The sequence below is a fragment of the Ensifer sp. ENS08 genome (genome assembly GCF_014852195.1).
Lineage (GTDB): Bacteria > Pseudomonadota > Alphaproteobacteria > Rhizobiales > Rhizobiaceae > Ensifer > Ensifer adhaerens.
The window spans coordinates 56,127-98,411 of the sequence record NZ_JACVBF010000023.1; the positions used below are offsets into that span (position 1 = coordinate 56,127).

Annotated in this window: 39 protein-coding genes (1 of these 39 cut by a window edge); 22 read left to right on the plus strand and 17 right to left on the minus strand. The window is 63.2% G+C overall.

The window, feature by feature from the left end; genetic code table 11:
- The 3 genes in view from IB272_RS31675 to IB272_RS31685 are tightly spaced (each overlapping or abutting the next) and all read left to right on the plus strand, a layout consistent with a single transcriptional unit that may run on beyond the window.
- Positions 1-320 carry the final stretch of a branched-chain amino acid ABC transporter permease gene (locus IB272_RS31675; protein ID WP_034800115.1) on the plus strand. It extends 679 nt beyond the left edge of the window, so 320 of the gene's 999 nt are visible here — the last part of the coding sequence; its start codon lies off the left edge, out of view; the stop codon is at positions 318-320.
- Complete coding sequence (locus IB272_RS31680; RefSeq protein ID WP_060529554.1) at positions 320-1,084, plus strand: ABC transporter ATP-binding protein; 765 nt, start codon at positions 320-322, stop codon at positions 1,082-1,084. The genes IB272_RS31675 and IB272_RS31680 overlap by 1 nt, the downstream gene beginning before the upstream one ends.
- Positions 1,065-1,781, plus strand: coding sequence for an ABC transporter ATP-binding protein (locus tag IB272_RS31685; RefSeq protein ID WP_060520536.1), 717 nt, complete (start codon positions 1,065-1,067; stop codon positions 1,779-1,781). The genes IB272_RS31680 and IB272_RS31685 overlap by 20 nt, the downstream gene beginning before the upstream one ends.
- A 22-nt stretch (positions 1,782-1,803) precedes the next feature.
- Here IB272_RS31685 and IB272_RS31690 read toward each other — a convergent pair whose 3' ends face one another.
- From IB272_RS31690 to IB272_RS31700, 3 genes are all read right to left on the minus strand, one after another.
- A complete protein-coding gene (locus IB272_RS31690; RefSeq protein ID WP_192445743.1) occupies positions 1,804-3,810 on the minus strand; it encodes a CHASE2 domain-containing protein in 2,007 nt (668 codons plus the stop codon).
- Positions 3,810-7,466 (minus strand): FecR domain-containing protein, encoded by a 3,657-nt coding sequence (locus IB272_RS31695; RefSeq protein WP_192445744.1) that lies wholly within the window; start codon positions 7,464-7,466, stop codon positions 3,810-3,812. Before IB272_RS31695 ends, IB272_RS31690 begins: the two co-directional genes overlap by 1 nt.
- A 461-nt stretch (positions 7,467-7,927) precedes the next feature.
- A complete protein-coding gene (locus tag IB272_RS31700; RefSeq protein ID WP_034800075.1) occupies positions 7,928-8,614 on the minus strand; it encodes a GntR family transcriptional regulator in 687 nt (228 codons plus the stop codon).
- Positions 8,615-8,818: 204 nt separating this feature from the next.
- On the opposite strand from IB272_RS31700, the gene IB272_RS31705 reads away from it, so the two are divergent.
- The 8 genes from IB272_RS31705 to IB272_RS31740 all read left to right on the plus strand — a co-directional run bounded on the left by IB272_RS31705 (position 8,819) and on the right by IB272_RS31740 (position 17,572).
- Complete coding sequence (locus IB272_RS31705) at positions 8,819-9,862, plus strand: 4-hydroxythreonine-4-phosphate dehydrogenase PdxA (RefSeq protein ID WP_060529556.1); 1,044 nt, start codon at positions 8,819-8,821, stop codon at positions 9,860-9,862.
- A 75-nt stretch (positions 9,863-9,937) separates the two neighbouring features.
- Positions 9,938-10,924: a tripartite tricarboxylate transporter substrate binding protein gene (locus tag IB272_RS31710; RefSeq protein ID WP_192445745.1), complete on the plus strand. Its 987-nt coding sequence runs from the start codon at positions 9,938-9,940 to the stop codon at positions 10,922-10,924.
- A 61-nt stretch (positions 10,925-10,985) separates the two neighbouring features.
- A complete protein-coding gene (locus IB272_RS31715; protein WP_060644769.1) occupies positions 10,986-11,486 on the plus strand; it encodes a tripartite tricarboxylate transporter TctB family protein in 501 nt (166 codons plus the stop codon).
- A 137-nt stretch (positions 11,487-11,623) separates the two neighbouring features.
- On the plus strand, positions 11,624-13,162 hold the full coding sequence (locus tag IB272_RS31720) for a tripartite tricarboxylate transporter permease (RefSeq protein WP_060644770.1): 1,539 nt from the start codon (positions 11,624-11,626) through the stop codon (positions 13,160-13,162).
- Positions 13,163-13,250: 88 nt separating this feature from the next.
- Positions 13,251-14,189 carry a sugar phosphate isomerase/epimerase family protein gene (locus IB272_RS31725; RefSeq protein ID WP_192445746.1) on the plus strand — a complete coding sequence of 313 codons (939 nt, stop codon included), beginning with the start codon at positions 13,251-13,253 and terminating at the stop codon, positions 14,187-14,189.
- Positions 14,190-14,202: 13 nt separating this feature from the next.
- Complete coding sequence (locus IB272_RS31730; RefSeq protein WP_060520519.1) at positions 14,203-15,921, plus strand: dihydroxyacetone kinase family protein; 1,719 nt, start codon at positions 14,203-14,205, stop codon at positions 15,919-15,921.
- 341 nt (positions 15,922-16,262) lie between these two features.
- Positions 16,263-16,787 carry a DUF992 domain-containing protein gene (locus IB272_RS31735; protein WP_034800084.1) on the plus strand — a complete coding sequence of 175 codons (525 nt, stop codon included), beginning with the start codon at positions 16,263-16,265 and terminating at the stop codon, positions 16,785-16,787.
- Between the two features lie 188 nt (positions 16,788-16,975).
- Entirely contained in the window at positions 16,976-17,572 is a 597-nt protein-coding gene (locus IB272_RS31740) for a DUF922 domain-containing Zn-dependent protease (RefSeq protein ID WP_244496919.1), read from the plus strand.
- A gap of 54 nt (positions 17,573-17,626) precedes the next feature.
- Here the strand turns inward: IB272_RS31740 and IB272_RS31745 are convergent, their stop codons facing one another.
- The 4 genes from IB272_RS31745 to IB272_RS31760 are packed head-to-tail and all read right to left on the minus strand — an operon-like array spanning position 17,627 to position 20,600.
- On the minus strand, positions 17,627-18,241 hold the full coding sequence (locus tag IB272_RS31745; RefSeq protein WP_090301699.1) for a DapH/DapD/GlmU-related protein: 615 nt from the start codon (positions 18,239-18,241) through the stop codon (positions 17,627-17,629).
- On the minus strand, positions 18,238-18,945 hold the full coding sequence (gene phnL / locus IB272_RS31750) for a phosphonate C-P lyase system protein PhnL (RefSeq protein ID WP_034800087.1): 708 nt from the start codon (positions 18,943-18,945) through the stop codon (positions 18,238-18,240). The genes IB272_RS31745 and phnL overlap by 4 nt, the downstream gene beginning before the upstream one ends.
- 3 nt (positions 18,946-18,948) lie before the next feature.
- Positions 18,949-19,725 (minus strand): phosphonate C-P lyase system protein PhnK, encoded by a 777-nt coding sequence (gene phnK / locus IB272_RS31755; protein WP_043623284.1) that lies wholly within the window; start codon positions 19,723-19,725, stop codon positions 18,949-18,951.
- Positions 19,722-20,600, minus strand: coding sequence for an alpha-D-ribose 1-methylphosphonate 5-phosphate C-P-lyase PhnJ (locus IB272_RS31760; RefSeq protein ID WP_034800089.1), 879 nt, complete (start codon positions 20,598-20,600; stop codon positions 19,722-19,724). The genes phnK and IB272_RS31760 overlap by 4 nt, the downstream gene beginning before the upstream one ends.
- A gap of 44 nt (positions 20,601-20,644) precedes the next feature.
- Between IB272_RS31760 and IB272_RS31765 the strand changes: the two genes are divergently transcribed.
- Entirely contained in the window at positions 20,645-20,839 is a 195-nt protein-coding gene (locus IB272_RS31765) for a hypothetical protein (protein WP_029742725.1), read from the plus strand.
- Between the two features lie 26 nt (positions 20,840-20,865).
- On the opposite strand, the gene IB272_RS31770 is transcribed toward IB272_RS31765, so the two are convergent.
- From IB272_RS31770 to phnG, 3 genes are read right to left on the minus strand one after another with little or no spacing between them, the layout of a single operon-like run.
- Positions 20,866-21,975 (minus strand): carbon-phosphorus lyase complex subunit PhnI, encoded by a 1,110-nt coding sequence (locus IB272_RS31770; protein ID WP_060529560.1) that lies wholly within the window; start codon positions 21,973-21,975, stop codon positions 20,866-20,868.
- A 3-nt stretch (positions 21,976-21,978) separates the two neighbouring features.
- A complete protein-coding gene (gene phnH / locus IB272_RS31775) occupies positions 21,979-22,587 on the minus strand; it encodes a phosphonate C-P lyase system protein PhnH (RefSeq protein ID WP_060644774.1) in 609 nt (202 codons plus the stop codon).
- The gene (gene phnG, locus IB272_RS31780) at positions 22,587-23,054 is read right to left on the minus strand and encodes a phosphonate C-P lyase system protein PhnG (protein ID WP_090301696.1); all 468 of its coding nucleotides are present in this window, start codon (positions 23,052-23,054) and stop codon (positions 22,587-22,589) included. Before phnG ends, phnH begins: the two co-directional genes overlap by 1 nt.
- A 90-nt stretch (positions 23,055-23,144) precedes the next feature.
- On the opposite strand from phnG, the gene phnF reads away from it, so the two are divergent.
- The 3 genes from phnF to IB272_RS31795 all read left to right on the plus strand — a co-directional run bounded on the left by phnF (position 23,145) and on the right by IB272_RS31795 (position 26,118).
- Positions 23,145-23,894, plus strand: a complete 750-nt coding sequence (gene phnF, locus IB272_RS31785) for a phosphonate metabolism transcriptional regulator PhnF (protein WP_029742729.1) — start codon at positions 23,145-23,147, stop codon at positions 23,892-23,894.
- 169 nt (positions 23,895-24,063) lie between these two features.
- On the plus strand, positions 24,064-25,458 hold the full coding sequence (locus IB272_RS31790; RefSeq protein ID WP_192445747.1) for a selenium-binding family protein: 1,395 nt from the start codon (positions 24,064-24,066) through the stop codon (positions 25,456-25,458).
- Between the two features lie 33 nt (positions 25,459-25,491).
- A complete protein-coding gene (locus tag IB272_RS31795; protein WP_127890816.1) occupies positions 25,492-26,118 on the plus strand; it encodes a hypothetical protein in 627 nt (208 codons plus the stop codon).
- 20 nt (positions 26,119-26,138) lie between these two features.
- Here IB272_RS31795 and IB272_RS31800 read toward each other — a convergent pair whose 3' ends face one another.
- Together IB272_RS31800 and IB272_RS31805 are read right to left on the minus strand one after the other, a co-directional pair.
- Positions 26,139-26,831, minus strand: coding sequence for a glutathione S-transferase family protein (locus tag IB272_RS31800; RefSeq protein ID WP_029742732.1), 693 nt, complete (start codon positions 26,829-26,831; stop codon positions 26,139-26,141).
- A 91-nt stretch (positions 26,832-26,922) separates the two neighbouring features.
- Positions 26,923-27,513 (minus strand): VOC family protein, encoded by a 591-nt coding sequence (locus IB272_RS31805; protein WP_034800095.1) that lies wholly within the window; start codon positions 27,511-27,513, stop codon positions 26,923-26,925.
- Positions 27,514-27,800: 287 nt separating this feature from the next.
- Here IB272_RS31805 and IB272_RS31810 point away from each other — a divergent pair, with 287 nt between their 5' ends.
- The 3 genes from IB272_RS31810 to IB272_RS31820 are packed head-to-tail and all read left to right on the plus strand — an operon-like array spanning position 27,801 to position 29,541.
- Positions 27,801-28,400, plus strand: coding sequence for a hypothetical protein (locus tag IB272_RS31810; RefSeq protein WP_112976473.1), 600 nt, complete (start codon positions 27,801-27,803; stop codon positions 28,398-28,400).
- The gene (locus IB272_RS31815) at positions 28,400-28,990 is read left to right on the plus strand and encodes a hypothetical protein (RefSeq protein WP_034800117.1); all 591 of its coding nucleotides are present in this window, start codon (positions 28,400-28,402) and stop codon (positions 28,988-28,990) included. Before IB272_RS31810 ends, IB272_RS31815 begins: the two co-directional genes overlap by 1 nt.
- Before the next feature lie 11 nt (positions 28,991-29,001).
- Positions 29,002-29,541 carry a hypothetical protein gene (locus IB272_RS31820; protein ID WP_060583590.1) on the plus strand — a complete coding sequence of 180 codons (540 nt, stop codon included), beginning with the start codon at positions 29,002-29,004 and terminating at the stop codon, positions 29,539-29,541.
- On the opposite strand, the gene IB272_RS31825 is transcribed toward IB272_RS31820, so the two are convergent.
- From IB272_RS31825 to IB272_RS31845, 5 genes are all read right to left on the minus strand, one after another.
- Positions 29,522-30,784, minus strand: coding sequence for a hypothetical protein (locus tag IB272_RS31825; RefSeq protein ID WP_192445748.1), 1,263 nt, complete (start codon positions 30,782-30,784; stop codon positions 29,522-29,524). The genes IB272_RS31820 and IB272_RS31825 overlap by 20 nt on opposite strands.
- Before the next feature lie 80 nt (positions 30,785-30,864).
- Complete coding sequence (gene scpA / locus IB272_RS31830; RefSeq protein ID WP_060644779.1) at positions 30,865-33,003, minus strand: methylmalonyl-CoA mutase; 2,139 nt, start codon at positions 33,001-33,003, stop codon at positions 30,865-30,867.
- Positions 33,004-33,043: 40 nt separating this feature from the next.
- Entirely contained in the window at positions 33,044-35,047 is a 2,004-nt protein-coding gene (locus tag IB272_RS31835; RefSeq protein WP_034800103.1) for an acetyl/propionyl/methylcrotonyl-CoA carboxylase subunit alpha, read from the minus strand.
- 30 nt (positions 35,048-35,077) lie between these two features.
- Positions 35,078-35,368, minus strand: coding sequence for a hypothetical protein (locus IB272_RS31840; protein WP_029742742.1), 291 nt, complete (start codon positions 35,366-35,368; stop codon positions 35,078-35,080).
- A gap of 11 nt (positions 35,369-35,379) precedes the next feature.
- A complete protein-coding gene (locus IB272_RS31845; RefSeq protein WP_034800104.1) occupies positions 35,380-36,912 on the minus strand; it encodes an acyl-CoA carboxylase subunit beta in 1,533 nt (510 codons plus the stop codon).
- Between the two features lie 157 nt (positions 36,913-37,069).
- Here IB272_RS31845 and IB272_RS31850 point away from each other — a divergent pair, with 157 nt between their 5' ends.
- The 4 genes from IB272_RS31850 to mmsB all read left to right on the plus strand — a co-directional run bounded on the left by IB272_RS31850 (position 37,070) and on the right by mmsB (position 41,785).
- Positions 37,070-38,488, plus strand: coding sequence for an XRE family transcriptional regulator (locus IB272_RS31850; protein ID WP_034800105.1), 1,419 nt, complete (start codon positions 37,070-37,072; stop codon positions 38,486-38,488).
- Between the two features lie 117 nt (positions 38,489-38,605).
- Positions 38,606-39,748 carry an isobutyryl-CoA dehydrogenase gene (locus IB272_RS31855; protein ID WP_162731945.1) on the plus strand — a complete coding sequence of 381 codons (1,143 nt, stop codon included), beginning with the start codon at positions 38,606-38,608 and terminating at the stop codon, positions 39,746-39,748.
- Positions 39,749-39,771: 23 nt separating this feature from the next.
- The gene (locus tag IB272_RS31860; protein WP_113080676.1) at positions 39,772-40,830 is read left to right on the plus strand and encodes an enoyl-CoA hydratase/isomerase family protein; all 1,059 of its coding nucleotides are present in this window, start codon (positions 39,772-39,774) and stop codon (positions 40,828-40,830) included.
- A gap of 58 nt (positions 40,831-40,888) precedes the next feature.
- On the plus strand, positions 40,889-41,785 hold the full coding sequence (gene mmsB / locus IB272_RS31865) for a 3-hydroxyisobutyrate dehydrogenase (protein ID WP_034800108.1): 897 nt from the start codon (positions 40,889-40,891) through the stop codon (positions 41,783-41,785).
- Positions 41,786-42,285: the final 500 nt, after the last annotated feature.

The following is a 42,285-nucleotide window of genomic DNA, read 5'->3' on the forward strand; positions in this document are numbered from 1 at the left end:
ATGTCATCTCCGGTGCCGTTGCCGGCGTCGGCGGCGCGCTGAATGCGATCTCCACCCAGGTCGTCGGGCTCGACAGCCTCTCCTTTACGATGTCTGCCGAAAGCCTCGTCATGCTGGTGCTCGGGGGTACGGGCTCGTTGTTCGGTGCGCTCACGGGCACTGTCGTCTTCATGTTTTTCGAGGACGTGGTCTCGGCGGCCAATCCCTTCCACTGGCTGACGATGGTGGGCGCGCTGTTGATCGCCGTCGTGCTTTTCGCGCCGAAGGGCATCTATGGCACCGCGGCTGCGTTCTTTGCCCGCCGCAAGGAGGCACAGTGATGCAGCCGATCTTCGAAGTCCGCAACTTGAAGCGCGCCTTCGGCGGGCTCGCGGTCACCAATGACGTCAGCCTCAGCATGGCGCCGGGCGACCGGGTCGCGCTGATTGGGCCGAACGGCGCCGGCAAGACGACGTTCGTCAATCTCGTGACCGGCAATCTCAAGCCGGATTCCGGCGAGGTGCGTATCGGTGGCGAGGTGGTGACCGGTATCGACGCCATCGGTCGGGTGCGAAGGGGACTCGTTCGCTCGTTTCAGGTGACGCGGCTCTTTGCCGATATGACACCTTCCGAACATGTTGCGCTCGCTGTCCTGCAACGCACTGGCCGCGCCGGTCGTCTGTTCGGCAATTTTCTGGGCATGCCGGACGTCATGGCCGAGGTGGCAGACCTTCTCGGCAAGCTCGGGCTTCGGGAACTGATGCACCGCAAGGTGAGCGAGATCGCCTACGGTCAGCAACGCTTGCTGGAAATCGCCGTTGCGCTGGCGCTGAAGCCGCGGGTGCTGCTGCTCGACGAGCCCGCCGCCGGCGTGCCGCAGAGCGACACCGGCCGGATCGAGCAGGCACTGGCCGACCTGCCAGCCGATCTCGCCGTCTTGATGATTGAGCATGACATGGATCTCGTCTTCCGCTTTGCCAAGCGCGTCGTCGTGCTGGCCGCCGGCGCGATCATCTTCGACGGTTCGCCGTCTGACGTGACGAAGGATCCGCGCGTGCGGGAAGCCTATCTGGGGAGCTATGCCAATGCCAGCCACGCCGCTTGAGGTGGAAAACCTGTCCGCCGGCTATGGGCCGACGCGGGTGCTCGAAGGCGTGTCCTTTGCCGTTCCGGCAGGTGCCCGGCTTGCCGTGCTCGGTCGCAACGGCATGGGCAAGACGACCCTGCTTGCAACGCTTGCCGGCCAGACGCGACGTTATGACGGGCGCATCCGCATGGGCGGGACGGACGTGACCGTGTTGCCAAGTGCTGCGCGCGCCATGCAGGGGCTCGGCTTCGTGCCGCAGGCGCGCTGCGTCTTCCCGACGCTGACCGTGGAGGAGAACCTGTTCGTCGGCCTCAAGAACCGCCCGAAAAGTGCGATCCAGGAAGCCTACGACATGTTCCCGCGTCTCTTCGAGCGCCGGCGCAATCTCGGCAGCCAGCTCTCAGGGGGCGAACAGCAGATGCTGTCGACGGCACGCTCCATCCTCGGCCGTCCGTCGATCCTGTTGCTCGACGAACCGCTGGAGGGCCTGGCGCCCGTTATCTGCGAAGAGCTGATGAAGGCGTTTGCCGAACTGGCAAAGACCGGCGACATGACGATCGTCTTGGTCGAACAGCGCATTCAGAGCGCGCTCGACTTTGCCGACCGGGTGATCGTGCTCGAACGCGGCCGGATCGCCTGGACCGGAACGCCGGAAGCGCTGGCGGGAGATCACGATACCGTCGAGCGGCTGCTCGGCGTCGGCGGGCTCCACTGACCACGCGGTCGGTTGTGGCTGCTCACTTCGGTTCCCGTCGCGACGTATCGAGACGGGAACGCTCCCTTTCGTAGTAGCGCGCGAGTGGCGGCAGGGCGCTCCTCAACTGGTCGAACACCGCGTCATGAGCTCGAAGCGTGCCGTCATATTTGGCCTGTACGAAGGCCTGGTGGCGTTCGATCGCGTCCTTCCTGGCGCCGACGGCGACGGTGAAGACCGGCGACACGGCGGTGCGGCCCTTGACGGTGATGCGATCGAGTTCGGCGATCGGGAAGGTCTTTTCGACGAGACGCGCGGTCTCCTCGCCGAGGAGCAGAGAGATGCCGTAGTCCTTCGATGCGCCTTCGAGGCGCGAGGCCAGATTGACGGCGTCGCCAAGGGCCGAATAGTCGAACCGCTGGTGCGAGCCCATGTTGCCGACGACGCATTCGCCGGTGTTGATGCCGATGCCGATCCTCAAGGTTTGGGCCGGTCGGCGTTCCCGTTTCGCCTCGCTTTCGAGTTCCCGGTTCACCCGTTCAAGCCGCGCAAGCATGTCGAGCGCCGCCCCGACTGCATGCACGGCATGGTCGGGGTCGTCGAGCGGCGCGTTCCAGAAGGCCATCAGGCAGTCGCCGATATATTTGTCGATGGTACCGCCCTGTTCGAGAACGGCTTCTGAAAGCGGCGTCAGCAGCCGGTTGACCAGTGCCGTCAAACGCTCCGGATCCTCCTTCATTTCCTCCGCGATGGTGGTAAAGCCCCGGATGTCGCAAAAGAGGATCGACAGCGTGCGCCGTTCGCCGCCGAGCCTCAGGTGTGACGGGTCTTTCGCCAGGCGCTCGACAAGGGCAGGGGAGAGGTACTGCTGGAAGGCGCGGGTGATTTCGCGGCGCTTCTTGCGTTCCTCCGCATAGTCGAGCCCGGCCTGGCCGGCAGTCACGGCAAGGAACGCAAGCCCAGGCCCAAGCGGCGACAGAAAGACGTGGCCAAGACGCATCGCGGCATAGCTGGCGGCGATGATCAGGCCGATGGCGACGGCGCCATAGGCAAGCGTGCGCCAGCCGGTCGTCCGCAGCACCGAAAAGGCCGCAAGCATCGCGGCCAGCGCAATGGCGGCAACCACATACGGTCTTGCAGCGCGCTGAATGAAAAGCTCATGGGCCAGATTGTCGTAGATGGTAGCCTGCATCTCAACGCCGGAAACGAGCTTGTTCGAATGTACGGTATCCGATGTCGTGAAGGCATCGGCCCCGCCATCGGCGATCGATGGCGCATTTTGCAGGCTGAGACCGACGAGCACGACACGGTCCTCGAACATGCCTTCTGGCAGGAAATTGTCGGGATCGAGCGCCTGGTAATAGGAGACGGTGGGATAGGTCCGCGCCGGTCCGAAGACCTGGATCAGCGCGTCCTTTGGCGGTGCGTGCGATTTTGCGCCGGCGATTGCCGCGAGCACGGCGGCAAATCCGTCCGGATAGTCGGGAACGGCGCGCAACGTTCCGTCGCCGCTGAGGCTGACGGAGGCGATCCCGGTCCAGGCGCCCTTTGCGATGAAGCGGGCGAGCGGCTCGGTGCGCACGAACTGGTCGGCCTGCGGCGCCTCCACCAGCGTCTGGTCTCCGGCAAGAACCACGTCCGCGCCGAGCGCCTTTTCCAGCGCCTCGTCGTTGGCGGCATCGGCCGAAGGTTCAGCGAAAATCACGTCGATGCCGATGGCGCGTGCGCCGGCCTTGCGCAGCGCCTCGATGAGGCGCGCATGCAGGGCGCGCGGCCAGGGCCATTGGCGCCCGATTTCGGCCATCGACGGTTCGTCGATCGCGACGATGATCGGGCTGTCCTCGGGCAGCGGCGGGCCGTCGATGGTCGACAGGTAGTCGAAGCTGCGCAACTCGTTCAGCCGCCAGGCATTGGTCAAGGTCGCCAGCGACAGCGCGATGGCGACGAAAACCGCAAGCGCAAGAAGTTTCGCCCGCCGTTGCAGGAAGCGGGGGCTGTCCCATTGTCCGGACCGACCGCTCGATGCCTGCACGGCGACGCGCTCCTCCATCAGAACCGCACTTTGATCGTGCCTTTGAACGTTCGTCCCCAACCCGGCAGGCCATTGCCCAGCTCGAAATCTTCATCGAGCAGATTGAAGGCTGCCAGATCGACCTCGATCTGCTTGTCGAACGGTTCCCATTGCAAGGCGGCGTCGAGCGTCCAGAAGTCGTCGAGCGTCTTTATCCCGCCGGGTCGTGAGCCGACATAGTTGGCGGCAACGGTCGTCTTGACGTTCGCAGTGCTGACCCAAGTCAGCGCCGCTTGGCCGGTGTTTTCGGGCACGAACAGCAGTTCGCCGGGCTGGTTGCCGGTATGTTCCTTAACGTCGGCTTCCGTGTGGGCCGCGGTCAGGGAGAGGCCGAAGCCGTGGCCGATGGCAAAGTTCGCCGTTGCCGCAACCCGGTCGAGCCCGACCTTGGCATACGCAAGGCTGGTGGTCGAAAGCGGAATGTCGAGCGCGAGTTGCCGCACCTCCTGGTGCTGGTAGTCGAGCGCGGTGAAGAACCAGCTGTTCCACTCCGCGTCCCAACGCAGTGCCAGCGTATCGGCATAGCCTTCGGCGCCGAAGCGCAGCTGGTTCGGCTGCAGCCCGACGATGCCGATCGGCGCAAGGGTGGCGACGTCGAAGTTGAGGCCATCGCGCATGGCTGCCGCCCGCAGCCAATGCCCTTCGGCCGGCGCCCAGGCGATGCCGATTTTCGGTTCGAGCCTGACACCGCCGTCGTTGACGCCTTCGATATAGCGGGCAAAGAGGGCGCCTTCCGTCTTCAGGTCCGGCGTGATTTCGTAGATCGTGTCGATGTAAGCCTTGGCGACCGTCTGTGTGGCGGACGTCGAACCGGACGCGATGACGGGCGCATTGCTGCTGCCGGTGCTGACGCCCAGCGGGTCAAAAATGTCGAACGCGCTCGATGACTTTACCACGCCGCCTTCGACGCCGTAGCGCCAGGTGAAATCGCCGTCACCGTAAAGGTGATTGATGGCGGCGATATAGGTTCTTTGCTTGTCCTCGCTCCGGCTGGTGGCAAGGTCCGGAAAGCGCGGGTCCGTGAGCCGGATCCGCTCGTTTTCCGTGGTATTCTGATCGGAGAAGAAGAACGCGGCATTGGCGATGTTGCGGTATCCGAAGGTATGGCTCCACGCCACGCCCGAGAGTAGCCGCGAGGAATCGTCGTCGCTCAGCCCGTCGAGCTTCAGAGGGGCCGCGCGGGGATCCGGGATATCGAAAATACTGCGTTTATCATCAAGATCGCCGTAGTTGGCATAGGCCACGACCCTGTCATCCGGCGTCGGGGAGGCTGTCACATAGCCATTGCCGCCAAGCAGGCGTGCTTCACGCTCGATCGCCAGGCCATTGCCGATATCGATCGTATCGCGCGGCTTCTCCCAATGCAGATTGCCGTAGACGCTGATCGGGAAGGGCGAGAACGTCAGCCCGCGCAGTTCCGCCTCGCCGATCCCGCCCTCATGGTCGCTGTCGGCGATGATGCCGCCTGCGACCGCGGCCTCGAAGAACGGCCGTTGGACGAGATTGGCCGTGCGCTCGCGGCTTGCCAGCATGTGCGGCTCGATCAGCAGCCCCTGGAAGAAGGCGGAGAAGCTCTGCGCATTGGCGGTGTTGACGACGGGGCTGCCATCGAAATCATAGGTGTTGAACAGCGGATTGACGCTGCCGCGGATCGCCTGGTCGACATAGCTCGATCCCGTGAACGGATCGAAGACCACATCGCCGTAATATTGCCCCCAGGCGTTCAGGCCTTGCAGGCGGAAGGCGTCGTTGAGCGTCGATCCGGCATCCTGGTTGGCGCCGAGCGGAGCACTTTCGCCGCCGCGCGCCCGCGTCCGCCGCATCAGTTCCTGCGCGTAGCGGATCGCCGCATCGGAATCGTATTCGTCGATCGCAATCGCGGTCCGCACGGTCGCGACGACGGGGTCGTTCGGGTCGAGCCGGTCGGCATTGTCGAGGGCCTGTGCCGCCGGAAGGCGGTCTCCCTTTTCATAATGCGCCGCCGAGAGCAGCAATTGCGCGTTGGAATAGGCGGGGTTGGTCGTCGAACCGGCCAAGAGGTCGTCGATCGCCTTGTCCAGGTTGCCGTTCTGCAAATGGTACCGACCGCGGGCGACGAGCACGAGGTCGAAGGAAGGATCGATCGCGAGTGCCGTATCGATCTCGCGCTTTGCTTCCGCAAGCCGCATTTCATCGAGGTACTGATAGGCCAGGTTGGCGTGGTAAAGCGGATCGGCCGGATCGAGTTCCACGGCCTTCTGGAATGCTCTCTCGGCGCCGCGATTGTCGCCCCGCTCGCTTTTTGCCAGGCCCACCCAGTTCCAGAGAGACGGGTCGCCCGGCGTGATTTCCAAGGCACGCTCGAGATCCGCCAGCGCGCCTATTCGATCGTTTTCAATGAGCAAGCGGTACTTGGCGCGCGATTCCAGTGCGGTCGGGTCGTCGGGATCGTTCGCAAGCGCCTTTTCGATACCGGCGCGCGTTTCGTCTCGATCGTCGAGCAGCATTGCAAATTGCGCGCGGGCCGCTGGGAGGAACGGATCGTCCGGATATCGCCTTTCCGCCTTCTTGATCGTTTCGATCGCTGCGCGGATATCGGTGCGAAAGCCCGCGGTCCAGGCCGCAGCGAAGGCGCCATAGGCACCTGTTGCCTGAGACGGCGGCTGCTCGATCCGGTCCGGGTCGGCGAGAGCGCGTGCGAAATAGCCGCCGAAGGCCGCGACGGAGCGGCGGTCGGCATCGAGCCCGGGGGTTGCCTTTTCGAACAGCTGTGCCGCATCGCCGTAGCGGTTTTCAGAACCGGCAATCAGCGCTTCGACGAGATAGGCGCGCGCGGCTTGAGATCGATTGAGGCCGAGGCGTCGAGCCTGTTGAAGGGCGGCTGTGGCCTGGGCTCGCCCGTCGAACCGCAGTTGGATTTCGGCGAGTGTCAGCCAATCTTCGGCCGAGCGCGACGCTTCCGGCCGGGCTTCGATCCGTTCGCGCTCATCGCGCATGTCGCGCACCTTAAGCGGGGTTGACGGCATGAGCGCGAAGGCGTCGCGTAAAGACAGATGGAAGAGCATCTGTTCGCGGTCCTTCGGCGTCACGATCACGATCTTGGTCGGCGCTTTCCCGATCGCGGCAACGGCGCCTTCACCCTGCTTCACGGTGACGCTTCCAAGTTCGTTGGCGAGTTCGACCACGCCTTCAAGCACGGTCAGCGAGGTCGTGTCGCCGGCGACCGTCAGGGTCCAATCGGTGCCACGAATGGCAGCGGTTGCCGCCGGCGTGTCGATCGTCAGGCCCTGGCCGCCACGCTCCGCCCGTGCCCAGATCGTGCCTGACTGCAGTTCGAGATTGGTATCGCTGCCTGTGCCCATCCGTTTGACGCGCAACGCCGTGTTGCGGCCGAGCCGGATCTGGGTGTGGTCGGAGAAAAGCACCGCCAGCGCCCCGGTCGCATTGGTGCGCAGGATATCGCCGGACAAAAGGTCCTGTGCGAGATCGACGAAGCGCCAGCTCGAAACGTCGACGAAGCGCACTTCCTCACCGGATTTTCGGGCAATCACCGATCCGGCCACGGGCGGTGTTCTTTGAACCGGTTCTGCCAAGCCTGCGCTTGGACAGAGGATTGCCACTGTCGCAAGCAGTCCCCGAAGCTGATGCCGCCCCATCTTCGTTCCCGTCTCCGTCCCACCGTGGATTCAGTGAATTTCGATCAGGATAAAGTCAATAGAATTCGAATATTCTTAATTGCGTTCCAAGTGATATGGCTAGTTCGCGAGGCAAATCTGTAACGCCAGGGCGAGAGCAAGGGGTCTCGTCTGCCGCTCCTTGTTGTCGGACAGTCGGTGAGGAAGGCTTATCCGAATTAGAGCATTCGCGTGGGTGGTTTTGGCCCACGATTTGGCGTCCCTGCACCGGCTGCCTGCCGGCTCCATCAGGTGGTCCGGCGACTCCGCTGGGGCTGCAACGCTTATTTTCCAAGCGCTCAAATCTTGACGCAAATATCGCGTGGCCAAAGCGGGCGGCGCGGGACATGCCGCGGCCGTTATCAACGCTAATGCGAAGTTCTGACGGAAGCCACGACCGGGTGAGCCAGCCTCGCTCACTTACGCCGAAGCTGGAGCGTCGCCTACACCGCGGCGCGCACCCGTTCCCAGGCATTCATGAGGTGCCGACCGAGAACTTCGGAAAGCCTTGCCTTGTCGCGGGCTTCGAGCGCGACGATCATCTCCTCATGCTCGGCAACGGCCGCTGCCCATTTTTCGGGCCCCTCGTGGCCGATGAAGCGAATGCGCTTCAGCCGCGTCTGCAAGATCGCATGCATATCCGCCAAGGCGGCGTTTGCCGCCAGTTGGGCGATGGCCGAATGGATCTGCTGATTGAGCTTGTAATACTGCAGCCGGTCACCGGCCTTGTAGCGCGAGACCATTTCGTCGTGGAGCGCGCGCACTTCGGCGATGCCGGCGTCGCTGGCGGCTTCACAGGCGAGCTTGCCGGCAAGCTCTTCCAGCGTCTGCAAGACCGTCAGCATGTCACGCACGTCCTTGGCGCTGAAACGCTTGACGACGGCGCCGCGGCTCGGAACGAGCTCCACCAGTCCTTCGCTCGCCAGATACTTGATGGCTTCGCGCAGCGGCGTGCGTGAGACGCCGAGCTGCTCGCCGAGTTGACCTTCATGCAGACGCGTGCCGGGCGAGAGATCACCCTCGATGATCATGTCGCGCAGATGCGTGACCAGCGTGTCGTGCAGCGCAGTGCGCCGGATCGGGCCGGGGCCGCCCTCGGGGCGTTTCTCCAGAGAGGTAATTTCGTTCATCGTTTCGCTTCTGCATCTGGCGACTGAAGTGTCGGCCGTCTGTTCCCGTTCGCGCCAATTGAATCAGCGCTGTCTCATTAAAGCATGGAGACGGCCCCCGATATCGTCAACAGAAAATGCTGCATACAGAATACAAAAGACTTGATGCAGAATTTTGAATAACGTATGACGGCTCTCGAAAGAATGAAGTGGAGGACATCTCTCATGACGACCAACGGTGTAGCCGCTAACGGCGCGCGTCCTGTCATCGCGCTCGCTATGGGCGATCCGGCCGGCATCAGCCCGGAGCTCACGGCAAAGCTGCTGGCGCTTTCCGATATTCGTGAGGCTGCCCACATCATCACGATCGGCGATCGTCGTATCCTCGATGAAGGCGCCCGCATTGCCGGCGTCACGCTCGACCTTGCATCCTCGACCCTGGAGGACCTCGACGCTGTCGGGACCGAGCGCCACGTGTTCGTCGACCTTGGCCATCTCGATCCGGCCGACGTCGTTCGCGGCGAGGCGACGCTTGCGGGCGGCACCTTTGCGACCCGCAACTTTCGCGTAGCGCTCGAGCTGGCGCATGCCGGCAAGGCGGAAGCAGTCTGCTTCACGCCCTTCAACAAGAAGGCGATGCGCTTTGCCTATCCGGGCTACGACGACGAGATCCGTTTCGTCTCCGACGTTCTCAACTTCACGGGCAAGGTCCGGGAATTCAACGTTCTCGAGAAGGTCTGGAACGCCCGCGTCACCTCGCACATTCCGATCAAGGAAGTGGCCGACAACCTGTCGGTCGAGGCGATCCTTGCCGAGCTCGAGCTGACCCAGAGCTGCCTCAAGGAAGCCGGTTACAGCGAGGCGAAGATTGCTGTTGCCGGGCTCAACCCGCACGCCGGAGACGGCGGCAGCTTCGGCATGGAAGAGATCGACATCATCGAGCCGGCCGTCGAAAAGGCCAAGGCGCGCGGCTTCAACGTCGACGGCCCGTTCCCGGCGGACACAGTCTTCGGCCGCGCCCTGAAGGAAGGCTACAACGCCGTAATGACCATGTACCACGACCAGGGCCAGATCGCGATGAAGCTGATCGGCTTCGACAAGGGCGTGACGATGATGGGCGGCCTGCCGTTCCCGCTCTGCACGCCGGCCCACGGCACGGCCTACGACATCGCCGGCAAGGGGATTGCCGACGTCGGCGCCAGCCGCGAAGCGCTGCTTCTGGCAGTGCGCATGGCGAAGAAAAAGGCGGCTCTCAAGGCTGCTGCCTGATTTCGCACGCTTTCAAGCAATAACGGCGCAGGAGGAGGTCTTGCGCCGCAGAACCACAAAAACGGGAGGACCCGCATGAAGAATACCGTCTCCATCGCATGCATCATGGCAGCCGTTTTCGGCGTTGCTGCTCCGGCCGCCGCTTTCGAGCCCGATCGTCCGGTTGAATTCGTCGTCACCGCCGGCCCCGGCGGCGGCACCGATATCTTCGCCCGCACGATCCAGGCGATCATCGGAAAGTACGAGCTGATGAAGGCTCCGGTCGTGGTCACCAACAAGGGCAGCGCCGGCGGCGCCGAAGGCTTCGTCTACACGGCGACCAACAAGGGCGACGCCTACAAGCTGGCATTCGGCACCAACAACGCCTACCTGCTGCCGGTCCGCGCCAAGGTTCCCTACAAGGCTGAAGACCTGACGCCGGTTGCGGCGCTTGCTTCCGACGAGTTCGTTCTCTGGGTCAACGGCAAGGCCTCCTACAACACCGCTGCCGACTTTGCCGCCAAGGCGAAGGAAGGCGGCCTCAAGATCGGCGGCAGCCAGTCGAAGGACGTCGACCAGATCCTGACCTCGATGATCAACGAGACGACCGGCTCGACGATCAACTACATCCCGTTCAAGAGCGGCGGCGAAGCGGCCGTTCAGCTCGCCGGCGAGCACCTCGATGCCAACGTCAACAACCCGAGCGAAAACCTTGGCCAGTGGCAGGCCGGAATGGTCAAGCCGCTTTGCGTCTTCAAGAGCGTCCAGCTTTCGAACGAAACCAAGGTTGCCGGCGACAAGGCCTGGAGCGACATCCCCACTTGCAAGGAATCGGGCATCGCCATCGACAACTACTCCATGCCGCGCACCGTCTGGCTGCCGGCCGGCGTTGACCAGGATGTGGTCAAGTTCTATGCGGACCTGATGCGTAAGGTTTCGGAAACGCCGGAATGGGCGAAGTACCTGGCCGACACGTCGCAGTCGCCCGCCTACATCGCCGGCGACGACTTCAAGGCCGCCATCGAAATGGATGGCGCTGCTGTCGGCGAAGTGCTGAAGCGCGAAGGTTGGCTCGCCAACTAACAGGCGACGATCGGGACGGGTGCCATCCGGCGCCCGTCATTCGCTTTGAAAGGTCACGATCATGAGCCAGAACGGTGCGAATGGGGTCTCCCGCTTCGCGGTTGAGCTTGGTGTTGCCGCACTGACCGGCGCCTTCGGTGCTGCGGTCTGCTACGGATCTCTCGATATCGGCGCGGGCTGGACGGAATTCGGTCCCGAAGCCGGCTATTTTCCCTTCTATGTCGGGCTTCTGATCCTTCTCGGAAGCGTCGCCAATGCGATCCACGCCTTCGTGAAACATCGCGGGTCCGGTGAAATCTTCATCGACGGTCACCGCGCCAAGGTGGTGGCATCGTTCCTGCTGCCGCTGGTTGTCTTTGCCGGCGTATCCGCCTGGCTCGGCCTTTATGTCGGGACGGCGCTCTATATCGCCGGAACCATGCTCTTCCAGGGGCGCTACAAATGGTGGATCGCGCTGCCGTCGGGCATCGCTGTTTCGCTGTTTTTCTTCATCGTATTCGAGTTCGGTTTCAAGGTTCCCCTGCTCAAGGGACCGATCGAGGCCTGGTTCGGGATCTATTGATCCCGACCGCTCAAGGGCATGTCGCGTAAGCGCGCACAGCGGTCTCGCGCTAACGACAAGCAAAAAAATCAAAGACTTAAAGCCCGGGGAGCGAGCCTCAAGGATCGTGACGTGCTTTAAGCCCCGGGAGGAATGACATGGAAAATATCGGTCTTCTGATCGATGGCTTCGGCCACATCCTCAGCTGGAACCATATCCTGCTGATGATGATCGGCGTCACGCTCGGCATTCTGGTCGGCGTGTTGCCCGGCCTTGGCGCGCCGAACGGCGTTTCGCTGCTCTTGCCACTGACTTTCTCGATGGACCCGATCTCCGCCATCATCCTGCTCTCCTGCATGTACTGGGGGGCGCTCTTCGGCGGATCGACCACATCGATCCTGTTCAACATTCCCGGCGAACCCTCGTCGGTGGCGACCACGTTCGACGGCTATCCGATGGCGAAAGCCGGGCAGGCGAGCCGAGCGCTGACGCTCGCCTTCGTATCCGCCGGCATCGGCGCGCTGGCCGGCGTCGTGATGATCACACTGCTTTCCGGCTGGGTCGCGAACTTCGCACTGCGTTTCTCGTCGCCGGAATATTTCGCGGTCTACTTCCTTGCGTTTGCAAGTTTCATCTCGATGGGCGCGCAATCGCCCTTCAAGACGCTCGTCTCGATGATGCTCGGCTTCGCGCTTGCTTCCGTCGGCATGGACACGATCTCCGGCGACCTGCGCCTGACCTTCGATATCCCGACGCTGATCAAGGGCGTCAGCTTCCTGATCGCGGTCATGGGTCTCTTCGGCATCGGTGAACTGCTGCTGACGACGGAAGAGGGCCTGCGCTTCGAAGGCATTAAGGCGCGCGTCAAGCTCGTCGAGATCGGTCGCACGCTGGTCGAGATCCCGCGCTACTGGTTCACGATCCTGCGCTCGACGATCATCGGCATCTGGATGGGCATCACGCCCGCTGGCCCGACCGCGGCTTCCTTCATGAGCTACGGCGTTGCCCGTCGCTCGGCCCGCGACAAGTCGAAGTTCGGCAAGGGCGACCCGCGCGGCGTCGTCGCACCCGAGACCGCCGACCACTCGGCCGGTACCTCGGCGCTGCTGCCGATGCTGGCGCTCGGCGTTCCCGGCTCGGCAACGGCGGCCGTCATGATGGGCGGCCTGATGATCTGGGGCCTGACCCCCGGCCCGATGCTTTTTACCGAGCGGCCGGACTTCGTCTGGGGCCTGATCGCGTCCATGTATCTCGGCAACGTCGTCGCCGTCTTCCTGGTGATCGCCACCGTGCCGCTCTACGCCTCGATCCTGCGCGTGCCTTTTGCGATCATCGGTCCGATCATCGTCGCCGTCATCTTCTCCGGCGCCTATCAGGTGGCAAACTCGGTCTCCGACATCTTCATGGTCATCGGCTTTGGCGTAATCGGCTACGTCTTCAAGAAGCTCGACTACCCGCTTGCGCCGCTGGTTCTGGCCATGGTGCTCGGCGACAAGGCTGAGGACGCCTTCCGCCAGTCGATGCTTCTTTCCGGCGGTACCCTGAACATCTTCTGGTCAAACCCGCTGGTTTCCTCTCTGATGGCGCTTGCTCTTGCCCTTCTGCTGTCGCCGCTTGTCTTCGGGCTGGTCGGCCTGGTCCGCAAGCGCAAGCAAGATGCGGCCACGCCGCATGGCGACGGCAGTGCGGCGGCTTGACGGAGCCGCCGCACCTCAAAACAAGCGCATCGGAAAAGCGCGGCGCGGTCTGCTTATAGACTGCGTCGCAAAATAAGTGAGGAAAACCATGGCGAACCCATCGCGCAAATGGACCCGTGAAACCTGGCCGATCGCGGCCGCGATGATCCAGTATCCGAACGTGCTAGCAGACGGCAGCTCCGTGCAGGATCAGTCGGTCGAGCAATGGGCCGAGACACTCGCCGATGTCGTCGACGCCGGCTTCACCGAGCTCGACCCGACCGACAGCTGGATCCGGCTCGCCGACCTCCCGGCCGCGCGGCGCGATGACTTCGTCAAGCTGACGCGTGACCTTGGCCTTTCCATGCCGGCGATCTCGACTTCGCGGCGTAGCGTCATTGATCTGGAGCATGGCGACGAATATCTCGCCTACGGACATCGGGTTATCGACACGGCTGCGGCCATCGGCGCCGGCTCCGTTTCCTTCGGCTTCTTCGGGCCTTTGACCGACGCGCAGAAGAAAGCGCTCTGGTTCTGGACCGTCGACGGCGTCAAGAACCCGGAAGACCCCGCGGTCTGGAGACAAGCGGTTCAGCGCATCCGCGAACTTGGTCGCCATGCCGAGGAACTCGGCATCGAGCTGGCGCTCGAGATGTACGAGGACACCTATATCGGCTCGGCCGACAGCGCCGTGCGCTTCGTTACCGATGTCGGCCTGCCGAACGTCGGCATCAATGCCGATCTCGGCAATCTCGTGCGCCTTCACCGCCCGGTCGAGCACTGGCAGCCGATGATGGCCAAGGTTGCACCCTTCGCCAAATACTGGCACGTCAAGAATTACTACCGCACCGAGGATGAGACCTCGGGGCTGGTGGTCACCCATCCGGCGCCGCTGGAATTCGGCGTTATCAACTATCGGGCGGCGATCCGTATGGCCTTGGCGCATGGCTTCGACAGCCCGTTTCTCTGCGAGCATTACGGTGGCGACGGGCTCTCCGTCAGCGCCGCCAACCGGGACTATCTGAGGCGCATTCTGCCTCGCGACTAAGGGAAGAGACGCGATGACCACAATCTTTGACGCACCGGAAGAATTTGCGACGACCGCGCTTGCCGGATTCAGCTCGATCTACGCGCGCAACGTCCGTCTCGTGAAGGGCGGCGTCGTGCGCTCGACCAAAGTGCCGAAGGGCAAGGTCGCCGTCGTCGTCGGCGGCGGCTCCGGCCACTACCCGGCCTTTGCCGGCTATGTTGGCCCGGGCATGGCGGATGCGGCCGTGGCCGGTGACGTCTTCGCCTCACCTTCGACTGCGGCCGTTGCCCGCGTCTGCCGGGTGGCTGATCAGGGCGGCGGCGTGCTGCTTGGCTTCGGCAACTATGCCGGCGACGTCTTGAACTTCGGCGTTGCCGCCGAGCGGCTGCGCGCCGAAGGCATCGACGTGCGGATCGTGCCGGTGACGGACGACGTGGCGAGCGCCTCTGCCGAAACCCCGGCCAAGCGCCGCGGCATCGCCGGCGACCTCGTGGTCTTCAAGGTTGCTGGAGCCGCTGCGGAAGCGGGCCTCAATCTCGACGAAGTTGAGCGCGTCACCCGTCTTGCCAACGACCGCACCGTCTCCTTCGGTGTGGCTTTCGGCGGCTGCACGCTTCCGGGCGCCAAGGGTCCGCTCTTCACCGTTCCAAAGGGCGAGATGGCCCTTGGTCTCGGCATCCACGGCGAGCCGGGTATCCGCGAAGAAAAGATGGTTTCGGCAACTGAGTTCGCGAAGCTGCTCGTCGGCAAACTGCTCGCCGAGCGGCCGGCGGATGTGCGCAAGGTCGCACCGCTTCTGAACGGCCTCGGCTCGACCAAGTATGAAGAACTCTTCGTGCTTTGGGTTGCGATCGAAAAGGAACTGAAGGCGGCTGGCCTGGAGATCGTCGATCCGGAATGCGGCGAATTCGTCACCAGCCTCGACATGCAGGGCTGCTCGCTGACGCTGATGTGGCTGAACGACGAGCTCGAGACCTACTGGCGCGCGGCTTGCGATGCGCCGGCCCTGCGCAAGGGAGCGATCATCGCCACCGAGCCCGCGACGGACACGCTCAAGGATGACGAGGACGCCATTTCCTTCGCAGCCGCTTCCGAGACCTCCCGTCAGAGCGGCGCGTGCATTGCGCGGCTGATCGGCGAAATGGCCGAGGCGCTGAAGCAGGCGGAAGACGAACTCGGTCGCATCGACGCCTTTGCCGGCGACGGCGACCACGGACAGGGCATGCGCCGCGGTTCGGCCGCGGCCAACGATGCCGCGAAGGCGGCGGTTGCAGCGGGTGCAGGCGCCGCCAGCGTTCTGGCGGTGGCGGGCGATGCCTGGGCGGACCGGGCCGGCGGCACGTCGGGCGCGATCTGGGGCCTGCTGTTGCGCGCCTGGAGCAATGCCTTCAACGATGATGCAGCCCCGACCGATGCCGCGATTGTCGACGGTGCCCGCCGTGCACTCGATGGCGTGACCCGCCTCGGCCGCGCCCGTGTCGGCGACAAGACCCTTGTCGATGCATTGGTGCCTTTCGTCGAGACCCTGGAGCGCGAGTTTGCCGCCGGAAAGCCGTTGATCGAGGCATGGCAGGCGGCGGCAAAGGCTGCGACCGAAGCGGCCGAAGCCACTTCGAGCCTGACGCCGAAGCTCGGCCGGGCACGGCCGCTTGCGGAAAAGAGCATCGGTCATCCGGACGCCGGCGCCGTTTCTCTGGCGCTGACGGCACGCGTTGCCGCCGGTGTCCTGGCGCAGGCCGCAAAGGCCTAAGAAACGATATCTCCTCCGATCGGGCGGCGCCGTCGCCCGATCGGAACCTCCCCCCGTGTAACCGCTGCATTGCCCCGCGCCAATCGGCGCCGCCGTCACACGCTGCCGCGCAAATCAGCTCCGCGGAATGCCCGGCCCCGGCCTTTCCGTGGCTTTTTCAACACAATCTGCAGTCATTGTTGGGGAAACCCGACCAATTTTATCGTCTGCTAAAAGCTTGCCACGGAATTGCCCGATCGCGGGCTATGGCTTTGGTTTCCTGCAGCGTGCGCTATGTGCTTGAGTTCGTGTGCCGCCGGTCAAATGACAATCATTTCTGACGTTCCGAGAAGGAGACAAGAATGAAAAAGAGTTTTGCCGTAAAGGTGTCCGCAGCGTCTCTGGTTCTCGCTGGCGCGATCGCCGCAAACGCAGCCGATCTCGCGACAGTTCAACCGCAGCCCGAGCCCGACACAAGCAACGGCGTCAAGATTGGTTACCTCGATTGCAACATCGCTGGCGGTGTCGGCTATGTGCTCGGCTCGGCCAAGGAAGTCGACTGCGTCTTCCGCTCGACCATGGGTGCTGAAGCCTCCGACCACTATTCCGGCGCCATCCGCAAGATGGGCGTCGATGTCGGCTTCACGACGCAGAGCCGCCTGATTTGGGCCGTGTTCGCACCGACCGCCGGCTACCACCGCGGTTCGCTCGGCGGTCTCTACCAGGGTGCAACGGCGGAAGCGACCGTCGGCGCCGGTATCGGTGCCAACATCCTCGTCGGCGGCACCTCCGGTTCGATCCACCTGCAGACGATCAGCGTGACCGGCCAGATCGGCCTGAACCTCGCGGCCACCGGCACGTCGATGACGCTGACGGCCGTCAACTAACGTCGTTTGGGCGGCCCGTTGCACCTCCCACAACGGGGCGTCAAAAGACCGGGTAAGACGCAAAGGCACCGCACGCTGGAGACGGCGCGCGGTGCCTTTGTTTTTTGGCCTGTTGCCATTGGCCGATTCGCGTTTAAGGAATGCGGCCAGGAATCGTGCGCCGACAGGGCGAACTTCGAGGGGTTGGATTGAACAAAAGCCTTTGCCTGGGCGTCGTTGCCCTTTGCCTTGCGTCTGAGCCGCGGTTCGCCTCTGCCGAATGGCAGCCGGTCGAAAAGGAAGCGCTCTACACAATCACCGGGCAGACGGGTGCCGAGCTCTACGCCTCGATCGGCGAACGGGGTCCGAAAGCCGGAATCGGCAGGGCGATCGCACACACCAACTTCAAGCTGACCTGGACGCGAAAATATGAAGAGCAAGGCGGTGCCTGCGTGCTGGCGGTGGCAAAGCCGAAACTGATCATCACCTACACCCTGCCGAAACCGGCAAGGCCGCTGCCTTCAGGCACGCGCGAAAACTGGGACATCTTCATCGACGGCGTGCGCAAGCACGAACTCGTGCACGGCGATTTCATCAAGGAGATGGTCCGCGCGATCGAGCAGGCGACGCTGGGCCTCACTGTTCCCGACGATCCGAAGTGCCGCAAGATCAGGACCGTCATGACCGAGCGCCTCGGCGCGCTCTCGCAGACGCAGCGCCAGCGCAGCCGCGACTTCGACCAGGTCGAGTTGACCGATGGCGGCAATATTCACCAGTTGATTCTGAAGTTGGTCAACGGGCCGTAACCGCCTCGTTCTCAGCTCGGAAAGGCGCCGAACCTCTGCCCGGCGCCGTATCACTCACGCATAACGCACCAAAAACTCTTCGGCCGTCAGCTCGCGGAAATCGTCGAGCGCGCGGCGCAGGCGCTGGTGGTCCCAGTCCCACCACGAGAGCGCGTCCATCCGCTCGCCGACGCCCTCGTTGAAACGGGCGCGGATGAGCTTGGCGGGCACGCCGCCGACGATGGTGTAGGGCTCGACGTTCTTCGAGACGACTGCGCCGGCGCCGATAACAGCACCGTTGCCGACAGTGACGCCCGGCAGGATGGTGGCGCCGTGGCCGATCCACACATCATGGCCGATCGTCACCCGGTTCGAGCGCCGCCAGGCGAAAAGGTCGTGGTCGAGTTCGGTATCGTCCCAATAGTTCGGCGCGCGATAGGTGAAGTGATGCAGCGTCGCCCGCCAGGTCGGGTGGTTGGTGGCGTTGATGCGCACGGCGGCTGCGATGTTGACGAACTTGCCGATCGTTGCGCACCAGATCGAGCCGTCCTGCATGATGTAGGAGTAGTCGCCGAACTCGACCTCGTCGAGCCTTGAGCGCTCCTGCACTTCGGTGTAGCGGCCGAGCGTCGAATTGTTGACGCTCGCCGTCGGGTGGATAAAGGGCTCCAGCCCGAGCTTCTGGCTCATGCGGCAGCCTTTCGCGGCGAGAAGGCCGAGACGTCGAGAATGCGATCGGCAACGGCGTCGCGCACTTCCTCGTCGTGGAAAATGCCGATCAGCGCGGTGCCCTTGGCCTTCTTCTCGGCGATCAGTTCGACGACAACCGCCCGGTTCTTCGCGTCGAGCGACGCGGTCGGCTCGTCGAGCAACAGGATCTTGTGGTCGGTGATGAAGCCGCGGGCGATGTTGACGCGTTGCTGTTCGCCGCCGGAGAAGGTCGCCGGTGGCAGGCTCCAGAGTTCGCGCGGCAGGTTCAGCTTGTTCAACAGTTCGGCCGCATGGGTGCGGGCCTCTTCGAGCGGCATGCCGCGGGCCTGCAGCGGCTCGGCGACGATGTCGAGGGAGGAGACGCGCGGCACCACCCGCAGGAACTGGCTGACATAGCCGAGCGTCGTGCGCCGGACTTCGAGCACCGTGCGCGGCTCGGCCGTTGCCAGATTGACCAGCTTGCCGTCGTGATCCATCAGGATCTGGCCTTCGTCGACGCCGTAATTGCCGTAGAGCATTTTCAGGATCGAGCTCTTGCCGACGCCGGAGGGGCCGCCGAGAACGACGCATTCGCCGGCCTTCACCGAGAAGGAGACGTTGGCGACGACCGGCCGGCGGATACCGTCACGCAGATGCATGGTGAAGCTTTTTGCGACTTCGGAAACAACAAGGGGCGTGGCCATGGTTTACACCTGCAGGATCGAGGAGACGAGGAGCTGGGTATAGGGCTCGCGCGGATCGTCGAGCACGCGGTCGGTCAGCCCCTGTTCGATGACCGCTCCATCCTTCATCACCATCATGCGGTGTGAAAGAAGGCGGGCGACGGCGAGATCGTGGGTGACGATGATGGCGGCAAGCCCGAGGTCATGCACGAGGCCGCGCACGAGATCGAGCAGGCGCGCCTGAACCGAGACGTCGAGGCCGCCGGTCGGCTCGTCCATGAAGACGAGGCGCGGGGAGGTGACGAGGTTGCGGGCGATCTGGAGGCGCTGACGCATGCCGCCCGAAAAGGCGCGCGGCTGGTCGTCGATGCGGTCGATGCCGATTTCCACCCGCTCCAGCCAGTCGCTGGCGGTGGCGCGGATGTTGCCGTAGTGGCGATCGCCGACGGCCATCAACCGCTCGCCGACATTGGCGCCGGCAGACACGGTCATGCGCAGGCCGTCGGCCGGGTTCTGGTGCACGAAGCCCCAGTCGGTACGCATCAGGAAGCGGCGCTCGGCCTCGCCCATGCGGGCGAGGTCACGGTACTGACCGTCGCGCATGTGGTACTCGACGATACCGGAGGTCGGCATCAGACGGGTCGAGAGGCACGACAGAAGTGTCGTCTTGCCCGAGCCGGATTCGCCGACGATGGCGAGCACTTCGCCCGCATAGAGCTCGAAGGAAACGTTGCGGCAGCCGATGCGGCTTCCGTAGAACTTCGAGACGTCGTTCACTTTCAGAAGCGGGAGCGTACTCATTCTGCGGCTTCCTTTCGGGCAAGCATGTGACCTGCATGGCCGCAGGCGCGGCGGTCTTCGCAATGATCGGTATCGGAGCAGACGAACATGCGTCCGCCCTTGTCGTCGAGGATCACCTCGTCGAGATAGACGTCCTCGGCGCCGCAGAGCGCGCAGGGCTTGTCGAAGCTCTGGATCTCGAAGGGATGGTCGTCGAAATCGAGGCTGACGACTTCGGTATAGGGCGGGACAGCGTAGATCCGCTTTTCGCGACCGGCGCCGAAGAGCTGCAGCGCTTCCGACATATGCATCTTCGGATTGTCGAACTTAGGCGTCGGCGACGGGTCCATCACGTAACGTCCCTCGACCTTGACCGGATAGGCGTAGGTCGTGGCGATATGGCCGTTGCGGGCGATGTCCTCATAGAGCTTCACATGCATCAGCCCGTATTCCTCGAGCGCATGCATCTTCCGCGTCTCGGTCTCGCGCGGCTCGAGGAAGCGCAAGGGTTCCGGGATCGGCACCTGGTAGACGAGCGTCTGTCCCTCCGAGAGTTTTTCCTCCGGAATGCGGTGGCGCGTCTGGATGATCGTCGCGTCTTTCGTCCGGGTGGTGACGGCAACGTCGGCGACCTTCTGGAAAAAGGCGCGGATGGAAACCGCGTTGGTTGTGTCGTCGGCGCCCTGGTCGATGACCTTCAAGACGTCCTGCGGACCGAGGATCGAGGCGGTGACCTGCACGCCGCCGGTACCCCAGCCGTAGGGCATCGGCATTTCGCGCGACGCAAATGGAACCTGGTAGCCGGGAATGGCGATCGCCTTCAGGATCGCGCGGCGGATCATGCGCTTGGTTTGTTCGTCCAGATAGGCGAAATTATAGGTAGCAAGGTCGTTCATCGCTGATTACCCTTGAGTGTGCCGACCGCTGATGAGGCCAGGATTTGAGCGAGATTTTCGTCTGGGTGATTGGGATCTTCGTGCTTTGTTCGGCGGTTGCCGGCCTGTTCGGCATTGCCCGCCGGCCGCAGCGCGGGCCGGAGAGCAGGGCGCGCAAGAACGACGGAGGTGGCGACGCCGGTGGTGTCTATGCCGGTGACGGCGGCGATTGTGGTGGCGGGGATGGCGGCGGCGATTGAACCGCTAGGGCTGGCGGCATGTCGCATCATTCTGCCGCCTCCCGTTGTACCTTCGGTGTTTCACCTGAATTCGCGGCCTCGTAATCGCGGCGCATGCGGCGCACGAGATCGAGTTCGGCCTGGAAGTCGACATAGTGCGGCAGCTTCAGGTGCTCGACGAAGCCGGTAGCCTGAACGTTGTCTGCATGCGAGATGACAAATTCCTGATCCTGGGCGGGTGCGACGATGTCCTCGCTGAACTCGTCAGTGCGTAGTGCCCGGTCGACCAGCGACATCGACATTGCTTTGCGTTCACTCTGGCCAAAGACGAGGCCGTAGCCGCGGGTGAATTGCGGCGGCTGCTTGGCCGAGCCCATGAACTGGTTGACCATCTGGCATTCGGTGACGCGGATCGCGCCGAGTGAGACGGCAAAGCCGAGTTCCGGCAGATCGAGTTCGACTTCCACTTCTCCGATGCGGACTTCGCCGACGAATGGGTGGGTGCGGCCGTAGCCGCGCTGGGTGGAGTAGGCGAGCGCCAAGAGGAAGCCTTCGTCGCCGCGGGCAAGCGCCTGCAGTCGCAGGTCCCGGGCCATCGGAAACTCCATCGGCTCGCGGGTAAGGTCGCCCATGACATGGCCCTCGGGCATCTGGCCATCACCCTCGATCAGGCCTTCGCCGTCGAGAATGTCGGAGACGCGCATCACATGCTCACCTGGCTCCTTGACCGCCGGTTCTTCGACCGCTTCGTCGGCGATCAGCGATGGGTCGAGCAGGCGGTGGGTGTAATCGAAGGTCGGGCCCAGAAGCTGTCCGCCGGGCAGGTCCTTGTAGGTCGCCGACACGCGGCGCTCGACCTTCATGTTGGCGGTATCGACCGGCTCGGAGTAGCCGAAGCGCGGCAACGTCGTGCGATAGGCGCGCAGGATGAAGATCGCCTCGATCATGTCGCCGCGCGCCTGGCGGACGGCAAGGGCTGCGAGCGCACGGTCATAGAGCGAGGCTTCTGCCATCACTCTATCGACCGCAAGGCCGAGCTGCTCGACCACCTGGTCGATGGTGATGGAGGGAAGGCTACGGTCGCCACGGCGGCGATCGGCGAGAAGGCGGTGGGCATTGGCAATGGCGGCTTCCCCGCCCTTGACGGCTACATACATGGCTCACGCCTCCTTGAGCGAAAGACGGGTGGTGCGCGGCAGGCAGATGAGCTTGTCGCTGGCCGTCAGCACGAGATCGACGCCGCGCGGAAAGATCGCGCGATTGGCGGTCCAGAATTCGAGGAAGACGTCGGGCAGCCCCTTCACCGCAATCTCCATCACGTCCTTGATGCCGGGGCCTTTGGCGGTCAGCGCAGGGCCGCCGCTCAGCGCTTCGACTTCGATGACGAGTGTCGTCGAGCGATCCGGATATTCCTGCGTGCCAAGCGAGAACTGGTCGAAGCCGGGGAAGGCGGCGCCCTTTTCGATGAAGGCAAAACGCGCGTCGGTCTTGCTGGTGGTGAGCGGAGCACCGGTGTGGAAAGCGATCCACTGCGGAACGGCCGATTTGGAAAGTGCCGTCGTCAGCCAGACGGGCGTGTCATGGTCGCACAAAGTCAGCGCTACGGCGCCTGCGGCGGTAACGAGCGGAGCCGGAGGCGTGCTCGTCGCTTCGAGGCGCTTGATCGTACCCGGACGGGCAAAGCCGTCCATCAGGTCGCGGAAGACGGACTGAGCGGCAAAGACTGGATCGGCAAAGGCGCCGGCGTAAATCTGCGATTGGCTGGCCATCAGTCGTCTCCCCGAACCATGGTGAAAAAGTCCACGCGGGTGGCCGCGGTTTCTTCCGCCTTGCGGCGTTCTTCCTGGGCAAGCCGGTCGGCCACGCGGCCAAGTAGGGCCTCGACCTTAGCCCTGTCGCCGTCACGCTGGGCAAGGGCGTCGAAGATGGCGGCAAGCCGGGCGCGTTCCTTGTCGGTTCCGAGCAACTGCCCGTGGCCGATTTCGCCGGTCGAAAGGCGGACGGTGGCGCGCGACACCGTAGCCTCGCCGAGATTGAAGGGATCGCCGCCGCCGCCGATGCGGCCGCGCACCATGACGAGGCCGGTCTCGGGGCCTCGGACCGGGTGAACCTCGGGCTGGTCTGCGAGCGCTTTCCAGGCGTCCTTGAGTTCGGCGAGCGTTGCCTGGGCGAGCAACCGCATGGCCTCCTTGCGCGCCGGGTCCGGCGGGCTTTCCTGCTTCACTTTCGCGTCCATCATTTTCACCTCAAATGTCTATTGATCTAGACAACTATACATCTTATACTTTTTCATAACGTCGGCAAATGACAGGCTTGTGACATGCCAATGCGAAAAGACACGGCAGCGCGAAAAGTGGTGGAGCGCCAGACCGGCGTCGCTCTCTGGCGGCAGATTGCCGACCGGATCCGCCTGGCAATCAGCAATGGCGACTATGACGCGACCGGCATGGTGCCGCCGGAAACGGTGCTTGCGGGCGAGTTCGGCGTCAACCGGCACACGGTCAGAAGCGCGCTGGCGGCGCTGGCCGAAGAAGGGCTGGTGCGTCCCGTCCAGGGGCGCGGCACGATGATCGAGCGCAAGGAGCGGGTGAGTTATCCGATTTCAAAGCGCACGCGCTTCTCGCAAGGTCTTGGCCACCAGGTGAAGGAAATTGGCTCGCGGCTGCTCGGCCACACGGAATTGCCGGCAAGGGGCGAAGTGGCGAGCGCGCTTGCCATCAGGCCCGGTGATCCGGTGATCGAACTCAGAACCGTCAGCAGCGGCGATGGTCGACCGCTCTCGGTATCCTCGAGCTACTATCCGGCGCATCGCTTCCCGCGCATGGCCGAAGAATTCGAACAGCTGCACTCCGTCACCAAGGCCTTCGCAGCCCACGGTCTGGATGATTATGTACGCGCCTCAACGGAGATCGTCGCCCGGCACGCTGACGCCGACGAGCTTGCGATGCTGAAGCTCTCGCCGGGCGCAATCGTGCTCGAAGCCCAGTCGATCAACGCCGATCTCGACGGCAAGCCGATCGAATATTCCCGTAGCCGCTTTGCCGCTGACCGGATGAAGCTGCGGATCGAGACTTGAGGCCGTCAGGCCGCCCCTGCCGGTCGCAATGACGTCTCGCTCAACCAGAAGCGTTCCGATCCCTGTCCGGAAATAAGGCAAAGGCCGTATTTCCGACGCGTTTTTGCCGCATGACCGGAGCCTGCATCAGCACCGCGCATTCGGGAATTCTCTAAGGGGGAGAATGGCAATGGCGACGTGGCGACCCGATCCTTCCTTCTATCCATCACCGCGCATGGCGGCCAAGGCTCCAAAGGAGACGCTCGCCTACGTGGCGGCTGTCGATCCGGACAGAAGAAGGCCGGACGCGATCGCCGTCGTCGATGTGGATCCGGCGTCGCAAAGCTATTCGCAGATCGTCGGGCAGGTCGAGATGCCGAATGTCGGGGACGAGTTGCACCATTTCGGCTGGAACGCCTGCTCCTCGTGCCTGTGCCCCAACGCACCGCATCCACATGTCGAGCGTCGCTACCTGGTGGTGCCGGGCCTGCGCTCCTCCCGTCTCCATATCATCGACACCAAGCCGGACCCCCGCAATCCGAAGATCGTGCGGGTGATCGAGCCCGCGGAAATCGCCGAGAAGGCGAATTATTCGCGGTTGCACACAACCCATTGCGGACCCGAAGGCATTTACGTCAACGCGCTTGCGGATCGAGACGGCAAGGCGCCCGGCGGCATTTTCCTGCTCGACCATCAGAGCTTCGATGTGCTCGGACAGTGGGAAATGGACCGTGGGCCGCAGAAGCTCGCCTACGATTTCTGGTGGCACCTCGGCCACGACACGATGATTACCAGCGAATGGGGCACGCCCGATACGTTCGAGAACGGGCTGGTGCCGGAGGTGCTGCTTGGTTCGAAATACGGCCGCCGCTTGCACTTCTGGGACCTGCACAAACGCAAGCACGTGCAGGAGATCGACTTCGGCGAGGAACACCAGCTCGTTTTCGAACTGCGCCCGGCCCACGATCCGACCAAGGCCTACGGCTTCGTCGGCTGCGTCATCAGCCTCAAGGACCTCTCGGCGTCGATCTGGACCTGGTATCGCGACGGCGACCGATGGGCCGTGAAGAAGGTGATCGAGATTCCGGCAGAACCGGCCGATCCGGATCTGTTGCCACCGGTGCTGAAAGGCTTCAGCGCGGTCGCTCCGCTCGTCACCGACATCGACCTGTCGATGGACGATCGCTTCCTTTACGTTTCCTGCTGGGGCACCGGCGACATGATCCAGTACGACGTGTCCGACCCCTTCGCACCGAAGGAAACGGGGCGGGTCAGGATCGGCGGCATCGTTTCGCGTGCGAGCCATCCGAAGGCGAAGAACGGTGCGCTCAACGGTGGGCCGCAGATGGTGGAAATCAGCCGCGACGGCAAGCGGGTCTATTTCACCAACTCGCTCTATGGCGCCATCGACCCGCAGTTCTATCCCGAAGGCATCGACGGTTGGATGGTCAAGCTCGATGTCGCCGATGGTGGCGGGATCGCCTTCGACGAAAACTTCTTCGTCGACTGGCCGAAGGGCCATCGACCGCATCAGGTTCGCCTCGAAGGCGGCGACTGCTCGTCCGATTCCTATTGTTATCCGTGAGGAGGGAGCCGCGGTGCAGCCGGGTCACGGCGAATGACGACGGTCTGGCCATGGCTCTCGCTTGCCGGCCTCGGCGCCTTTCACGGCCTCAACCCGGCAATGGGCTGGCTGTTTGCGGTTGCGCTCGGACTTCATCGCCAGAGCAGCCGGGTCGTATGGCTGTCCCTCGCACCGATCGCACTCGGCCACGCGATTTCCGTCGCCGCGGTGCTCGCGTTGGTCGCAGCATTCGGCTCGGTGCTGGATCCGAACACATTCAGGATCGCTGCGGCCGTGCTCATTCTGGGGGCCGCCGGGTACACCGCCATTTATGGGCATCGCCACCGCGTCCGGATCGGGATGCGGACCGGCATGGCGGGACTTGCGCTCTGGTCCTTCCTGATGGCGACGAGCCATGGGGCCGGCCTGATGCTGGTGCCGGCGGTGCTCAGTCTCTGTCTTGCAGGTCACGCCGGCGAACTGGCGATGGCAAGTTCGCTGCCGGTCTCGCTCGCCGCCGTCGCAGTGCATAGCATCGCAATGCTGACGGTGACCGCGGTGCTGGCGCTCGCCGTCTTCACCTGGTTCGACCTTGCGGTCCTGCGTTCCGCCTGGATCAATTTCGATCGCCTCTGGACGCTCGCCCTCGGAGCAACCGGCGTCGCACTCCTCATTCAATGATCCGCATCGCAGCCGCCAGGCTATTGCCGCTGCGATTTTACATAAGCGATATAGCCGCGGACATCGGCGGCGGGCTCGGCATAGGCGGCCCCGAGCGTTCTTTCGATGCTTGCCATGTAGGTCTTTGCCCAGTCCGGCAGGTCATAGTCGATCGCGGCCAGGAACTCGAGCGTTGCTGCGAGCCGGATATCGGCGATCGAGGGCTTGGCGCCACCGATGAACGGCTTGTCGCCAATGTAGAAAGCGCGGAATACGTCGAGCGGTTCGGCAAGGGCTGCAACCGCTGCCTTCCGGGCGATCTCCTTCGTCGCCGCATCGGCATCGCTGCAGCCGACTTCGCCCGCGTAGAGCGGAAAGTTCAGCGCCGGATAGGTTGCGCGGGCAAGGTAGGGATAGAAGGTGCCGATCAGGTAGAACATGGCGCTGTCGATCATCGCGCGTGCTTCGGGTTCCCTCGGGTAGAAGTCATCAAGCCCATGTTTGTTGCAAAGGTACTGCATGATCGCGCAGCTTTCCCAAAGCGCGCCCCTGGGCAGGTCCGCTGTCTCGATCATCGGTGTCAGATGCGACGGCGCTCGTGCCAGATATTCGGGCGAGCGCGTCTGGCCGTAGACATCGTTTTCACTGAAATCGAGCTTGGCTGCGCGCAGGAACACGCGCGCGGTCATGTTGTTGACGCTGGGCTTGATCACGTTGAGCTGGATTGCGGACATGGCATTCCTCCCGGTTGATCGTCGTTGAACTGGCGGCGGCTCGCCCGCGGCAGACACCGCCACTTGGCTACAGATCTCACCAAGTGCGACCCTATCGCGGTCCGTATGGGTTCTTCGGTTGGCGATCGAGCGACAGCGTCGGCCGAGAGCGTTCGTTCAGGGCTTCGATCGCATCGGCGAGATGGACCTCGGCGATGTTATAGTCGCCGCGTTCAGTCCTGATCCTATGCGCTTCCATCAGGACTTCGGCATGGCTGTGACCGGCCGGCGGCTCGAAGCGATAGGAGGCAAGTTCAACCAGCAGCCCAAGCGGATCTTCGAAGTAGATCGAATCCATGAAGCCGCGATCCTTGACGCCACTGTGGCGGATCTTTCGCTCGTCGAGCCGCTCCACCGCCTGGTTGAATGTCGCGCGCGAAACAGCAAAGGCGATGTGATGCACACAGCCCATGTCGGTCGGGGTGCGCTCGGGATCCGGCGTGCGGTTCTCGTCGGTGAAGACGGTGATCAGGCGGCCGTCGCCCGGATCGAAATAGAGGTGGCTTTCGCTCGCCCGGTCGAGGTTCGGTTGCTCGAAAATGAAGGGCATGCCGAGCAGCCCCTCCCAGAAATCGATCGACGTCTGACGGTCCGCCCCGACAAGCGTGATGTGGTGAACGCCTTGCGATTGCAGTTTGCGCATAGCCGGCCTCCTGGGTTCGGCGGAGAATGTGGGCCGAATGGCTCCTGGCACCGCTTTCCACCGCATGCAATTGTCGCCCGTCGCGGGCAGAAGGCAAGCGCCAATCACGGGTGGGTTGGCGGGCGGCAAACGTGTTGTGGCTGGGCAATGCACAGCTTTTAGCCCACCCGACCTTCGTTCTGAGGTTGTGCCTGCCGAAGAAACCGTTTCCGACACGCGTGTTTTGATTTCCTCGGCAAACTTTCCTATCTTCCGGTTGCAGTATCCGCAGGGTGGATGGAGGACAGATGCCGGTCATGCGGCGGTCGAAGATCAGGCAGCGCCTGCTGATCATGCTTGTCACCGGTATCGGCGGCATGGCGGCGGCTGCGATTTCCTTTGCTTCGGCGGTTTATGATGCAGCCAATCCGGTTCCTGTTCCGGTCATAGGTAAAGACCAGGTCGTCGACACGGGCCGTTGGCGGGTGACCATCAATGGCGCCCATATGTCGTCTCTGCCGCCAACCGGCACCAAACCGTTCGAGCCAAAGAGGTTCCTCCTTGTGGATCTCGAACTCGACAACCGGTCCGTGGCCAGCAGCAACGTCTTCATGAACCTGATCACGATCAAGGATGACGTCGCTTTGCTGCAGCCCAAGCCCACCTATTACCTGGCGAGGGACAAGTGGATCGCCAGTGCGATCAATCCGAACATGCCGGAAAAACTGGTCGCGGCCTGGGAGTGGCCGGCGGACCGCCCGGAACCGCAAACGCTTTCGCTGGCGATCGGCAAACAGATCTACAAGCCACGTGACAATCTCTACGGCGCGCCGAATTGGTTCGATGACGGCGAGGCCGCGGTCGTCGAGTTGCCGGTGACGCAAGCTGTGGAGACGACGGAGCAATGATGTCGGCTTTCCGTACGCTGCTGCTTTGCGGCCTTGCAATCGCCGCGCTCTATGGGATGCGAAACAGTACCCCCGGCTACGGCGACATCACCGCGCCGATCGCCATTCGCGGTGCTGTCGGCGAGCGGGTGGAGACGCGCGACTTCGCTTTCGGCGCAGCCAATGTGCATCTGGCACGACAGCTCAAGGTCGAAAGTTTTGGACGGGTCAAGGACTTCTCCACATCCGGCATCTGGCTGGTCATCGAGGGCGCGGCCGTTTCCAAGACGGAAACGATGACGTTGATGTCTGCGGAATGGCTGGCGAGCAATGGTGTGCGCTACGCGTTGAGCCAGCGGTTCTCGACCGTACCGGGCTATCTGCCGACGGAGCGGCTCGAACCCGGCCTGCCAAGGCCGGTGCTTCTTGCCTTCGAGCTTCCCGAGGCGGCCGTCGACCAGGGCACGCTGCTCGTTGCACGCAGTCGTGTGTCGCCGCTCGCCGAGGAGCTGTCGATTGCGCTCGGCGACAAGAAGCCGGCCGAGATCAAGCCGTCTGTCACCATTGCGCGCAGCGGCAGCAGGGCGCCCTGGACACTGGCCGCGCACTGAGGGAGGTAGTCATGAGCGAGAAACGCACCTTCTGGACCTGCCTGCTCGCGTTGATCGTCGCGCTGCCGCTCGCCTTCGTCGCCCGCGCATGGGAAAGCCTTGGTGAGAGCCAATGGCTCGCCGGCGGTAGCCCGGAAGTCGTCGTTGCGGATGGAGCGGCGCAGGCCTTCGCCGGCGGGCAATGGAAGCTTATGGATATGCGACGCCTGCCGCGCACCGACGACGCACGCGTCATTCTTACCGAATTCGAGGCATCGCCGACCGATCTCGCCGCTTTGTCGAAGGGCGCCTGCCGCGTTCGACTGATCGACGACAAAGGGCGCCGCTTCGAACCGGTCACCCTGACCGAGCCGATCGTGCGAGAGATGTATCCGGAGGTGGCCGAGCGTCCGCGCTGCAGTGTCCTGGCCTTTACGGATGCCAAGGCCGGCAGCCCCGTCCGCATGGCCGAGAGCTTCATCGTTCCGGCGGAGGCGCGGGACCTTTCGCTGCGGATCGAATTTCCCGGCGCCAGTGACGAGACGCTGGTGTTCAAGTGGACGCGTAGTTGATCTCGACTTTCTCGGCCTGACGGGAAACGGCGTGTTCGAGCATCGCCGCCAGCAGGGTGATGCGCAGGGCATCGAGCACGATGCCGCCGTTGAGATCGCTGGGGCTGCCGATGAAAAGGCTCACGGCATCGAAAACGAGCCGCCAGCTCGCAAGATCTGCCACGTCCAGCGTCCGTGTTGCCGCGTACCAGGTCCAGGCGCCGAGCCAGGCAATGGCATTGTAGGCGATGATAAAGGCGAAAAGTGCCGCCAGCCCCGAGCCGAGCGTCAGCTTCAGGCAGGTCCAGATCGGCGCATAGCGGGAGCGATAATCGCTGATGAAGTGGTCGAGAAAATCGGCGACCCATTTGCGCAGCGTGCGGGCGCGGCGCGGCTTTGGCGATGTCGGCCGGGTGCGCGGTGTTGCGCTCGAAAGCTCGTAGCCGTTGATGATGGCCGCCATGACCTGCCAGACGACCGGAAGGAGCGCATAGAAGAACAGGCCTGTGGCCTGGCTATCCCAGTCAGGTTTTCTCAATTCCACCGGCACGAAGGTCTCGGCGGCATGCGCAATGCCGGCGAAGGCGAAGCCGTTCATGCTCAGAAGCTTGCCGGCGCCTAGCCAGGTGATCACCTGGTCCTTCCAGACCGACAGGCCGTAGAGACCGATGAAAATCCAGCTTGCATCTGCGGCTACAATCAGAAGACGCCAGACGGGCGCTTCGCTCAGCTTGCTCATGCGTTTTGCGCCCCAGCGTACAAGCCAGCAGAGCGCGATCGACACGAGAACGCCGCGCGACCCCAGAATATCAAAGAAGTTGGCTTTTTCGCCGAAAGCGACGGCAGCAAGAGCTGATCGCGAATATTCGCGCACGGTATCGCCGAGAAAACCCCAGGCGGCGTAGTAGGCAAAGAACGGCAGCAGGGCGGCGGCGGTGACGGCGAGCAGCCTGCGCTCGGCCTTCGGCACCTTGCTCTCGACAGGCGCCGCAGCCGGTTGCTGCCGGAGCGCTTCGAGCGCCGGCAAGCCCGGGCGAAGGACCATGAACATCAGCACGATGACGACGAGCTTCGCCAACACGACGAGGGAGAGCGTGACCATGCCGCCGAGCGGATGCTGCATCCCGATCCAGACGGCTGCCCGCATCAGGAGATCGTGCACAATGGCGCCGCAGGCGCCGATCAGCAGGAGCTGCGGCCAGAAGCGGGCGAGAAGGCGCGCCATCAGGGCAAAGGGTCCGAACACTTCGGCGATCGTCGTCATGCCGACACCATAGTTGCGTCGGCCGGTAACGACAACCGCTCGGGCGGGCGGAGAGACAATGTCCTCCGCGTCGCCCGGCGTCAGATGTTGCGGCGCTTGCCCTCGATCAGGTCGAGCACCGCGCGTGCCGCATCGAGCACGTTGGTGCCGGGGCCGAAGACCGCCGACACGCCGTTCTCCATGAGATAGTCATAGTCCTGGCGCGGGATGACACCCCCACAGATGACGATGACATCCTCGCCGCCACGCTTTTTCAGCGCTTCGGCCAATTGCGGCATCAGCGTCTTATGGCCGGCTGCGAGCGAAGAGACGCCAATGACATTGACCTTGCTCGCAAGCGCCATGTCCGCCGCTTCCTCCGGTGTCTGGAACAACGGGCCGGCAAGCACGTCGAAGCCGATGTCGCCAAAGGCCGACGCGATCACCTTGGCGCCCCGGTCGTGGCCGTCCTGGCCGAGCTTGGCGACCATGATTTTCGGTTTGCGGCCGAGTTTCGCCGAAACCTCGTCGAGGCGGCCGGAGAGCACCTCGAGTTCAGGCTCGCCCTCATAGGCCTTGCCATAGATCTTGCTGACGACCTTGGGCGTTGCGGCATGGTCACCAAAGGTGCCGCGCATCGCATCGGAGATTTCGCCGACGGTCGCGCGCGCCCGCGCCGCTTCGACGGCGGCCGCCAAGAGGTTGCCTTCGCCGGTCGAGGCGACCTTTGAAACCGCGGCCAGGGTCTCTTTCACCTTTGCGCTGTCGCGCCGCCGCTTCGTCTCCTCGATGCGACGGATCTGCGCGGCGCGCACGGCGCTGTTGTCAATTTCCAGGATGTCGATCGGCTCCTCGTTGTCGAGCCGGTACTTGTTGACGCCGACGATGATTTCCTCGCCCTTGTCGACCGCGGCCTGGCGGCGGGTCGCGGCCTCTTCGATCAGTCGCTTCGGCAGGCCGGCGTTGACCGCACGGGTCATGCCGCCCATCGCCTCGACCTCTTCGATCAGCGCCCAGGCCTTTTCCGCGAGTTCATTGGTCAGGCTCTCGACATAGTAGGAGCCGGCAAGCGGATCGACGACCTTGGTGACACCGGTCTCGTGCTGCAGGATCAGCTGCGTGTTGCGGGCGATGCGCGCTGAAAACTCCGTCGGCAGTGCGATCGCCTCGTCGAAGGAGTTGGTGTGCAGCGATTGCGTGCCGCCAAGGGCGGCCGACATCGCCTCGAAAGCGGTGCGGATGATGTTGTTATAGGGATCCTGCTCCTGCAGCGAGACGCCCGAGGTCTGGCAATGGGTACGCAGCATCAGCGAAGACGGCTTCTTCGGCTCGAACTCCTTCATGATCCGGGTCCAGAGCAGCCGCGCCGCCCGAAGCTTCGCCGCTTCCATAAAGAAATTCATGCCGATGGCGAAGAAGAACGAAAGCCTCCCGGCGAACTCGTCGACGTTCAGCCCCTTGGCAAGGGCAGCCCGCACATATTCGCGCCCGTCGGCGAGCGTGAAGGCAAGCTCCTGCACCAGCGTCGCGCCGGCTTCCTGCATGTGGTAGCCGGAAATCGAGATCGAATTGAACTTCGGCATCTCCTTCGCCGTATACTCGATGATATCCGCGACGATGCGCATCGAGGGTTCCGGCGGGTAGATGTAGGTGTTGCGGACCATGAACTCCTTGAGGATGTCGTTCTGGATGGTCCCCGAGAGCTTGTCGCGCGAAACGCCCTGTTCCTCGCCGGCGACGATGAAGGAGGCGAGGATCGGAATGACCGCGCCGTTCATGGTCATCGAGACGGACATCTCGTCGAGCGGGATGCCGTCGAACAGGATTTTCATGTCCTCGACCGAGTCGATCGCAACCCCTGCCTTGCCGACATCGCCTTCGACGCGCGGATGATCGCTGTCGTAGCCCCGATGGGTCGCAAGGTCGAAGGCGACGGAAAGGCCCTTTTGTCCGGCCGCGAGATTCTTCCGATAGAAGGCGTTCGAAGCTTCGGCCGTGGAAAATCCGGCATATTGGCGGATCGTCCAGGGACGCCCGGCATACATGGTCGCGCGCGGACCACGCACGAAAGGCTCGAAGCCCGGCAGCGAATCCAAATGATCGATGCCGTCGAGGTCGCCGGCCGTATAGAGCGGCTTCACCGCAATGCCCTCGGGCGTCTGCCAGGTGAGGCTTTCCGGCGCTGCCTTCAGTTCACGCTCGGCGAGCGTTTCCCAGTCCTTGGTGGTCTTTTCGGTCATCGGATGTTCTCCTGGATGATGGCGTCGACAGCCGTCGCCATCATTCGAATTCCATGATCAGTTCGTCGACCGCGAGGCTGGCGCCGGCGGCGACCGCCACGCGCTTGACCACGGCCTTCTTTTCGGCGCGCAGAATGTTTTCCATCTTCATCGCTTCGACCACGGCAAGAGCCTGCCCGGCCTCGACGGTGTCGCCGGCCTTGACCGTGACCGAGGTGATGACACCGGGCATGGGGCAGAGCAGCATGCGCGACGTGTCCGGTGGCAGCTTTTTCGGCATCAGCCGCGCCAGCTCCGCAACCCGCGGGCTTCTGACGTGGGCAATGGTGTCGATGCCGCGCCAGCGGAGCCGGATGGCGGTTCCAACCCGATCGACTTTGACGCTCAAGGGCTCATTGTCGATATTGAAGGTGGCAAGGGTGCGGCCGGGAGCCCAGTCACCGGCGATCGTAACCGAAGCGCCGTCGGCAAATCGGACATAGGCACCATCGGCAGACGCGCCGGCGGTGACTGCAAAGTTGTGATCGCCGAGGCTGACCACCCAGTCGTGACCGACGATGCGACGGTGATTGCCGATCGTGCCGGAGATCTGGCTGGCGCGCTCCTGCAGCACCTGGTTGATCGATACGGCGACGGCTGCGATCTTGCGAAGCGACTGCTCGTCGGCCGCAACGCCGTGGAAGCCGTCGGCGAATTCCTCGGCGATATAGGCCGTGGTCAGCCGGCCCTCTCGGAACCGCTGCTGCTGCATGACGGCTGCAAGGAACGGCAGGTTGTGACCGATGCCTTCCACCTCGAACTGATCGAGCGCATCGGCCATGGCATCGACTGCCGTCTTGCGATCCGGCCCCCAGGTGCAGAGCTTGGCGATCATCGGGTCGTAATACATCGAGATCTCGCCGCCCTCGAAGACGCCGGTATCGTTGCGTGTCACCGTGCCATCTTCGCGTCTGCCCTCGACCGGGGGACGATAGCGCGTCAGCCGACCGATCGACGGCAGGAAATTGCGGTAGGGGTCTTCCGCATAGAGCCGGCTTTCGATCGCCCAGCCATTGAGCTTTACGTCGTCCTGGCCGAAGGCCAGTTTTTCGCCGCTCGCAACACGGATCATCTGCTCGACGAGATCGAGCCCGGTGATGAGCTCGGTCACCGGATGCTCCACCTGCAGGCGGGTGTTCATTTCGAGGAAGTAGAAATTGCGCTTGCCGTCGACGATGAACTCGACGGTACCGGCCGAATGATAGCCGACGGCCTTGGCGAGCGCGACCGCCTGTTCGCCCATGGCCTTGCGGGTCTCGGCGTCTAGGAAGGGCGAGGGGGCTTCTTCGATGACCTTCTGGTTGCGTCGCTGGATCGAGCATTCGCGTTCGCCCAGGTAAAGCGTATTGCCGTGTTTGTCGCCGAGTACCTGGATTTCGATATGGCGTGGCTCGGTCACGAATTTCTCAATGAAGATGCGGTCATCGCCAAAGGCGTTCTTCGCTTCGTTCTTCGACGACTGGAAGCCTTCGCGTGCCTCCTGGTCGTTCCAGGCGATGCGCATGCCCTTGCCGCCGCCACCGGCCGAAGCCTTGATCATGACGGGATAGCCGATCGAACCGGCGATCCGAACCGCCTCGTCGGCATCCTCGATCAGACCCATATGGCCCGGAACCGTGGAGACACCCGCTTCGGCCGCGAGCTTCTTCGAGGTGATCTTGTCGCCCATCGCCTGGATGGCTCCAACCGGCGGGCCGATGAACGCAACGCCTTCCTTTTCCAGGGCTTGCGCAAAGGCGGCATTTTCCGAAAGGAAGCCATAGCCCGGATGAACGGCATCGGCGCCGGTCTTGCGGATCGCATCGATAATTTTGTCGATGACGATATAGGACTGCGCCGAGGGCGAGGGGCCGATATGCACCGCCTCATCCGCCATGCGCACATGCATCGCGTCGCGATCGGCGTCGGAATAGACCGCGACCGTTGCGATGCCGAGCTTCTTCGCAGTCTTTATGACGCGGCAGGCGATTTCACCACGGTTGGCGATGAGGATTTTCTTGAACATCTTGTTTCTCTTTCAAATCCGGACTGCGCGTCAGCGTTTGAACTTGCGGCGATAGGGCAGAAGCGCGATCGAGGATGCTGCGGCAGCACCTCCAAAGAGCAACGCGAAAGGCACCACGACCATGAGGGTTGCGAGTACCGGGCTCGTCGAGCGTATGATGTGCGTGCCGACCGCGCCGATATTGAGCCAGATCAGCACGCCGGCCGTTATGGCCCCGATCGCAACGCCGATCAGCGCGTTGACGGTCATGTAGCGCAGCATCTGCCAGTGGTCGCGTCGGGCCTCTTCCGGTGTCATTACGCGTTCCGGCTCCCGTTCCATCGTCGCCTCCATCAGAGCGGGATCGTGTCGTGCTTGCGCCAGCGGACATCGACCTGCTTGTTGCGCAAGGATGCGAAGGCACGAGCGATGCGGCGACGCGACGAATGCGGCATGATCACTTCGTCGATGAAGCCACGCTCGGCGGCGACGAACGGATTGGCGAAGCGCTCCTCGTATTCTTTGGTGCGCGCCGCAATCTTCTCGGCATCGCCGAGTTCCGAGCGGTAGAGGATCTCGGTTGCGCCCTTGGCGCCCATCACGGCGATCTCGGCGGTCGGCCAGGCATAGTTGACGTCGGCGCCGATGTGCTTGGAGGCCATGACGTCGTAGGCGCCCCCATAGGCCTTGCGGGTGATCAGCGTCACCATTGGCACGGTCGCTTGGCTATAGGCGAAGAGCAGCTTGGCGCCGTGCTTGATGACGCCGCCATACTCCTGCGCCGTGCCAGGCAGGAAGCCGGGCACGTCGACCAACGTCAGGATCGGGATCGAGAAGGCGTCGCAGAAGCGTACGAAACGCGCGGCCTTGCGCGAGCTGTCGATATCGAGGCAGCCGGCAAGCACCATCGGCTGGTTGGCGACGACGCCGACTGTCTGGCCCTCCATGCGGATGAAGCCGGTGATGATGTTGCGGGCAAAGCTCTGCTGCAGCTCGAAGAAATCACCTTCGTCGGCGAGCGCAAGGATCAGTTCCTTCATGTCGTAGGGCTTGGTGGCGCTATCGGGGATCAGGCTGTCCAAACGCATTTCGAGCCGCGCCGGGTCGTCGTGGAAGGGACGGACCGGCGGCTTCTCTCGGTTGTTGAGCGGCAGGAAATCGAAGAGCAGGCGCACGTGCTCAAGCGTTTCGATGTCGTTCTCGTAGGCCGCGTCGGCGACGGAGGACTTTTTCGTGTGCGTGCCCGCACCGCCGAGTTCTTCGGCCGTGACGATCTCGTTGGTCACGGTCTTTACGACGTCGGGCCCGGTTACGAACATGTAGGAGGAGTCACGCACCATGAAGATGAAGTCGGTCATGGCCGGCGAATAGACGGCGCCGCCAGCGCAGGGCCCCATGATGACCGAGATCTGCGGGATGACGCCCGAGGCTTCGGCATTGCGGCGGAAGACCTCGGCATAGCCGGCAAGGGAGGCCACGCCTTCCTGGATGCGGGCGCCGCCCGAGTCGTTGAGGCCGATGACCGGCGCGCCGTTGCGTACAGCCATATCCATGATCTTGCAGATCTTCTGCGCATGCGTTTCCGACAGCGAACCGCCGAGCACCGTAAAGTCCTGGGAGAAGACATAGACCTGGCGGCCATTGATTGTGCCCCAGCCGGTGACGACGCCGTCGCCCGCGACCTTCTGGCCTTCCATGCCGAAGTCGACGCAGCGGTGCGTGACGTACATGTCGTATTCTTCGAAGGAGCCTTCATCGAGCAGCACCACGATGCGTTCGCGCGCCGTCAGCTTGCCTTTGCCGTGCTGGGCATCGATCCGCCGCTGGCCGCCGCCGGCTCTTGCTTCCGCCCTGCGGGCTTCGACCTGTTCTAGTATGGCGCGCATGGTGCCCTCCCGATTTTTTGATGCCCGGCTTTTTCAACGATTGTGCAGAGGCGCTTCGAGCTTCGCAATAGCGTCGAAGACGGCATGGAAAAACGTCTCTTCATGTGCAAATGTGAAATAGAGTATTTTGTGAAACGTAAATTGCAAAGTTGCAAACATGGCGATCGGCAAGCTCTACATCGGCCGCAAGGTCAGGGAATTGCGGGAAGCGAACAAGGCGACACAAGGTCAGTTCGCTGAACGCATCGGTATTTCCACCAGCTATCTCAACCAGATCGAAAACAACCAGCGGCCGGTTTCGGCGGCGGTGCTTTTGGCGCTCGCCGAAAAATTCCAGATCGACATCGCCGAGCTTTCGACCGGGGAGGGCGATCGCCTGCTTTCGGCGCTATCGGAAGCGCTCAGCGACCCCCTGTTCGAGACCTATTCGGCGAGCCTGCAGGAGCTGAAGCTCGTTGCCCAGAACGCGCCAGGCCTGGCGCATGCACTGATCACCTGCCACCAGGCCTACCGCCGCAACAGCGAACAGCTTGCGAGCATCGACGACACCATCGGCCGCGGCGGCCCCTTCGTCGAAACGACGCCCTATGAGGAAGTGCGCGACTTCTTCCATTTCGTCGACAACTACATCCACGAGATTGATATACTCGCGGAGCGGCTGGCGAGCGAACTCGGGCTCGGCGAAGGCGACAATCATGCAGCGCTTGCAAGCTATCTGGAGCAGCGCCATGGCGTCCGTGTTGTGCGCGGTGCTGCCGGCGACGAGGCGATCCGTCGCTTCGATCCGCGTGCCCGTATCCTGACGCTCAATCCTTACGCGCCGCCAGCGACGCGCGACTTTCAGATCGCCCTGCAGATCGCCCAGCTTCATGCCCGCGAGGAGATCGACCGGGTGGCCGGCAGCGCCGGTTTCCGCACGGAAGAGGCCTATGAGATCTGTCGCATCGGCCTGCAGAACTATTTCGCCGGTGCGCTCATCTTGCCCTATCAGGCGTTCTCAAAAGCCGCCCGCGACTTGCGGCACGATATCGAGCTGCTCGCCGCCCGTTTCGGCGCGTCATTGGAGCAGGTCTGTCACCGCCTTTCGACCCTGCAACGGCCGGGGCAGAAAGGCATTCCGATCTTCTTTGCCCGCATCGATCGCGCCGGCAACATCACCAAGCGCCATAGCGCCGCGAAGCTGCAATTCGCCCGCTTCGGTGCCGCCTGTCCCCTCTGGAACGTGCACCAGGCCTTCGAGACTCCGGGCAGGATCATCCGGCAACTCGCCGAAACGCCTGACGGCGTGCGCTACCTCTGTCTCGCCACCCAGATCACCAAGGGTGGCGGCGGTTTCCGCGCCGCGCAGCCGCGTTATGCGCTGGCGCTCGGCTGCGAGATCTCCTACGCCGATGCTTTCGTCTATGCCGACGACATGGATCTCGGCAACCGCGCCGCCTTCGACCCGATCGGTATTTCCTGTCGCATCTGCGAGCGCACGAAATGCGCCAGCCGGGCCGTACCGCCATTGAAGCGTCGCCTGATTGTGGATCATGACTTACGCGGCGCTCTGCCGTATCGTCTAAGTGAGAGCTGATTGGGCTTGTCTGTTCATTTTTGAACAGACCCTGTGAGAAGTTGCATATGGGCCTGCCGGAGGTTTGGTGTAACTAGGCCTTAATTGCTCGACTATGCGGTCAGGGAGGACATGCATATGGATTTTCGCCTGTCGGAGGAACAGGAGGCCATTCGTCAGATGGCGCTCGATTTCGCCCGCGACGAGATTGCCCCTCACGCGATCGACTGGGATCAGCAGAAGCATTTTCCGGTCGACACGTTGCGCGGCGCCGCCGCACTCGGCATGGCCGGCATCTACGTCCGTGACGATGTCGGCGGCACGGGCCTGACCCGGCTAGACGCTGCGATCATCATCGAGGCGTTGGCGACCGGCTGCCCCGCCGTCGCCTCCTTCATGTCGATCCACAATATGTGCGCCGGCATGATCGACCGTTATGGCACCAACGAGCAGCGCCAGCGGCTGCTGCCCAAGCTTTTGACCATGGACGTGCTCGCGAGCTACTGCCTGACCGAGCCCGGTTCCGGTTCGGATGCGGCGGCGCTGAAGACAAAGGCGGTCAAGGACGGCGACAGCTATGTGCTGACCGGCCAGAAACAGTTCATCTCCGGCGCCGGTGAATCCGGCCTCTATGTGATCATGGCGCGCACCGGCGAAGACGGCCCCAAGGGGATCTCGACCTTCATCGTCGAGAAGGATGCGCCGGGCCTGACCTTCGGCGCCAACGAGAAGAAGATGGGCTGGCACGTGCAGCCCACCCGCGCCGTCATGCTCGACGGCGTGCGCGTACCCGCTGAAAATCGCCTCGGCGGCGAAGGCGACGGCTTCAAGATCGCCATGGGCGGGCTCGATGGCGGTCGCTTGAACATCGCCGCCGCGTCGCTCGGCGGTGCTCAATCGGCCTTCGAAAGGGCGCTGGCCTACGTTCAGGAGCGGCGCGCCTTTGGCAAGGCGATCGGCGAATTCCAGGCGCTACAGTTCCGTCTCGCCGACATGGCGACCGATCTCGAAATCGCCCGCACTTTCCTTTGGCGTGCCGCTTCGGCGCTCGATGCGGGCGACCCGGAAGCGACGAAGCTCTGCGCCATGGCCAAGCGCTTCGTCACCGACCGCTGCTTCGCCGTCGCCAACGACGCGCTGCAGCTTCATGGCGGCTATGGCTATCTCGCCGATTATGGTGTCGAGAAGATTGTCAGGGACCTTCGGGTGCACCAGATCCTGGAAGGCACCAACGAGATCATGCGCCTCATCGTGGCGCGTTCGCTTATCGGCCGGAAATAGGCCAGAAACGGGAAAGACCGCTCATGGAAATGCAGACGCCAGCACCGGAAGTGATCGTCGAGCGCCAGGGCGCGGTCGGCCGGATCCGGTTGAACCGCACGCGCGCGCTGAACAGCCTCAACGTGCCGATGATCCGGTTAATCGCGGCGGCCCTGACCGAATTCGAGAACGATCCGGCGGTCGCTGCCGTGCTTGTCACCGGCGAGGGCGAGCGCGGGCTTTGCGCCGGCGGTGATATCCGAATGATCTATGAGAGCGGCCGCGAGCGCCCGGAGGAGGGCGCCCAGTTCTGGCGCGAGGAGTTCGTCGTCAACAGCCGCATCTCCGGCTACCGTAGGCCCTATATCGCCATCATGGACGGCATCGTCATGGGCGGTGGCGTCGGAATCTCCGCCCACGGCAGCCATAGGATCGTTACCGAGCGCACCAGGCTTGCAATGCCCGAAACCGGCATCGGCTACTTCCCGGATGTCGGGGCCACCTGGCTTTTGCCGAAGGCGCCCGGTGAATTCGGCACCTATCTCGGTCTCACCGGCCGGGACATCGTTGCTGCCGACGCGATCCTTGCGCGGCTCGCGGACAGTTTTGTCGCTGCGGACAAGCTGGAAGCCTTGATCGCTGATCTCGCCGCACTTGCGCCGAGCGCGGGCAGCGCGGATGTCGACGGCGTGATTGCCAGGCATGCTTCGGAAGCTCCGGCAACGGCGCTTCAAGGCCATCTTGCCCTGATTGACCGTTGCTTTGCCTTCGATACGATCGAAGAGATCCTAGCGGCGCTCGAAGCCGATGGTTCCGATTTTGCCAGGGAGACGCTCGCGCTCTTGAACTCCCGTTCCGCGCTCAGCATGAAGCTGACGCTCGATCTCCTGCGCGCCGGCCGCCGCAGTGCTTCGCTGAACGAATGCCTTGAGCGCGAATACTCTGCGACGCTCGGCATGCTCGCCAATCCCGATTTCTACGAGGGCGTGCGTGCCGCTGTGATCGACAAGGACCGCAATCCGAAATGGTCGGTTGGACTTGCCGACGTGACGCCCGATAGGCTCGCGCGATTTGCGCGCAAAGATCACCCGCCACTGTTCTAGCGCCTGAGGATGGGGCGCAGTTCGGTTTTGGCCGAGTTTCAATGCGAGGAGGAATGACATGACGAAGATCGCCTTTATCGGGCTCGGCAATATGGGCGGTCCGATGGCCGCCAATCTGGTGAAGGCGGGACACGCGGTCACAGGCTTCGACCTGTCTGAGGCTTCGCGCAACGCCGCGGCGAAGACCGGCGTTTCCGTCGCCGGCTCGATAGCACATGCGGTGCGCGGTGCTGAATGCGTCATCACCATGCTGCCGGCCGGCGCACATGTCCTCTACGTCTGGGATGAACTTCTCGGCTTCGTCGATCCGGGCACGCTCCTGATCGACAGTTCGACCATAGACGTCGATAGCGCCCGGAAAGCTCATATGCTCGCCGAAAAGATCGGCTGCCCCTCGCTCGACGCACCGGTTTCCGGTGGCACCGGTGGTGCTGCGGCTGGCACCTTGACCTTCATGGTCGGCGGCAGCGACGAGGCTTTTTCGCGCGGCAAGCCGCTGCTCGACGCCATGGGCAAGAAAATCGTCCATTGCGGAGGTGGGGGCGCCGGTCAGGCGGCGAAGATCTGCAACAACATGATCCTCGGCATTTCCATGGCCGGTGTCTGCGAAGCTTTCGTGCTGGCCGAGCGTCTCGGCCTGTCGCACCAGGCACTGTTTGACGTGGCTTCTACGTCGTCCGGCCAGTGCTGGTCGCTGACGACCTATTGCCCGGTGCCGGGCCCGGTTCCGACCTCGCCCGCCAACAACGAGTATAAGCCGGGCTTTGCCGCAAGCCTGATGCTGAAGGACCTGAAGCTATCGCAGCAGGCAGCGAGTGCCGCTGGTGCGACGACGCCGATGGGCGCGCAGGCCGCACAGCTCTATTCGATGTTCGAGAAACTCGGCCACGGCGGCGAGGATTTTTCGGCGCTGATCCGTCTGTTGCGCGGGAACGACGAGGCCAAGGCCGGTTAATTCATCCCGTGCCGATCGATTTCCGCCCGTTTAACCGGGCGGTAAGTGGCTGCTGCTGCCTGTGGATAGAAATACCGTTTAATTTCAATGTGTTGTGAGATTTATGTCGGGCCCATGAAAATCCCTGTTGACGTGTCGGATGTGAGGGGTCTATAAGCCCGATCACTGACGAGGGCGGCGGCGCTGCTGGCGACGACGACCTTCGCTCTAGAGTTTCCTGGTTGGCTTGGTGCTGATTGAGGGGTTCGGGACGAGAGTTCTGGGCTTTGTGGAAACGGTTTGACGGACGGTGCGTTCGTCGGTTTTTTGACAATTGAATATAGAGAAAGAGAAACGTGGGCGGCGGAGCTCGTGGGGAACTTCGGTTCCTTATGAAAGAGACTTTGGCGGTCACGTTTTAACAAGAGACTACACCTGTTTTCTCGGTGGCAATCTTTGGATTGTTGTTGATTGAAGACAAGGTGTGAGTTCTCGTCGATTCAGAACGTGACGTAATGCCA

Excerpts from the sequence above, each read along its gene's own strand:
- IB272_RS31800 (WP_029742732.1), bottom strand. The coding sequence starts at position 26,831 with ATGTCCGCAATCCAGCTCAACGTGATCAAGCCCAGCGTCAACAACATG.
- IB272_RS31820 (WP_060583590.1), top strand. The coding sequence starts at position 29,002 with ATGAGCGAGAAACGCACCTTCTGGACCTGCCTGCTCGCGTTGATCGTC.
- IB272_RS31700 (WP_034800075.1), bottom strand. The coding sequence starts at position 8,614 with ATGAACGAAATTACCTCTCTGGAGAAACGCCCCGAGGGCGGCCCCGGC.
- IB272_RS31760 (WP_034800089.1), bottom strand. The coding sequence starts at position 20,600 with ATGAACGACCTTGCTACCTATAATTTCGCCTATCTGGACGAACAAACC.
- IB272_RS31720 (WP_060644770.1), top strand. The coding sequence starts at position 11,624 with ATGGAAAATATCGGTCTTCTGATCGATGGCTTCGGCCACATCCTCAGC.
- IB272_RS31725 (WP_192445746.1), top strand. The coding sequence starts at position 13,251 with ATGGCGAACCCATCGCGCAAATGGACCCGTGAAACCTGGCCGATCGCG.
- phnH (WP_060644774.1), bottom strand. The coding sequence starts at position 22,587 with ATGGCCAGCCAATCGCAGATTTACGCCGGCGCCTTTGCCGATCCAGTC.
- phnF (WP_029742729.1), top strand. The coding sequence starts at position 23,145 with ATGCGAAAAGACACGGCAGCGCGAAAAGTGGTGGAGCGCCAGACCGGC.
- IB272_RS31710 (WP_192445745.1), top strand. The coding sequence starts at position 9,938 with ATGAAGAATACCGTCTCCATCGCATGCATCATGGCAGCCGTTTTCGGC.
- IB272_RS31840 (WP_029742742.1), bottom strand. The coding sequence starts at position 35,368 with ATGGAACGGGAGCCGGAACGCGTAATGACACCGGAAGAGGCCCGACGC.
- IB272_RS31745 (WP_090301699.1), bottom strand. The coding sequence starts at position 18,241 with ATGAGCCAGAAGCTCGGGCTGGAGCCCTTTATCCACCCGACGGCGAGC.
- phnK (WP_043623284.1), bottom strand. The coding sequence starts at position 19,725 with ATGAGTACGCTCCCGCTTCTGAAAGTGAACGACGTCTCGAAGTTCTAC.
- scpA (WP_060644779.1), bottom strand. The coding sequence starts at position 33,003 with ATGACCGAAAAGACCACCAAGGACTGGGAAACGCTCGCCGAGCGTGAA.
- IB272_RS31845 (WP_034800104.1), bottom strand. The coding sequence starts at position 36,912 with ATGCGCGCCATACTAGAACAGGTCGAAGCCCGCAGGGCGGAAGCAAGA.
- mmsB (WP_034800108.1), top strand. The coding sequence starts at position 40,889 with ATGACGAAGATCGCCTTTATCGGGCTCGGCAATATGGGCGGTCCGATG.
- phnL (WP_034800087.1), bottom strand. The coding sequence starts at position 18,945 with ATGGCCACGCCCCTTGTTGTTTCCGAAGTCGCAAAAAGCTTCACCATG.
- IB272_RS31835 (WP_034800103.1), bottom strand. The coding sequence starts at position 35,047 with ATGTTCAAGAAAATCCTCATCGCCAACCGTGGTGAAATCGCCTGCCGC.
- IB272_RS31790 (WP_192445747.1), top strand. The coding sequence starts at position 24,064 with ATGGCGACGTGGCGACCCGATCCTTCCTTCTATCCATCACCGCGCATG.
- IB272_RS31805 (WP_034800095.1), bottom strand. The coding sequence starts at position 27,513 with ATGCGCAAACTGCAATCGCAAGGCGTTCACCACATCACGCTTGTCGGG.
- IB272_RS31815 (WP_034800117.1), top strand. The coding sequence starts at position 28,400 with ATGTCGGCTTTCCGTACGCTGCTGCTTTGCGGCCTTGCAATCGCCGCG.
- IB272_RS31825 (WP_192445748.1), bottom strand. The coding sequence starts at position 30,784 with ATGACGACGATCGCCGAAGTGTTCGGACCCTTTGCCCTGATGGCGCGC.
- IB272_RS31685 (WP_060520536.1), top strand. The coding sequence starts at position 1,065 with ATGCCAGCCACGCCGCTTGAGGTGGAAAACCTGTCCGCCGGCTATGGG.
- IB272_RS31680 (WP_060529554.1), top strand. The coding sequence starts at position 320 with ATGCAGCCGATCTTCGAAGTCCGCAACTTGAAGCGCGCCTTCGGCGGG.
- IB272_RS31715 (WP_060644769.1), top strand. The coding sequence starts at position 10,986 with ATGAGCCAGAACGGTGCGAATGGGGTCTCCCGCTTCGCGGTTGAGCTT.
- IB272_RS31730 (WP_060520519.1), top strand. The coding sequence starts at position 14,203 with ATGACCACAATCTTTGACGCACCGGAAGAATTTGCGACGACCGCGCTT.
- IB272_RS31860 (WP_113080676.1), top strand. The coding sequence starts at position 39,772 with ATGGAAATGCAGACGCCAGCACCGGAAGTGATCGTCGAGCGCCAGGGC.
- IB272_RS31850 (WP_034800105.1), top strand. The coding sequence starts at position 37,070 with ATGGCGATCGGCAAGCTCTACATCGGCCGCAAGGTCAGGGAATTGCGG.
- IB272_RS31855 (WP_162731945.1), top strand. The coding sequence starts at position 38,606 with ATGGATTTTCGCCTGTCGGAGGAACAGGAGGCCATTCGTCAGATGGCG.
- IB272_RS31810 (WP_112976473.1), top strand. The coding sequence starts at position 27,801 with ATGCCGGTCATGCGGCGGTCGAAGATCAGGCAGCGCCTGCTGATCATG.
- IB272_RS31695 (WP_192445744.1), bottom strand. The coding sequence starts at position 7,466 with ATGGGGCGGCATCAGCTTCGGGGACTGCTTGCGACAGTGGCAATCCTC.
- phnG (WP_090301696.1), bottom strand. The coding sequence starts at position 23,054 with ATGGACGCGAAAGTGAAGCAGGAAAGCCCGCCGGACCCGGCGCGCAAG.
- IB272_RS31770 (WP_060529560.1), bottom strand. The coding sequence starts at position 21,975 with ATGTATGTAGCCGTCAAGGGCGGGGAAGCCGCCATTGCCAATGCCCAC.
- IB272_RS31735 (WP_034800084.1), top strand. The coding sequence starts at position 16,263 with ATGAAAAAGAGTTTTGCCGTAAAGGTGTCCGCAGCGTCTCTGGTTCTC.
- IB272_RS31690 (WP_192445743.1), bottom strand. The coding sequence starts at position 3,810 with ATGGAGGAGCGCGTCGCCGTGCAGGCATCGAGCGGTCGGTCCGGACAA.
- IB272_RS31795 (WP_127890816.1), top strand. The coding sequence starts at position 25,492 with ATGACGACGGTCTGGCCATGGCTCTCGCTTGCCGGCCTCGGCGCCTTT.
- IB272_RS31705 (WP_060529556.1), top strand. The coding sequence starts at position 8,819 with ATGACGACCAACGGTGTAGCCGCTAACGGCGCGCGTCCTGTCATCGCG.